A 56,121-nucleotide genomic window follows, 5' to 3' on the forward strand; every position below is an offset into this window, starting at 1 on the left:
AAGGCGGCCCAGTACGTCGCCGCTCACCCGGGCGAAGTCTGCCCGGCCAAGTGGGAAGAGGGTGAAAAGACCCTGGCCCCGTCGCTGGACCTGGTCGGCAAGATCTAAGTCAGCCAAGCGCCGCCACCCTCGTTCGGAGGGCGGCGGCGCCTCTATCTCCCGCAGTCTCCCCCTGCCATCGGCCTCGTTTCGGCGCGCCGCGAATAATCTTGGAGTCTCAGTATGTTGGACGAGGGTCTGAAGTCGCAATTGACGGCCTACCTGGCGAACCTGCGCCAGCCGATCAAGCTGGTCGCCTCGCTTGACGACAGCGCCAAGTCGCGGGAGATGCTCGAACTTCTGAACGATGTGGCCTCGGCGTCCGACAAGGTGAGCCTGGTCAAGGACGGCGACGACGCGCGTCGGCCCTCCTTCGCCATCGAGCGGGCCGCAGGCGACGCCAGCGTGCGCTTCGCGGGCCTGCCCCTGGGCCACGAGTTCACCTCGCTGGTGCTGGCCCTGCTGCATGTCGGCGGCCACCCGCCCAAGGTCGAGCCCGAGGTGATCGAGCAGATCAAGGCGCTGGACGGCGACTTCCACTTCGAAACCTATTTCTCGCAGAGCTGCCAGAACTGCCCTGATGTCGTGCAGGCGCTGAACACCATGGCGGCCCTGAACCCGCGCATCACTCACGTCGCCATCGACGGCGCCCTGTTCCAGCAGGAGATCGAGGCCCGCCAGGTGATGGCCGTGCCGACCGTGCTGCTGAACGGCCAGCCCTTCGCCCAGGGCCGGATGAGCCTGGAGCAGATCCTGGCCATGCTCGACACCGGCGCGGCCGAGCGTCAAGCCGAGCAGATCAAGGCCAAGGACGCCTTCGACGTGCTGGTCGTCGGAGGTGGTCCCGCTGGGGCCGCGGCCGCGATCTACGCCGCTCGCAAGGGCATCCGCACCGGCGTGGCGGCCGAGCGCTTCGGCGGCCAGGTGCTGGACACCATGGCGATCGAGAACTTCATCTCCGTGCGCCACACCGAAGGCCCGCAACTGGCCACGGCGCTGGAACAGCACGTGAAGGACTACGACGTCGACATCATGAACCTCCAGCGGGCAGTCGGCCTGGTTCCCGCCAAGGCGCCGGGCGGCCTGATCGAGGTGAAGCTGGAGAACGGCGCCAGCCTGAAGTCGCGGACCGTAATCCTGGCGACCGGCGCTCGCTGGCGGCAGATCAACGTCCCCGGCGAGGACGAGTACCGCAACAAGGGCGTGGCCTACTGCCCGCACTGCGACGGCCCGCTGTTCAAGGGCAAGCGCGTGGCGGTGATCGGCGGCGGCAACAGCGGCGTCGAGGCGGCCATCGACCTGGCCGGCGTCGTCGCCCACGTGACGCTGATCGAGTTCGACAGCCAGTTGCGCGCCGACGCGGTGCTTCAGCGCAAGCTGGCCAGCCTGCCCAACGTGAAGGTCATCACCTCGGCGATGACCACCGAGGTGCATGGCGACGGCTCGAAGGTGACCGGCCTGACCTACAAGGACCGCGGCCGCGACACGGTCCATCGCGTCGACCTGGAAGGCGTCTTCGTTCAGATCGGCCTGGTGCCGAACACCGAATGGCTGAAGGACACGGTCGCGCTCACCAATCGCGGTGAGATCGAGGTGGATCACCGGGGCGAAACCTCGCTGCCGGGTGTGTTCGCCGCCGGCGACGCGACGACCGTGCCCTACAAGCAGATCGTCATCGCGATGGGTGAGGGGGCCAAGGCCTCGCTCTCGGCCTTCGACTACCTGATCCGCCAGGAACCGCTGGAAGCCGCCGAAGCGGCCTAAGCGCCAGGACCTCTGCGGGCGACCGCAGAGGTCTTACTTCGCAAGTGCGACCACGGCGCCGATGATGGCTAGCCAGGCGAGTGCGTTCGCCGTGAGCGCCACCGCCAGGCGCCAGTTGAACGGAATGCCGACGGGCCGCCTCGATCGGCGCAGGGCCGGTCGCGCCGGCGACGCTGCGGTGGCGGAAAAGAACGTCATAGCCAAGTTCCTCTGGCGCGCGGCGGCCAAACGCCGTTCCGTGAGAATGCCTGACCTGGCTGAAACGTAAACGCGACAAAAGTGTCCAACTCGCTCAGAGCGGGGCGCCCGCCGCCCGCGAACTGGGCAGCGCTTCCCGCGCCTTCAGTCCCGCCATGCTGCACTATTGACAGCGATCAGCTTTCCAGGCGGCCTAGGCGTCAATGCCGCGTCGTTTACTGCGAGGGTTGCATGATCAGCGCTGATTTCGCCTATTCGCTTGCTCAGGATGAACTGGGCTGGCGGTGGCGAGTATACGACGAGGATGGGGAGATCGTCGCCGCCGGACGCCGCAAAACTCAAGACGCAGCGGAATTGGCGGTGCGTCAGGCGATAAATACCGTGCTGTGCTCGACCTCGGCGGCGCCGTCGGCGCAACCGGTGGCGCGCGAGGAATGGGGCGAGGCGCTGGCCGCCCGCTGGAATCCGGCGCCGCTGGCCTGACCGTCAGGCGCCGTCGGGAGACATCGCGAGTCGCGGCCGGGGGCCTTCGGGCGCGACCAGACTGCGGAAGATCTCCAGCTTGGGCTTGGCCGCCAGTTCGACCTGTACCGGCGCGGTGTCGGCGGCCGGCGTTGCGAAGTCACTCGCCGCGAGCGCCGATGCGGTCTCCGCCTCGGCGACGACCGGGGCGGGGGCCTGCGCGCCCTGCACGTCGAGAACCGGCGCCGGCGCATCTTCGCCGACACTGAGCGAGACCAGTTCCTCGCCGCCCGCATATCGCCCGACAAAGGCGCTCGGCTCGCCGTCGCGTCCGGGCCGCTGGTAGAAGATATGCGCCCCGATGGTCGCCACTTTCAGCAGGCCGGGGCTCCAGTACGGGACGACATAGACGGCGTGATAGTGTGTGGCGTAGCCAACCGCCCGATCGACGAAGCCGTCGAGCGCCGCCTCCGCCACCTCTTCGGCGCGTTTCCAGCCCCGGACGCTCGGAGCCCGGGCGAGCGAGCCGTCGCAGGTGAAGGTGAACTGGCAACCGGTCTGTCGCTCCGCGCCTTCGAACACCACGCCGCACACCGTCTTGGGGAAGTCCGGATGGCGCAGCCGGTTCAGCACCACCTGCGCGACCGCCTGCTGGCCCGCCGCGCTCTCGGCGCCGGCTTCGTAATAGATGGCCGCGGTCAGGCAACTAATGGCGCGGCCGCGATCCTCGATGTCCGGCCCCTCGATCACGAAGGGCCGCGCTGGCCGGGCCCGGGTCTCGGGGCCGACCGAGGCGTTCCACAGCCGCGCGGCCTCGCCCGAGAGCGGCAGATTGATCAGTTCGGGAGGGCCGGCGGGCGGGCTGGCCGGCTGCGGGCCGCGCAGTGGCGGAGCCTGGCGCGCGACCTGAGGCGCCGGAGCTGTGGGGAAGGAGGGCCAGGGCGCCGCCGCCGCCAGACCTGCGCTCAGCAGGCCCACGAGCAGGCGAGTCGGGCTGAAGATATTTCGAGGGGCGAACGCCAAAAGCATATCCCTTGAGCATCGACCGGTCCGCCTACTAGCCCAGGCCGGCTCAAGACGCTCGATCACATCGAGATCGCACGGGAAGACTTTAACGATTAGGGCCGAAAACGGCGTTTAGGCGATCTATTGTGCTCAAATATCAAGCAAATAGTGATCGGTTAAGCTTGGTGTAAGCGCTGCAGTAGTTCAAAGTTACTGAATAGGTGGCCGAAATATGACTGGTTTCCGACGATAACTGGCGCGATGACCGTATGTGGCGCCCAAAATATAAGTTTGGCGCCTGCAATTTAATCTATTTTACAGTTGTTCGACCGCGGTCGGGGCGGGGGTTGGCGGGCGCTTGTCGGATGAGCCTAGCCTCGCCCCATGGCAATTGTTCCTGTCATCATGTGCGGCGGGGGCGGGACGCGTCTGTGGCCCAGTTCGCGCCCCGGCCGACCGAAGCAGTTTCTACGGCTGCTCGGCGAGCGCTCGCTATTCCAGGAAACCATTCAGCGCCTCGCCGGGGTTCCGGGCCTGCTCGACCCGGTGATCGTCGCCGGCGTCGGCCACGAGGCGCAGATCGTCGAGCAGCTCGGCGAGATCGGCCAGACCGCCCAACTGGTGCTCGAACCGACGCCACGCGACTCCGGTCCGGCCGTCGCCGCCGCGGTCCTGCACGTCGCCGCCGCCCACCCGGAGGCGGTCGCGGTGGTGCTGGCCTCCGACCACCACATTCCCGACGTCGAGGCCTTTCGCACGGCCATCTTCGAGGCCGTCGCTGTCGCCCGCCATGGGCGCGTCGTCGTGCTGGGCGTACGGCCCGACGCCCCTTCCAGCGCCTACGGCTATATCGAGCCGGGCGACCTGCTCGCGCCGGCCAGCCGCGGCCGCCAGGTGCGCTCCTTCGTCGAGAAGCCGGACGCGCCGACCGCGCGCCGCTATGTCGGCGAAGGCCGCCTGTGGAACAGCGGCAATTTCGTCGCCCCGGTCGGCCTGATCGCCGAGGAGTTCCAGGCCTATTGTCCGCAGGTCATCGAACCGGTGGCCGCCGCGCTTGCCGAGGCCGACTGGAACGGCGTCGTCCGCCGTCTGTCGCCGTCCTTCGCCGAGGCCGCAAAGATCTCCTTCGACTATGCGGTGATGGAGAAGACCGACCGCGCCGCGGTCCTGCCAGTGGATTTCGTCTGGTCGGACCTGGGCGCCTGGGACGCGGTCTGGGCGGCCGGCGAGCGCACGCCCGACGCCAACAGCGTCAGCGGGTCGGCGGTCCTCATCGACACCGCCGGCGCGGTGGTGCGTGCGGCGCAGGGCATGATGGTCTCGACCGTCGGCGTGAAGAACGTCGCGGTGATCGTCGAGCGCGACGCCGTGCTGGTCTGCGCGCTCGACAGCGCCCAGTCGGTCAAGAGCGTCGTCGAACAGATCAACGAGCGTAGCTGGGCGCCGCCGCAGCCTCAGCGGGTCATGGTGGCGCGGGAGCTGGCCGACCTTTCCCGGCGGCTGGACGACTGGCTCGACGTCTCGGCCCTGCCCCTCTGGTGGAGCCTCGGCGCGGACCACCGGCGGGGCGGCTTCCACGAGCGCCTGTCCTTGAACGGCCGGCCGGTCGAGAGCCCGCGCCGGGCGCGGGTGCAGATGCGTCAGGCCCATGTCTACGCCACCGCCGGCGCCCTGGGCTGGAGCGGTCCGTGGCGGCAGGCCATGGAGCACGGAATCGATTATTTCGAGCGGCGCTATCGCCGGGCCGACGGCCAGTTCCGCACCCTGGTCGGCGCCAGCGGCGATGTCATCGACGACACCGCCATGCTCTACGACCAGGCCTTCGCCCTGCTCGGCTGGGCCAGCGCGGCCATCGGCTCGGAAGCCCCGCTCGAGGCGCACGCCGTCGAGCTCCTGCGCCAGATGCGCCACGCCCGGCGCTGTGCGGCCGGCGGCTTCTATGAGGCCGGGGAGCACGCCAACCTCTCCAATCCGCACATGCACCTTTTCGAGGCGGCCCTGGCCTGGCTGAGCATCGGCCGCAGCGACTGCTGGCAGGACCTGGCCTCCGAGATCGCCACCCTGGCGCTCGAGCGGTTCATCGACCCGTCCCGCGGCTATCTGCGCGAGCATTTCGACGCCGACTGGCGGCCGGCCCGGGGCGACCTCGGCCGGATCGTCGAGCCGGGACACCAATTCGAATGGTCATGGCTGCTGGCGCGCTGGTTCAGGCTCAGCGGCGACAAGCGCGCCCTGGAAGCGGCCAAGCTGCTCTTCCAGCACGGCTGCGTCGGGGTGGATGCGGCTCGCGGCGTGGCGGTCGACGCCCTCGACGACGATCTCAAGGTCCGTAGTCCGCAGGCGCGGCTCTGGCCGCAGACCGAACGGCTCAAGGCCGCGCTGCTGCTGGGCGAAATCGATCCGGCCGGCGGCGAAACCTATGAGCTCTGCGCGCAGTCGGCGGCCCGCAGCATGCTGGCCTTCCTGGACACGCCGGTGCTCGGCGTCTGGCGCGACAAGCTCGGCCCGGATGGGGCCTGGAAGGACGAGCCCGCCCCGGCGAGTTCGCTCTACCACATCGCCGGCGCGATCTGGGAATTCCGCCGCGTGCTGCACGCCAGGCCGCGTCCGCAGCCGGCGCGGCTCGCGCCGGCCTTTTCTTCAACCGGTGCGCTGGGGGGCGCTGAACAGGGTTCGTATTTCGCAGGGAGCGCGTAAATGGCGAGAAGCAATCGGGTGCTGGTGGTCGGGGGCGCCGGCTACATCGGGTCGCATACGGCCAAGGCCCTGAGCGAGCGTGGCTACCATCCGGTGGTCTACGACAATCTGAGTTCCGGCTACCGCGAGGCTTGTCTCTGGGGCGATTTCGTCCATGGCGACGTGCGCGACGGTGCGACCCTGCGCGAGGTGATGACCACCTACGAGATCGGCGCGGCGATCCATTTCGCCAGCCTCATCGAGGTGGGGCGGTCGGTCGCGCGCCCGGATCTCTTTTGGGAAGTGAATGTGGGCGGCACCACCAGCCTGCTGTCGGCCATGCGCGACCGCGGCGTGGCGCGCCTGGTGTTCTCCTCGACGGCGGCTGTCTACGGCGCCGGAGCCGGGGAGGGGCTGTCGGCCCTGGTGGAAGATCTGCCGAAGGATCCCACCAGCCCCTATGGCGACACCAAGCTGGCCTGCGAGAAGATGATCGCCAGCCAGGCCTCGGCCTTCGGCATCACCGCCGTGGCCCTGCGCTATTTCAACGCCGCGGGCGCAGACCCGTCGGGCCTGATCGGCGAGGCGCATGACCCGGAAACGCATCTCATTCCGCTGGCCATCGCCGCGGCCACCGGAACCGGCAAGCCCCTGACCGTGTTCGGCGACGACTTCGACACGCCGGATGGGACCTGCCTGCGCGACTACATTCACGTCAACGATCTGGCCGCGGCCCACGTGGCGGCGTTGGAGGCCGAGCTGCCCACGGGCGCCTTCCACGCCGTCAACATCGGCAACGGGCAGGGGCGCTCGGTGCGCGAGGTGATCGCCGCCGTGGAAGAGGCGACTGGCCGTGCGGTGCCCCATTCCATCGGCCCACGCAGGCCCGGAGACCCCCCAAGCCTCGTCGCCGACCCCTCCCGAGGGGCCGACCTGCTGGGCTGGAAGGCGCAGACCTCCAGCCTGCTCCAGATCGTGCAGGACGCTGCCGCCTGGCATCGCCAGCAACGCTATGGGCGGACCTCGGCGTTGGTGGCCACGGCCGCCGCGCATCCGCACGTCCGGGCCGTGGCCGCCGGCTAGATGGCTCTAAAAATAGCGCTCGCCGATACGGATCGTATCGCCGGGCTGAACGCGTTCGGTGGCCGTAAGGGGGAACTTCTGTTCCTCATTGGAGCCGGCGCGTTTGATGAACACGCGCTTTGTGTTTGCGCGATAGGTGAAACCGGAGGCCGCAGCCACGGCGTTCAGGACGGTCAGGCCGTTGGTGTAGGGATACTCGCCCGGCTTGGTCACCTCTCCGAGGATGTAGTAGGGGCGATAGGAGATGACCTCGACGGTGATGCGCGGGTCCTTGAGGTAGCCCTCCTGCAGCGCGGCGGTGAGACTGGACTTGAAGTCCGCGACCGATCGGTTCTGCGCGGGGATCTCGCCGACGAGCGGGAAGGAGACGGCCCCGCGGTCGCCGACCACGAACTCGCCGGTCAGGTCGGCCTCGCCATAGACCGTGACCTTGAGCTTGTCCCCTGCGCCCAGCAGATAGGCCTGGTCGGCGTCCGCGCTGGGCGCTGCGGTCGCTGCGGCGGCCGGCGTCGGCGCCGGCGCGGTCCCGCAGGCGGCGCAGATCAGCGCGAGCGTGAGGCCGAGAGACTTGATGGGCGATTTCATCCAGGACTCCGATTTACCGAACTTCTTCCCCGACCCGGTCAGCAATATGCCCCAGGATGTGGGCCAAAGGCAGACCGCGTGACGGCTGATCCGGGGACTTGCCCAGTTTCTCAGCATCTGATGCCCTGGAGTGGGGGAACAAGCGTGGCCGGCGTGTCTCAGCCAGCCGCCGCAGGAAGGAGCGTGGGCATCGCATGAGCCATCGCGTCACCAATTCTCTCGGCCTACGCGCCGCCCTGATGGTCGCGGCGGGCGCCTCGGCGCTTCTCTCCGCACATGGGGCCGAGGCCCAGGAAAATCCGCTCTTCAAGCGCGGCGAGAATGTCGGCGTCCTCGAACGCCCGCGCCCGGGGTACGAGGCGCTGGGCATCCGCACCGGAAGCTTCGTGCTCTATCCCAAGGCGACGTTCCGGGTGGAGTACGACAGCAACGTCTTCGCCCAGACGAACGCCAAGCCCGACACGATCTACAGCGTCGCGCCGCAACTGGAACTGCAGTCGGACTGGGGGCGTCATGCGGCCTCGGTGAGGCTGGAGGCCAATCTGCGGCGCTATGGCAAGCACACTTCCGAGGACGCCGACACCTGGGCCCTGAGCGGCAAGGGGCGGCTGGACGTCAGCCGGCGCACCACCCTCGATGTCCGGGCCGGCCATGCCGAGCGGGTCGAAGCCCGCACCATGGGGGCCTACGCCGTCGATCCGGCCGAGCCCATCCAGTACCGGACGGACAACGTCACGGTTATCGGGCGCCAGGAGTTCGGAAGGGCTCGCCTGGTGGCCACCGCCGAGGTCGCCAAGTTCGACTATGACGACGGCTCCGAGCCTGGCGGAACCGTCATCGATCAGGATTATCGTGATCGGACCGAGGCGGAGGTGTCGGCGAAGGTCGCCTACGCCATCAGTCCGGCGACGGCGGTCTTCGTCGAGATTGGCGCCCAGCAAATGAGCTACGACGAGACGACTCCGATCAACCGGGACTCCCAGGGCATGACGGCTCTGGCGGGGGTTGATTGGGAGGTCACGCGCCTCATCACCGGGGAGGCGAGCGTCGGCTACATCCATCAGGAGTTCGACGACTCCCGCTATGGTGAGGTCTCGAATCCCCACTACCGTTTACGGTTGAACTGGTATCCAACCCCGTTGGTCACCGTCGGCCTTACAGCAACGCAAAGGGTCACCGAGAGTCCTTTGGCGGATTCTCCAGCGTTCATGGCGCGTACGGTAGAGCTCAAGGCCGATTATGAGCTTCTGAGAAACTTGATCATCTCTGGTCAAATACTAGGCACCGAGCAGGATTATCGAGGCATCGACCGCAATGACCGCCGGTATGGGGCGGGATTGAGCGCGAACTACCTGCTCAATCGCACGGTCGGCATCGGCTTGCGGTACAAGTACGAAACCTTGGAGTCCTCCGGCGCCAACCGCGGCAGGGACTTCGACGACCAAAGTGTGAGCCTGGCGCTGATCCTTCAGCGCTGAGTGGCGTAGGCGCCGCCCCGTCCGTCGGGCGCGGCGTCCAGCGAGGCGAGAGTAATGAAGGCGTTGGAACGGTATCGCGGACCGGTGGACGCTGATCAGGCGATCATCCACGTAGAGTCCGAACTGGGCGGGGGCGACGGCTCCGACCGCCTGGACCTGCACAAGCTGATTTCGGCTTTCCGGCGTCGGCTGGGAGCCTTCTTCCTGGCGTTCCTGAACTGCGTGGCCATCGCCGTCCTGGTGACCGCGCACCAGACGCCGACCTACACCGCGACCTCCCGGCTGATGATCAACGCCCGGGAACAGCAGGTCGCCCCGCAGGATGAGCAGCGCACGACGGCGACCCTCTCGGCCCTGCCCAACGCCTCGCCGATCATCGACACCGAGGTCGAGGTCCTGGGCTCGCGCGATCTGGCGCGCAAGGTCGCCAAGAGCCTGCGTCTCGACAAGGATCCGGCCTTCAACCCAGCCCTGGAGCCGGCGACGCCCGGCTACATCGACCGGATACTGGGACGGCCTGCGCCCGCCCCCATGACGCGGGACGCTATCGACCAGGCCATCGTCGATCGCCTGCTGGCCGGGCTCTCGGCTCGCCGCGTCGGGGCGACCTTCGCCATCGACGTCTCCTATCGGTCGGATGATCCGAAAAAGGCCGCGATGATCGCCGACGCCTTCACCAGGGCCTATGTGAACGACCAGCTCGCAACCAAGGCCAACGCCAACCGCCAGGCCGGCGACCTGCTGGGCGAGCGGATGGAGGAGCTGCGCCAGCAGGCGGTCGACGACGCGGCGGCCGTGCAGCAGTACCGCATCCAGAACGACCTCCTCAGCACCTCGGGCGCATCGCTGACCGAGCAGGAGATCTCGGCCTACAACCAGCGGGTCGCCGAGGCCCGGGTCGAGGCCTCGGCCGACGAGGCCCGGCTGCGCACCGCCCGCGCCCAGCTCGCCCGCGGATCGACCGGCGAGGATCTCGGCGAGGCGCTCAATTCCGGCGTCATCCAGTCGCTGCGCGCGCAGCGCGTCGCGGTCAGCACCAAGGTCGCCGACATGCAGGGGCGCTATGGCGACCGCCACCCCGAAATCCTCAAGGCCCAGCGCGAGCTGGCCGACATCGACGCCCAGATCCAGGGCGAGATCACCCGCCTGATCTCGAATCTCGAGGCGAAGGCGGAGGTCTCGCGGCAGCGCCTGGCCTCGATCAGCGGCTCGCTCTCGACCGCCCGCGGCGCGCTCAGCCAGAACAATCGCGCCATGGTCGGCCTGGCCGAACTGGAACAGAAGGCGGGGGCCTCGCAGGCGCTCTACGAGAGCTACCTCAACCGCTTCAAGCAGACCAACGCCCAGGAAGGGACGGAGCAGCCGGATGCGCGGCTGATCTCCGAGGCGCGTATTCCCAGCAATCCCACCAGCCCGAACATGCCGCTGAACATCGTCTTCGGCGCCGCGCTGGGCATCGGGGCCGGGCTCCTGGCGGTCATCGCCGCCGAGATGCTGGACTCCTCCCTGACCACCGCTGACGACGTGGAGCGCCGGCTGGGCCGCCGCTTCCTGGCCGGCGTCCCGCTGCTGTCGTCCATCAAGGGCACGCGCCGAATGTCGCCGGCGAACGCCGTGGTGGACAAACCGAACTCCGCCTTCGCCGAGGCCTATCGGAACCTGCGCGCGTCACTGAAATACGCGACCATGAACGGCCCGGTGACGGTGGTGGCGATCACCTCGGCCCTGCCGCAGGAGGGCAAGACCACCGCCTCGATCTGCCTGGCGCGCTCGGCGGCCCTGCAGGGACAGCGGGTGGTGCTCATCGACTGCGACACCCGTCGACGCGAGCTGAACAAGCTGGTCCGGAACGCCGACAACCGGCCCGGCCTGCTGGAAGTCCTGGCCGGCCAGGCGCACCTTGAGGAAGCGCTGGTCAAGGACGAGCGGACCGGCATGCTGATCCTGCCGCTCAACCATTCGGAGATCGGCCCTCACGAGCTGATGGGCGGGGAGGCGATGGACACCCTGCTGGCGCGCTTGCGTGAAAGGTTCGACCTCGTGGTGCTCGACACCACGCCGGTCCTGCCGCTGGCCGACACGCGCATCCTGGCCACCAAGGTGGACGTGGTGGTCTTCATCGCCCGCTGGCGCAAGACCTCCGAGCACGCGATCCAGGCGGCGATCCGGGCGCTTCCGGTGGAAGGCGTGACTATCGCCGGCGTGGTGCTCAACCGCATCCACCTGGGTCAGCAAGCGCGCTTCGGCCACGGCGACGCGGCCTACTACTACCGCCAGTACGCGCAGTACTACGGATGAGCGGCGAGACCTCTCAGCGCAGGATCAGGGCCAGCACCGTGGCCCAGAATCCGCCGCAGGTGACCAGGATGAAGCACAGCGTCCGCCGTGCGGACCACCGCTGTGGCCCGCGTGGGGCCGGCGCGTCCCGCCTGGCCGCTTGGCCTGCGAGCAAGAAAGGAACTGGCGACTTCGCTTCTACGTCCGCCCCGTACATCGACGCCTCCTGACACCCCGAGCGCGACCGGTACAGCGGAACGATTAATGGAACGCTCGCGAAGTCAGTATGCGCGCGTTCACCATGTTTTCTTGGTTTGAGAAGGTTAGATGCCCGCAAAGCCGCGTGTCGCGATCATTCACTACTGGCTCGTCGGAATGCGCGGCGGGGAGCGCGTGCTGGAGAGACTGATTCATCTCTTTCCGGACGCCGACATCTACACCCACGTCTACGACCCCGACGCCATGTCCGCGACCATCCGGTCCAGGCCGGTGAAGACCACCTTCATCCAGCGGCTGCCGGGCGCCCGCAAGCATTATCAGAAGTACCTGCCGCTCATGCCCATGGCGCTCGAGGAGCTCGACCTGCGCGGTTACGATCTGATCCTCAGCAGCGAGTCCGGCCCCGCCAAGGGGGTGATCACCCCGCCTGGCGCCCTGCACGTCTGTTACTGCCATTCGCCGATGCGGTATCTCTGGGACCACTACCAGGACTATCGCGCCTCGGCCGGGCGGCTGACCCGGGCGGCCATGCCCTGGCTGTTCCACCGGCTGCGGCAATGGGACTACGCCTCGGCCGCGCGGGTCGACCGCTTCGTCGCCAACTCCAACTTCATCAAGAGCCGGATCGAGAAGGCCTATCGCCGCGAGGCCGCCGTCGTGCACCCGCCGGTCGCCACAGACCTCTTCAAGCCCTCGAACGAGGTCGGCGCGCAGTACCTCTGGGTCGGCCAGATGACCGCCTACAAGCGTGCGGACCTGGCCATGGAGGCGTTCAACAAGCTCGGCCTGCCGCTGCTGATGGTCGGGGACGGGGAGATGGCCGCCGACATCCGCCGCCGCGCCGGCCCCAACATCACCATCAAGACCCGTCTGAACTTCGACGAACTGCGCAAGGCCTACGCCCAGTCGCGGGCCCTGGTCTTCACGGCCGAGGAGGACTTCGGGATCATTCCGGTGGAGGCCAACGCCTCGGGTCGCCCGGTCCTCGCCTACAACAGCGGCGGCGTGCGCGACAGCGTGACCCCCGACGAGAGCGGCATCCTCTTCGACGCCCAGACCGTGGACTCCCTGATCGAGGGGGTCGAGCGGCTGGAGGCGTGGCTTCCCGCCTTCGACCCCGCCGCGGCCATCCGCCAGGCGCAGCGGTTCGCCCCCGAGCGGTTCGACGAGGGGATCAGGAAGGCGGTGGCGTTCTGACCCTGACACCCGGCCATAAACGGAGGGCCCCCTCGTTGCGGCGGGCTGGCGTGGTCCTGGCTGACGCGCCTGCCGGCGTCTCGGCTCAGCCGGCCCGTGCGCCGGTCGTCGTGCTGGGGGGAGGGGTCAGCGGCCTGGTCGCCGCCGACATGCTCGCCGACGCCGGAGAGCGCGTCATCCTGCTGGAGCCCTACGACCGGCTCGGCGGCAACCAGCGCTCGGCCAATATCGGACCCTACACCTTCGACATCGGCAGCTTCGTCTTCTTCTCGGGCAGCCCCTTCTTCCGCCGCTTCCCGGGCGCCGAGGCCGTGTGCCAGCCCGCCCGGATCGTCGTCGACCGCATCACGCCCCAGCGTCGGATCAGCCGCTATCCGTTCTCAGTGCCCGAGGACCTGCTGCGTCGGGGCCCGGCTGAGGTGGCGCGCACCGCCCTGTCGCTCGCCTGGGGGCGGATCGCCGATCGGGCGCCCCGCAGCGCCGGCTCGTTCGCCCGTTACTACCTGGGCCGCCGCCTGTTCGTGGAGAGCGGCCTGGAAGCCTATATCGAGCGGCTGTGCGGCATCCCGGCCGACCAGGTCGAACACCAGTTCGCCGTGAAGCGCATGAACTGGATCGCCAGGGCGCTGAGCCTGGATACCGCCGCCGGCCTCGTGCGCCCCAAACGCGACGCCGCGCCCGCGCCCACCGTCCTGGTCCGGCCGCGCCAGGGCTTCACGCACCTCTACGACCAGGTCGCCGCCCAGCTCCGCGCCAAGGGCGTCAGCATCCGTCTCGGCGCCTCCCTGACGAAGATCGAACGCGTCGCCGGCGGCTTCGAGGTTTCGATCAAGGGCGGGGTCGTGAAGGCGGCGCGGGTCATCTCCAGCCTGCCCCTGACCCTGACCGCGCAGGCCTGCGGCCTCACCCCGCCGCCGATCATCCAGTCCCTGCCGCTGCTCAGCCTCTATGTCGCCTATGAAGGCGATCTCGGGTTCCCCTCCGAGGTGCTCTACAACTTCAGCCCCACCGGTTCGTGGAAGCGGCTGACGGTCCACTCGCGGGTCTACGGCAAGGTCGACGGTCGCGAGTATCTCTCGGTCGAAGCGCCGCTGGCGCGCGGCCCTTCGGCGCCGGCCGACGAGTTCGCCGCCTTCCTCGCCTTCATGCGCGAGCACGGCCTGATGACCGGCAAGGCCACGCTGGTCGGGCACGATCGGACCGACTTCGCCTATCCGACCTACGCCCATGGCTCGATGGCCGCGTCCGAGGCGCTCATCGACGCGGTGGAGGCGACCGGCGTGGAGATGCTCGGGCGCCAGGGGCGCTTTGACTACATTCCCACCTCCAGCCGCGCGACCGAACTGGTCGCCGAGCGTTTGGGCCGGACCGGCAGGGAGGGCGCGGCCGTGCGTTGAGAAGGCTGGTGAACGACTGGTTCTGGCCGGGTAGGAGCGAACAGCCTCAGTCCGGCCGCAGGAATGACCGAAGGATCCTGGTGTGGTCCCTACAGTATTCGGACTGATTTCGATCGCGATCGGGCTGCTGCTGCTCGTGCGCGGGACTTCGTTGGACCTCTTGCGGTTCATGTTGCTCTCGACGCTGTTCAGCGGCTCGGCGGCGATCCTCATGCCGGCCTTGGGCGGCGCGGCCATTTCACCGGCCCACCTGGTGCTGGCCTTCCTGCTCGCGCGCATCCTGGCGCCGGGCTCACGCGAGTACGCGCACATCGCGCCCGCGGTCACCCTCAACCTGTTCCTGGTGATCTATGCGCTGTACGGCTTCCTGTCGGCGTTCCTGCTACCGCGCCTGTTCGCCTGGCAGATCTACGTGGCGCCCCTGCGGCCGGTGACGATAACCGGCCTCTTCGACACCGTGCCGCTGGTCTTCACGAACCAGAACATCACGTCCGCGGTCTATCTGGTCGGCACCATGCTGGCGGGGGTATGCGCCACCATCGTCGCGCGCAAGCCGGAGTCCACCCGGAAGATCGTCTCCACCCTCTGCCTGATGGCGTGGATCCATGCCGCCTTCGGGGTCCTGGGCGTGGTCCTGACCAATATCGGCCTGGGCGAGGTCCTGAACATCTTCCGGAACGGCAGCGCCGCCCAGCTCGAGCAGAGCTATAACGGCCTGGTGCGGATGACCGGCGTGTTCCCCGAGCCGTCCTACTACGCCTCCTACGCCTTCGGGCTCTTCGTCTTCGTCTTCGAATGCTGGATGCGCGACATACGCCCCCGGCAAACCGGATCGGCCGCGCTCGTCCTGCTGGCCGTGCTGGTCTTTTCGACCTCGGGTTCGGCCTATGTCAGCCTGGCGGTCTACGGCGCCCTGATGGTGATCCGGCTGCTGCTGATGCGCCAGCAGTTGAGCCCGCGAAAGGCCCTGGTCGTCCTGACCCTGGCGCTGGTCGGGATCATCGCTGCCCTGGGCATGGTGATGATCGCCCCGCCGCTCGCCGAGCAACTGGGCGACATGTTCTCGCACATGACCGTGGACAAGGCCGACAGCGAGTCCGGCCGCCAGCGGTCGTTCTGGGCCCTGCAGGGATGGCACGCCTTCCTGGCCTCCTATGGCCTCGGCATCGGGGCGGGCAGCTTCCGCTCGTCCAGCCTGTTCACGGCCGCCCTTGGCTCCATGGGCGTGATTGGGATCGTCACCCTCGTCTGTCACATCTTCGCGGTCTTCAAGCCGCTGCGGGCCAGCACCTATTCGACGCCGCGGGACGAGCGGCTGGCGATCGGCTCGGCGGCGAGCTGGACCGCGGTGAGCATATTGATCCCCGCGGCGATCAGCACCGCCTCGCCCGATCCGGGCATGATCTTCGCCGTCATGGCCGGCCTCGCCCTCGAATGGCGGCGCCGACGTTCGAAAGTCCAGGTCGGGCGCGCGCCGTTCAGGCGCGTTTCCGTCCACCCCATGGCGCCGCAGGCGCCGCGCACAAGGAGCTAGTCTTGAGAGTATCGGTGGTTGTCGCGACCGCGGGACGGGCGGAGCTGACGGGGCTGACGGTGGCGCGGCTGGGCCGGCAGACTCGGATTCCCGACGAGATCGTCGTCGTCGGGGCGAGTTCCGAAGACACTCACGGCATCGAGGCGCACGGCCTGCCGCTTCGGGTCGACCACGCGCGCAAGGGCTCCTGCAGCCAGCGCAATCACGCCCTCGACCTCGTCGAGCAGACCAGCGACATGATCGCCATCTTCGACGACGACTTCGTCCCGGCCTTCGACTTCATCGAGCGCGCCGAGGCCCTGTTCGCCGCCCATCCCGAGATCGTCGGGGTGAACGGTCGCCTGATCGCCGACGGCGCCAAGGGGCCGGGCATCGGCTATGACGCCGCCTGCGAGATGTCCGAGGCCGACCGACTGCGGCCGGATGGCGACCTGGCTCCGCTGGAGTCGCTCTACGGCTGCAACATGGTCCTGCGGTCCAGCGCCATCCAGGGGCTGCGGTTCGACGAGAACCTGCCGCTTTACGGCTGGCAGGAGGACACCGACTTCACCTTCCGGCTGAAGGCGCGCGGCAAGCTGGTGAAGGCGCCCGGCCTCGCCGGTGTCCACATGGGCATCAAGTCCGGCCGCACGCCGGGCAAGAAGCTCGGCTACTCCCAGATCGCCAACCCGCTCTACCTGCTGAAGAAAAAGACCATCCCGCCGAAGCTCGCGGCCACCCTGATGGTCAACAACACGCTGGCGAACTTCATCAAGAGCTTCCAGCCCGAGCCCTATATCGACCGCAAGGGCAGGCTGGCCGGCAACATGATGGCCCTGCGCGACGCCGCCCTGGGCAAGGTCGATCCGCGCCGCGTCATCGACATCGGCTAGAGGCGGCGTCAGGGGCGGGCGCTCTGGCGCCTCCCCGAGATCCGTCATCCCCGGCTGCGTGAGCGCGCCGGGGATCCTTACGCACCAGCGCTTCCGGCCCAACTTCGGCGTTTATGGATGGCCGGGACCTGCCGGCCCGGCCATGACGAGTCGAGGGCGGGTTGAAATGCGATCCTCCGGCCTTCGCGGGAGGACAAGGGCTCCTACCCGGCCGCGCCCTGCGTCGCCGGGGCGGCGTCCGGCGCCTTCGACCGCCGCGCCTGGCGCAGGGCCGCCGCGGCGATGGCGCCGCCGATCCTGACGCGCAGGCCGAAATAGCGCGGCGACAGCAAGGTCTCCGGCTTCAGGTTCAGCGCGTCGCCGATCAGGTGCGGAAGCAGGTGGTCGGCCTTGGCGCGGTCGGCGCTCAGATAGCGGCGCCAGATCCGCAGGCGCACATAGGGCTCGACCAGCCGGGCCGGAAAGCCCTCGGAACCCGGCTCCATGGCGGCGATTTCCGACATCGCCGCGCTCCGCTCCTGGGTTTCCAGATGCTTGAGCGAAATCGCCCCCTCGTGCCGACGATAGATCAGGACTTCCTCGTCCGGATTGTCGATCCCGCCCAGCTTAGAGAGCCGGATGAAGAGGTCGTAGTCCTCGGCGTGCGGGAAGTCCGAGCGATAGCCGCCCACGGCGATCAGCGCCTCGCGCCGCGCCGTGATCAGCGGGTGCATGGAGACCGCGATCTTCGGGGGGAAACAGGAAAGGTCGGTCCGCCGATGACGGCCGCCGGTGGTGCGGCTGACATCCTTGCCGTCGGAGCTGACCGACCGCGCGACCCCGCCCACCAGCACGCAGCCCGGATGGCTGTCCAGATAGTCCGCCTGGAACTGGAAGCGATGGGGCAGGGCGATGTCGTCGGCGTCCATTCGCGCCACGTACTCGCCACGGCAGGCTTTCAGCCCGGTGTTCAGCGCCGCGACGATGCCGCCGTTCTCCTGGCGGATGACCTTGATGCGAGGGTCGGTGGCCGCCAGGCGGGCGAGGATGTCGGGCGTGGAGTCGCGGCTGCCGTCGTCGACCACCACCAGTTCGAAGTCCCGGAAGGTCTGGGCGAGGATCGAGCCGATCGCCTCTTCCAGGAACGCCTCGCCGTTATACACCGGCAGGAGGCAGGATATCCGCGGCTGCTGCATTGCTGAGCTCTCAGTTCGCGCGCGTTTCGGCCGCCTGGGCCCTGGCCCAATCGAGCGCCGCGGTCATGGAATCGCAGCGTTGTGTCAGAGTCGAGGCGCTGGTCCAGCAGGACATGAACCGGCTGATCTTTCCGTAGCTGTTGTCGAGCACCGCATGGGGAATGCCCAGCAACAGCGAAATGATATGCGTGTGGAGGCGGTCGGTCACTACCGCGCGCCCGGTGGCCAGCAGGCTCGCGCCCCGCCGCACGCGCGCCTCGGCGGCGGCGTTGAACATGCCCAGCCGCGAGCGCCCGCTCGCTGCGCCGTTCAGCGCGCCCATGGCCTTGACCATCTTGAGCTCGAGCTTCGGTTCGCCCAGCCAGTCGGCCACGCGCAGGTCAGGACCGGTGCGGACCGCGTCGCCCAGCTCCACCCGCTCGACATCGGTGCGCAGCAGGCACAGCACATCGACTTCCGGCGACGCCGGCCGCACGATCGGCCCGATGAAGAAGGCCATGTCCGGGCAGAGGATGGTCTCGCAGGGGAAGTGCTTCCGGGCGAGCTCCAGCGACTCCCGGTCCCGCACGAACAGCGTGAACTTGCCGTGTCGCTCGATCACCCGCGTGGTCTCCGCCAGCTTCTCGGGAGAGGCGAAATGGATCGATTGCGGAAGCTGGATGATTTCGCGATCCGGGCAGAGCTCCATCAGCCGGTTGCGGAAGGCCTGGTGATGGGGCCAGACGTCGCCGAAATTGCCGCCGCCATGGATGAAGATCGGCCCCTGGGGGCAGCGCCTCTGCAACTCCTCCATGGAGAAGTCGCCCAGCGAGCAGACATAGGACGGGGGCTCCGGCGCATGCTGGCGCAGATAGGCCATCTCGCCGGCCCAGATCGCGGAATCGCCGACGTTCGAGTGATTGGGGAAGTCCACCAACGCATAGGGCGCATCGGTGGTGAACGGCGCCAGGGCTTGTCTTGCGATCCCCGAAAGTTCGGCGATCAGGCCGGCATCAGCCGCCATGCACTACCTCCGTCAGAGCCGCGACGCAGCCATCGCGGCGGATACTCGCCCTAGGCCTTGGCCTGTTGCGAGCTGCTGCGCAAGCTCCTGTTATGGTGAAGCTTTTTGTTTCGCTCAACGCCCACTCCGTGACCACAAAGGCCACGCCTTGGGCCCATTTCGGCTGCTTTAGCGGCGTTTGACGACATAACGACGATAGACGTTGCCATCGCGCGAAACCCGCCTGATCTTGGCGCGCCCATCGCCCCGGGAGATTGCAGAAGTACATGGCACAATCGCCCAGATTGGCGCGTCGGGCCACCGCATCGGTGTTTTGGTCGTTCCTGCGTTTCGGTAGCGACCAGGTCTTCAATTTCGTCGTCTTCGTCGTCATGGCGCGGCTGCTGTCGACGGCGGACTTCGGGCTCTTCGTCGTGGCCTTCGTCTATGCCGAGGTTGGCAAGATCATCGCCTCGGGCGGGCTGGTGAGCTGCCTCTATCGCGCGCCGGAAGTGACGCCGCGGCTGGCCGACACGATCTTCTGGAGCAATCTCGGCCTCGCCTCAGTGTTCGCGCTGGGCGGCCTGGTCCTGCAGCAGCCCATCGCCGACGCGCTAGGCCGGCCAGAGGGCGGGACGGTGGTGGCCGCGCTCGGCTTCGTGGTGCCGGTCACCGCCCTGGGCGCCAGCCACATGTCGCGCAATCTGCGTGAGTTCGGCCACAAGTCGCTGGCTCTGCGCTCTCTGCTCAGCGGCCTGATCGGCGGCGGCCTGGCGGTGGTCGCGGCCTGGAACGGCTTTGGCGTCTGGAGCCTGGTGGTGCAACGCTACGCCGCCGAGATCATCAACACCCTAGTGGCCTGGCGCGCCTTCCGCTGGCGGCCGGGATTTCGCTTCTCGCTGGCGACCCTGCGCGAGCAGGCCCCGCTGGGCGGCAATGTCGCCCTGTCGCAACTGGTCATCCTGTTTATTTCTCGGACGCAGGACCTGATCATCTCGCACGCCCTCGGCGCGGGGGCGGTCGGGGTCTATCGGACCGCTTGGAAGTCCACCGAACTGCTCGCTCAAGGCACGATCACGCCGTTCTCGACCGTGGCCCTGCCCACCCTCGCCAAGCTGCAGTCGGACGAGAACGCGTTCCGGAGAGCGTATTTGCGGATCGTGGCGATCAGCGGCGCGATCTCGTTCCCCTGCATCGTCGGCTTCGGCCTGCTGGCCAACGAGCTGATCCCGCTGATCTATGGGGAGAAATGGGCCCCCAGCATTCCGGTGGCCCAGGCCCTGACCTTCCTGGTCGTACCCTACGCGCTGAACTTCTTCGCCGACCCGGCGCTGACGGCGCTGGGCCGTTCGGGCGTCATCGTGCGGCTGGCGGTCGTGCAGCTCGTCGGCACCATCGTCTTCTGCTCCCTGGCCGCGCCGTTCGGGCTGAGGGCGATCGCCATCGCCTATGTGGTGCGCTCCTACCTGACGCTGGCCCTGCAACTCCTGATGTTCCAGCGCGCCACCGGCGTGGCCGCCACCAAGGTCCTGCGCTCGATCCTGCCGCAGGTGTCCGCCGCCGCCGCCATGGCCGTGGCGGTGACGGCCTTCTCGACCCTGCGGGACGCCTTCCCCAATGGCTGGCTCTATGTCGCCTGCGCGGTGGTGCTGGGCGCTGCGGTCTATGTTCCGGTGTTGGCGCTGATGGCGGGCCCGGCTCGCGCCGAAGCCCTGGCGGAGGCTCGGCGATTCATTTCCGAGGGGCGCAGGCCAACTTCGGAAAAGGCCTGAGCGCGAAAAAGGTTTCCCGGAGAGGCAGCAAGTAGAAAGGAGCCGGCGTTTCGCCAGGATATTCGGCTCGTCCTGCGCAATATGAGAACAGTCGCCTCGGAATAGCTTGGCTGTATGAGATTTCGCACGGCTGAGATTGATTTTTCCTGCGGCGCGAACCTCTAAAGGAGCGAGCCTGAGCGGGACCTGCAGACCACGAATGATCATCGCCGTCGCCAATGTGAAGTTCAGTCCCAATCTGGGCGACGGCCTGCTGGCCGAGTGCCTGGAGGCCGAGCTTGCGCGGGGGGGCGCCCAAGCCCTCGCCATCGACATCGCCGGCCGCGAAGCCTTCGGCGAAGGCCTGCGCAATCGCCGCGCCATCCTGAGCCTGCTGGAGATGGCGCCTGGGCCTGTGCGCCGCGCCGGCGTCGGCGCGGCGCTCGGCCTGATGGTGAAACGGCGCCTGCGGCCGCGGTGGCGCGAGCGGCTGGCGCAGGCCGACGCCCTGGTCGTGGGCGGGGGTAATCTGCTGGCCGACGCCGACCTCAACTTTCCGACCAAGATCGACGGCGTCCTGGCCGAGGCCGCCGCCGCCAGCCTGCCGATCGGCGTCTATGGCGTGGGGGTTTCCGACAACTGGTCGAAGCGAGGCCAGGCCCTGTTCGAGCGGGCGATGACCGCAGGCCGGCTCACCCATGTGGCGGTGCGCGATCCGCTGTCCAAGGAGATCTGGGATCGCCGGCTGGGCCGCGCCGGGGTCCGCCCCGCGGAGGTCGCGCCCGATCCGGCGGTCCTCGCCGCCAGGCACTTCCCGAAGGTCGCCAAGCTGCCCGGCCCGCCGCGCGTCGGCCTTGGCGTCACCAACCCGCTGGCGCTGCGCTACCATGCCGCCGGCTTCAAGCTGCGCGACGAAGCCTTCGCCGCCTGGATGGCGCAGCTCGCGGCCGCGATGGCGGCGGAGGGCTGGAAGGTCGTCCTCTTCACCAACGGCAGCCCGGAGGATCGCGAGTATCTCGAGACCCTGGCGCCGGCCACGTGCGCGGCGGCGCCCGACGCGATCTCGGTCCAGCCCGCCTTCGACCGGCCGAGCGAAATGGCCGCCTTCCTCTCGGGCTGCGACCTCGTCCTGGCGCATCGGATGCACGCCTGCATCACCGCCTACGCCTACCAGGTCCCGCACATCGGCTTCGCCTGGGACCGCAAGCTGCTCAGCTTCTTCGAGTCCGTCGGCCGTCGCGACTTCGTGGCCTCGGCAGGGGAGGCGAGCGTCGACGAGGTGCTGGCCCTCGCCCGGCGCGCCCTGGAGGAGGGGATCGATCCCGCCGTTCACGCCGCCCAGGTCCGTGCGGCCGAAAGGGGCGTCGCCGCCCTGGCCGCCTCCTTTGCGCCGCGCTCGCTCGCCGCCGCGGAGGCCGGCCGATGATCGAGCGCATCGTCGTCGTCAACGACGCCTCCCTCGCCAAGGGCGGCGCCACCGGGCTTTCCCTGACCTCGGCCCTGGCGTTCCGCAAGCGCGGCTTCGCGGTCACCCTGCTGACCGGCGACGCCGGCCAGAACCCGGAGCTGGCGGAGGCCGGCGTCGAGGTCGTCGCCCTCGGCCAGGACCGCCTGCTGTCCTCGCCCATGCACAAGGTGCTGCTGAGCGCGCTCTACAACGGTGCGGCCAGGCGGATGGTCGCCGACTGGATCGCCCGCAACGATACGCCGGGCACCGTCTATCACCTGCACGGCTGGGCCCAGATCCTGTCGCCCTCGGTGTTCCAGGCGCTGAAGCCGGTGTCGGGCCGCCTGGTGCTCTCGGCCCACGACTTCTTCCTGGTGTGTCCCAATGGCGCGTTCGCATTCCTCAACACCGGGGCCGTGTGCTCGCTGACGCCGATGTCCGGGGCCTGCATCAAGGCCAACTGCGACCGCCGCAGCTATGCCCACAAGCTCTGGCGGGTGGCCCGGCAGTCCGTCCGCCAGTCTCTGTTCGACCTCAAGCGCGAGGCGCCGCCGGTGCTCGCCATCCACGAGGCGATGCGCCCCTTCCTGGTCCGCGGCGGGGTTCCGGAACATGCGGTCCGCACCGTGCCGAACCCGGTCCGTCCGTTCCTGACCGAGCGCGCCCCGGTCGAGGCCAACCGCGAATTCCTGTTCATCGGCCGGCTCGAGGACGGCAAGGGCCCCGACCTCGCCGCCGCGGCCGCCCGCCGGGCCGGCGCGCCGCTGCGCATCATCGGCGATGGCCCCATGCGCGCGAAGCTCGAGCAGGACTATCCCGAGGTGATCTTCGCCGGCCGGCGCAGCTTCGAGGAGATCGGCCCCCTGGCCGCCCAGGCGAGGGCCCTGGTCATGCCCAGCCGCTATCCCGAGCCCTACGGCCTGGTCGCCGCCGAGGCCCTGTGGAGCGGCCTCCCGGTGATCGCCGCCGACACCGCTTTTCTCGCACCCGATATCGTCGCCGCCGGGGCCGGCTTCTCGGCCCCGCCGCGGGACGAGGCCGCCTTGGCCGAAGCCATGACGCGTCTGCAGGACGACGACCTGGCGCGCAGCATGAGCATCGCCGCCTTCGAACGGACCCGCGCCATCGGCCTGTCGCCCGACGCCTGGATCTCGGCCCTGATCGACGCCTACGAGGAGCGCCTGAGGCTGCCTCGCGCCGCCTAGAGGATGAAGTCGTCGGCCGTCGGGATCGCCGGGCCCATGACCTTGATCATGAACTCCGAGGCTCCGTCGCCGTTGATGTCGCCCTTGACCACGTAGCCGCCTGCCTCCGGCGCGGCCATCACCTCGCCGGGCTTCTTGGTGTACCAGGTCACGAAGGTGAAAGGCTGGTCTCCGGCCAGGCTGGTCCGCGCGTCTATCCCCGAGATGTCGATCTTGTCCCCTTCGAACCGGTCGAAGTCGGTGATCAGGTCCCGCGCCGTTCCCGTGCCCGTGGAATCGGAGGTGAAGCGGAACACGAACAGGTCCGCGCCGTCTCCGCCGGTCAGGGTGTCGCCGCCGTGGCTGCCGGTCAGGGTGTCGGCGCCCGCGCCGCCGAAGATGCTGTCGGCCCCGTCGGCCCCGACGATGCGGTTGTCGCCCGCGGCGCCGCTCAGCGTGTCGGAGGAGGGCGAACCGGTCAGGTTCTCGATATTGACCAGGGCGTCGGTGGTCGTGCTGCTGACGGCCTGGAAGTCCTCCCTGGCCAGATCGACGTTCACGGCCAGCCTGGCGGTCGCATAGGAGACCGTGTCCACGCCTTCGCCGCCGTCCATCAGGTTCAGGCCCGCGCCGCCGATCAGCATCTCGTCCCGCGCCGTGCCGATCAGGGTGTCGTCGCCTTCGGTCCCGATCAGCTTGGGCGGGGCGCTGATCCCCGGCTCGGGGCCGTCGTACTTGAGAAGCTGGATCAGGTAGTTGGTGGAGTCGCCGTTGACGGTCTGGTTGGGGCCGACCGCGAAGTCGAGCACGTCGCCCACCTGCAGGTTCACATAGAGGCCGCGCAGCTCGTAGCTCTGGGTGACCAGGGCGTTGAAGATCTCGCGGCCGTTCAGCAGGATGTGCAGGTCGACGCCGTCGCCTTCGAGCGTCGACTTGCTCCAGTTTCCGGTGACCTCGACCTTCTGCGCGGGCTCGGAGGTGAAGCGCGCGACCGCCTGGATAGGATTGGCCCCGCTCCCGGCCGGAGAGAGGTTGTCGGCGTTGATCCGCAGCGGCTGGTACCAGACCGACCCGATATAGGAGGTCCACTCCCAGTCGACCTGCCCGAGGGGGTGCGTCATCCCGTCCACGGTCCGCGCGAAGTAGCCCCACTCGCCTTCGCCGTATTCCATCAGGCTGTCGGCGACCACCGGGCTTTCGCCGAGCTGATAGGTGAAGTCGCCCTGCAGCACGACCGGGCTCATCGAGAGCTGGGTCGGTGTTTCGATCGGCCGCCCGCTTGAATCCAGGGCGCGCACCTCGCCGGTGATCGCGATCTCGCGGGGCGCGCCCCACATCACATAGGTGTTCTCGCCGAAGCGATAGACCAGGGAGAGGTCGTCGCTGGTCTCCACCTGCACGGCGTCGCCCAGGGGCAGCAGTTCGCGCTGGGCGAATTCGAAAGCGGCCGCCGCCGGCTTCGGCGCGCCGGAGGTCTCGAACAGGCCCATGTTGCGGAACCAGGCCTCGTCCTGCAGCGCGTACCAGTAGCTCTCGGCCACATGCGAGGAACTGAGCATGGTGACCATCTTCACCAGATAGTCCGGGGCCGCGGCCGGATCGACGAACTCGTTCCCGAACTCGGTGGCGTAGACCGGCTTGGCGCCCCCGAACCGCTCCATCACCTCGTTCAGATGGCGCAGCTCGTCGTCCACGTGTTCGGGCGAGTTGCGGTATGGATGCAGGGCCACACCATCCATGTAATCGAGCGCGCCTTGCTCGAAGAGGTCCTCCAGGTAGCCCGTGGCGACCGAATGCGCGGCGCCGCCGAGGATCTCGACCTCCGGATGGAACGGCTTGACGGTTGCATAGACCGTCTTGAGCAGCTCGGTGTAGTAATATGGCCTGTCTGTGGTGACCGGGCCGACAATGAAGTTGTCGGCGTTGAATTCATTCCAGATCTCGACTTCCTGTACGAGGTCGCCGTACTTGTCGAGTACTTCCAATATATAGTTTGCGTATGCTTGGCGGCCTTCCGGCGTGTATGGGGTCAGGCCGCTGTCGTACAGCGTATTGGTGCCGGCGAAGGTCAGCATCGTGCCAATCCCCAGCGACTCCGCCCGGTTCATGTAATCCGTATACGCGTGAGGAAAATCGTAGACGTCGGGGGTCTTCTCTGCGCCGCCCCAAGGCTGCGCGTCGCGGATTTCCGAGACCCCTAACGCCTTCGCCTTGCGGAGAAGCGAGAGGTCCCATCCCTGCGGGAAATGTGTTTGCACGCCAAATTGCATATTAGAAGACCGCTACGCGTATTGTGAGTGTGCAATTACAGTTAAAATGCTGTTCGTGCTCGAACTTCTGGGCTGTCGTGAATTGTGTAACGACGCGTGGTGGATTTAGTTTTCTCCAGAATTGTGTATTTTCCGAGACGAATGTCGTCAACGCATCAGTTGTAAACTGTACCTCATTTCATAGAAGCTGATTTGGTTCCGTCACGGTCAAGCTAAAGGCGGACCATGCCGTGTGCCTGTGCAGCTTTGCCGTTTGGCGCCGCAGTAAGTGGCGCCGTGAAGCGCAGCCGTAGATTTTCCAGACGGCCAAGCTCAACCGCCGTTTGACTTGTCATAAAAGATTGCGACCCTGACATTCGCTACGAGTTTGATGGGTGAACTGATGTCGCAGGCCAAGGTTATCCGACCTGAACTCAACACCACCAACGCCTCAGTCAGAACACGGAGAATCGTTAATTTCGAAGCCGAGTACTTTCTGAACGCGCTTATTGCCCTCGGGGCCCTGGTCTTCCTGGCGCCGCTCATGATCGTGGTGGCGCTTGCGGTGTACCTGCAGGACGGCGGCCCGATTTTCTTCGCCCACCGGCGTATCGGCAAGGACGGACGCGCGTTCCCGTGCCTGAAATTCCGCAGCATGGCCGTCGACGCCGAAGCGCGCCTGAAGCAGTTGCTGGCCACCGATCCGGCTGCGCGCGCCGAATGGACCGCCAGCCACAAGCTGAAGGTCGATCCCCGCGTCACCCCGCTCGGCGACTTCCTGCGCCGGTCCAGCCTCGATGAGTTGCCGCAGCTCTTCAACGTGCTCCGCGGCGAGATGAGCCTGGTCGGCCCGCGCCCGGTGGTCCATGCCGAGTCCGCCCACTACGGCCATTGGTTCGAAATCTACTGCTCGGTGCGCCCGGGCATCACCGGCCTCTGGCAGGTCAGCGGCCGCAGCGACGTCTCCTACCGCCAGCGCGTCGCGCTCGACGTCCTCTATGTCCGCCGCAAGTGCCTGGCCATGGACTTCGGCATCCTCGTGCAGACGGTGCCGGCCGTGTTCATGCGGCGGGGGTCCTGCTAGGCGCTCGCCTTGGCTTTGTGGACCTATGACTTTCTGGATCGCCTAGGCGTCGTCACCCACGTCCGATACTCCGACGGCGCCTACCGCGATCATGCGGGCACGCTTGAGAAGCTCCGTTATCTCGGCCTCGACCGCATTCGCGACACCGCGCCCAAGGCCGGCGCGAAGCTTCCCTACAAGCGCTACCTCGACGCCGGCGTCCGCTTCTGCATGAGCTGCTCGCCGAGCGGCGCGGCCGTGAGCGACGCCAGCCGGGTAGGCGAGGTGCTCGACCGCATCCTCGCCGCCTTTCCCGGCGCGCGCGGCGTCGACTTCCTCGAAGGCCCCAACGAGCCGAACAACCAGCCCATCGCCTTCGCCGGGGTGAAGGACACCAAGACCAGCTTCGAGGCGGTGAAGTCCTACATGGCCGCCCTGCATCCCGAGCTTCGCCGCCGGCGCGAGTTCGACCAGATCCCCCTGCTGGGCGTGGCCAACTATCCGCGTCTCCAAGTGGCCTCGGACATGGAGAACGAGCACCCCTACCCGATGAAGGGGACCCAGCCGCGCAGCGCCATGGCCAAGGTCCTGACTGGGCGCAAGCGTCCGGTGGTGATCACCGAGTTCGGCTACAACACCGGGCCGCCCTCCAGGTTTCCGACCCCGGTGGACGAGTACACCCAGGCGCTGCTCACCCTGAACGGCCTGTTCGACGCGGTCAGCCTGGGCGCCCGGCGGACCTATGTCTACGAGCTGCTGGACGAGAAGCCGGACCCCGACTTCAAGACCCCCAACCTGCACTGGGGCCTCTTCCGCTATGACGGCACGCCGAAGATCGCCGCCCGCGCCCTGCACAACCTGACCCGCATCCTGCGGCCGGAGGCGAACGCCGGGCCGTCCGGGCCGGACCCGAAGGTCACCGGCCTGCCGCCGACCGCCAGGTCCATGGCCTTGCAGAAGGGGCCGGGCTCCTCGCTGGTCGTGCTCTGGAACGAGCCGGACATCTGGGACGAGGCCGGCCTGAAACCGATCCGTGTGGCGGCGAGCCAGGTCCAGGTCGCGTTCCCGAAGGCCCGCGCGCTTCGTCTCTATGATCCGATGCAGGACGAGCGGCCGGTCAAGGAGGCCGGGCCGTCCGACAGCCTGAAGGTGCAGCTCGGCGCATTTCCCCAGATTGTCGAAATCGTCAGAACCTGAGCTGCGGTTTTTCTGCGCAGGTCCCGTTTCTCGGCAGCGCACGGGTTGGCCCGGCGTAAGGTGGCGGCCCGTCCGCGCAGATTCGCGGGCGAAGTGCGTTTTTGAAGGAGCCGCCAAATGATCATTGCCGGATGGATTCTCGCGATCCTGGGCCTGGCCCAAGTGGTGTTCGCCGGCACGATCGAAGTGTCTCAACTCACCGAGGGCAACCGCCTGATCGGCTTGGCGCCCAGCGTCGTCGCCAATGTCGATCTGGTCGGCCAGCGGGCGATGATCCACCAGGGCGGCTGCGCGACCTTCCTGGCCGGAGCGATTTTCATCGGCGCGGCCTATCTGAAGCCTGCGCCGGCGGGCGAGGAGTCCAAGACCTGGACCGGCATCGCGGCCATCGCCGCCCTGGTGCTCACTGTCGCGGCGGTCGGCGGCTTCGGCGCCTTCCTCTACGCTCTGCACGTCCAGAACTCCGACCAGCGGCTGGTGGACGAGATCCGCGCCCGCGAGGCGCGCAACCAGTCCACCGAGGCGCTCATGCAGGAAGCCGACCGGCGCCTGCGCAACGAAGCCGAGGCGGCGGCCGCGGCGGCCTCTCGCTAAGGCCAAGCCTCTTGCGCGACAGCGCGGCTGCTCGCATGAGGAGCCCATGAGCCAGCCCCTGTTCTTCGATCTCCGCGCCACCCACAATCCGCATCGCTGGTACCTGCCGTTGACCCCCTCGGTCTGCGTCGGGTCGAGCGACAACCTCTTCATGTTCGGCGGGGTAGGCATGGCCTCGGCGATCGTGGCCCTGGAGCGGACCTGCGAGCGTCCGGTGATCTGGGCGACGGCCCAGTACCTCTCCTATGCGCGGCCGCCCAGCGTGGTCGACCTCGACGTCTGGGTCCCGGCCGCCGGCAAGTACAACAGCCAGGCCCGGGTGATCAGCCACGTTGGCGACAAGGAGATCCTGACCGTCAACGCCGCCCTCGGCTCGCGGCCCAGCGACATCTCGCGCCAGTGGCTGACCATGCCCGAAGCGCCGCCGCCGGAGGATTGCGAACCGTCCGAGCACTGGCGCGGCGGCGGCAACGACCTGCACAGCCGCATTGAGGTCCGCGTGGCCCAGGGTCGCTACGGCGCGGCCAGCATCGGCGAGCCGGCCGACGATGGCCGGCTGCTGCTCTGGATCCGCTCGCGCGAGGGTCTGCCGGTGGATTCCAGCCTGCTGGCGATCATGGCCGACTTCATCCCCGGCGCGGTCGGCAACGCGCTTGGCCTCAACGCCGGCGGCAACAGCCTCGACAACACCATCCGCTACCGGCGGATCGTGCCGACCGAATGGGTGCTGTGCGACATCCGCATCCATGGGGTCCACGGCGGCTTCGGACACGGCGCCATGTATCTCTTCGCCCAGGACGGGGAACTGATGGCGACCGCCAGTCAGTCGCTGATCGTCCGCGTGCGCGAGGGCCTAGACTAGGGCCTCCAGCAGGCCCGCCCGCGCCAGGTCCTTGTCGCGGCCGAACCGGCGGCAGATCTGCGCCTGCTCGGCCGCGCTCGGCGTGTAGAGCGCCGCGCCCTTCCAGGCGATCTCCTGCCGCGTCGCCGGGGTCACGGGGGCCCAGGCGCCGCCGGAAAAGCATTCGAACCCGGCCATGATCTCGACTGGCAGGTCCGCCAGCAGCGCCTTGGCGAAGATCTTCGACTGGAAGAGCGGGGAGGGGGCGGCCGCGACCGGCTCTGCGCCCCACCTGGCCATCAGCGCGCGGGCGTCGCGCTCGGAGACGATCAGGTCGACGTCAGGCGGCGAGAGCCCGGGCACGCCGGCCAGCGCCATGCCCGCGCTTCCGAACACCCACCACGGGTCCTCAAGGTCCGCGCAGCCCTCGGCGACCAGGTCCAGGACGGGCTCGAGGCGCCCATTGATCTGCGGCATAGCCATGCGCTCCTCCTAGAGAGGTTCACGGCGGGCCTCAATCGGTTGTAGCTAGGCCCATTGTAGCTAGGCGCGCGCTCGGGGCAGGGCGCGGACGGGGAGGCGAATTGATGGAAATGGCGCGCAAACATGGGCCGTGGGCCTTGCTGGCCATCCTCGGGGCCGTGTCGCTGGCGGTGCTCGCCACCGCGCGGGGCGAGACGGTCAACTCGATCTGGATCCTCACCGCCGCCGTCTGCGTCTATCTCGTCGCCTACCGCTACTACAGCCTCTACATCGCCACGAAGGTGATGCGGCTGGACGGGGCGCGTCCGACGCCTGCGGTCACCCGCAACGACGGCTTGGACTACGTCCCGACCAACCGCTACGTCCTCTTCGGCCACCACTTCGCCGCCATCGCCGGCGCAGGCCCCCTGGTCGGGCCGGTCCTGGCCGCGCAGATGGGCTACCTGCCCGGCGTGCTCTGGATCCTGGCGGGCGTGGTCATCGCCGGCGCCGTGCAGGACTTCCTCGTCCTGGTCATTTCCATGCGCCGGGACGGACGGTCGCTGGGCGAACTGATCAAGGAGGAGATGGGGCCGATCCCCGGCGTCATCGCCCTCTTCGGCGCCTTCATGATCATGGTGATCATCCTGGCGGTGTTGGCCCTGATCGTGGTCAAGGCGCTGACCGCCAGTCCCTGGGGGACCTTCACCGTCGCGGCCACCGTGCCGATCGCCATCGTCATGGGCCTCTACATGCGCTTCGTGCGTCCCGGCCGGATCGGCGAGGTGTCGATCTTCGGCTTCGTGATGCTGATCATCGTGATCCTGGCGGGCCAGAAGGTCGCCGCGTCCCCGACGCTCGCCCCGCTCTTCACCTTCACCGGCCTGCAGCTCTCCTGGATCCTCATTGCCTACGGCGCGATCGCCGCCGTGCTGCCGGTCTGGCTGCTGCTGGCGCCGCGGGACTATCTTTCGACCTTCCTGAAGATCGGCGCGATCCTGGCGCTGGCCATCGGCATCGTGATCATGCGGCCGGATCTGCAGATGCCGGCCATCACCCAGTTCGCCGCCGGCGGCGGGCCGGTCTGGTCGGGCGCGCTGTTCCCGTTCTTGTTCATCACCATCGCCTGCGGCGCGGTCTCCGGCTTCCACGCCCTGATCTCCTCGGGCACCACGCCCAAGCTGATCGATAACGAGCTCAATTCCCGCTTCATCGGCTACGGCGGCATGCTGATGGAAAGCTTCGTGGCGATCATGGCCATCATCGCCGCCTCCATCCTCGATCCGGGCGTCTACTTCACGATGAACAGCCCGGCCGCTGTCATCGGGACCACCGCCGAGAGCGCCTCGACCGCCGTCGCCGCCATGGGCCATCCGGTCTCCCCGCAGATGATCGAGCAGACCGCCCGCGACGTTGGCGAGACCACCATCATCTCCCGCGCCGGCGGCGCTCCGACCCTGGCCGTCGGCATGGCCCAGATCTTCTCCCATGTGCTGGGCGGCAAGGCGATGATGGCGTTCTGGTATCACTTCGCCATCCTCTTCGAGGCGCTGTTCATCCTGACCGCGGTCGACGCCGGCACCCGCGCCGGCCGGTTCATGCTGCAGGACCTGCTGGGGACCTTCGCCCCGCGCTTCAAGGAGACCTCCTCCTGGCCGGCGAACCTGACGGCGACCGGCCTCTGCGTAGCCGCCTGGGGCTTCTTCCTGCACCAGGGCGTCACCGACCCGCTAGGCGGGGTGAACACGCTCTGGCCGCTGTTCGGCATCTCCAACCAGATGCTGGCGGCCATCGCCCTGATCATGGCCACGGTGGTCATCTTCAAGATGAAGCGCGAGCGCTACGCCTGGGTGACCATCATCCCGGCCCTCTGGCTCTGTGTCTGCACCCTGACCGCCGGCTTCCAGAAGCTGTTCTCGCCGGACCCGGCCGTCGGCTTCCTGTCGCACGCCGCCAAGTACGCCGAGGCCCTGGCCGCCGGCCAGGTGCTGGCCCCGGCCAAGTCGGCGGCGGAAATGAGCAAGATCGTCTCCAACGACCGCATCGACGCGGCCCTCTGCGCCGTCTTCATCGCGGTGGTGCTGAGCATGATCTGGTTCGGGGTCGGCGCCTGCATCAAGGCCTATCGCGCCGGGGGCTGGACCGCGCGCGAGCTCAATCCCGACGCAGTGGCGGCGGAGTAGGGGAATGGCCCAGGCAAACCCGTTCGCGCGCTTCGCCCAGTGCCTCTGCGACGGGGCGCGCCTGATGGTCGGGGTTCCGAGCTACGAGGCCTATGTCGAGCACATGGCCCGGACCCATCCGGATCAGACGCCCATGACCCACGCCGAGTTCTTCCGAGACCGGCAGGACGCCCGCTACGGCGGGGGTGGTCGCGGCGGCTTTCGCTGCTGCTGAAAAAGCGAAAGGCCGGCGTCGCCGCCGGCCTTTGCCGTAAGAGAGCTTGTGCGCTGCTGTTTAGCGCGCGGCCACAGTGGAGTTGGCGTTGGCTTGAGCCAGCGCGAAGTTGTCCATGCTGGCCTTGGTCGTGGCCTTAACGCAGCGGGCGTAGGCGTCGACGATCAGGGTTTCGTTGCGCGTGGCGCGGAAGCAGACGGTGCGGGCGGCTTGGCCCACTTCGGCTTCGACCTGGGCCGGCGACTTGCCTTGCAGGGCGATGCGGACGCCAGCGGCTTGAGCGGGAGCGGTGACGGCGAGAGCGGCCACGGCGGTGAGGGCGGTCAGGGCAATGGTACGGATCATAATCACTAATTCCCGGAAAGGGGTTGGGGCCAACCACCTCCCGACGTTTCCTGTTTAGACGGCGGTTCAAAATGTGGGCGCGACCGCTTCGCCTGAATCCTTCCTGCACCCGCTAACTGTCGGTTTCAAGAGGTTTTGTTGCGCTGCAATAAAAAAGTGCTGCGCTGCAACCTGGGTGGGTGGCGCGCGGCCTTTGCGACTTTTCGGGCAGAGCTGCGTTTCCCGGGCACGCCTATTGCGGCGGCGGAGGTCGGGCCGTTCCGGAATGAAACACTTGCGCGCCGGCGCGGCTTAACCTTTGAGTAACCATAATTGAAAGCCGAGGCCCCATGCTGCCGACCGCCCTCGCCGCCGCTGCGGCCATGATCGCAAGCTCCTACGCGCCGGCCGCGCGGCCGACCCAGACCGAGCAGGCGGTGATCGCGCAGGTGATGGTCGATTGCGAGATCGCCGGGGCGACCCTCACCGACTGCAAGGCCGTCGACGCCCAGGGACCTCAGGCGGCCGAAGCCGTCCGTCTCGCCCAGCAGATCGAGGTCTCGGAAGCCTTCGCCCTGGCCAATCCCGGCCGGATTCTCGTGCGGATGAACGTCACCCCCTAAGAGCGGTTGACCACCGGCGCCGGCCTGGCGCCTCTTGCGCCCCGCGAAGCACGGAGAGCGCATATGGAAAAGCGGAAGCTGGGCCAATTCGAAGTGTCGGCTATCGGCCTCGGCTGCATGAGCCTGTCCCACGCCTACGGGACGCCGCCGCGACGCGCCCAGGCCGAGCGGGTGCTGCTGGGCGCCCTGGACGCCGGCTACACCTTCTTCGACACCGCCGCGATCTACGGCATGGGTCATAACGAGACCCTGGTGGGCGAGGTGCTGGGCCACCGCCGCAGGGAGTTCGTCCTGGCCTCCAAGTGCGGCATGTCCAACGGCGACCAGCGCGAGATAAACGGCCGCCCGGACGTGCTGAAGGCGACCTGCGAGGATAGCCTCCGGCGCCTGCGCACTGACGTCATCGACCTCTACTACCTGCATCGCTGGGACAAGCGTGTCCCCATCGAGGAGAGCGTTGGCGCCCTGGCCGACCTGGTGAAGGAGGGGAAGGTGCGCGCCATCGGCCTTTCCGAGGTCTCGGCGCCGGCCCTGCGCCGCGCCCACGCGGTCCATCCGATCACCGCCTTGCAGACCGAATACTCGCCCTGGACCCGCAATCCCGAGATCGCCGTGCTCGAGGCCTGCCGCGAGCTTGGCGTCACCTTCGTGGCGTTCAGCCCGGTGGCCCGCGGCTTCCTGGCCGGGGGCGTCACCGACCCGGCGGCCTTGCCGGATGGCGATCTGCGCAAGACCATGCCCCGTTTCCAGGGCGAGGCCTTCGTCGCCAACCTGAAGCTGCTGGAAGGCTTCAAGGCGCTGGCCCGCGAGGCCGGCTGCACGCCGGCCCAGCTCTGCCTGGCCTGGCTGCTGCGAAAGGGGGTGGACATCGTGCCGATCCCGGGCACCGCCAACCCCGACCACATGGTCGAGAACGCCCGCGCCGCCGATGTCCGGCTGTCGGACGCCGTCATCGCCAAGGTCGAGGAACTGGTGAACCCGCAGACGGTGTCGGGCCCGCGCTACGCGCCAGCCGCCCAGGCCACCGTCGACACCGAGGGCTAGGAGGCTTCCAGCGACCGCGCCGCGTCGGCCAGCGCTTCCTGCGCCATGCGCCGCGCGCGCTCGGCCACCTCGTCGGCCGGCAGGTCGTGCAGGCCGCGCGGCCGCGGCAGGCTGACCTGCACGGTGATCCCGTCGCGGGTCATCATCGAAACCCCGACGATGGTCGGGCTCACGGTCACGGAAGGCGGCAGGGAGAGGTCTGGCATCGGCGTCGCTCCAGGTCCCCCAAGCGCTTTGCGCCCCGCCGCCCGCCCTGTCCAGGCACGCTTTTATGACCGCGGGAGGTTGGAACCGACGCACTGGAATCTACAGCAGGTCCCGGCCATCCATGGACGCCGAAAGCCGCCGGGAGCGCGCGCAGCGTCGCCCCTAGGCCGGAGCGTCCATCCCGAACAGCTCCTCGTGCTTGGCGCAGATCGTCGGCCAGAGGCCGGCGGCTTCCGGCACGTGCAGGTCGAACACCTCTTCCAGCACCTGGACGAACTCGTCCTGCGAGCCGATCAGATGGCTCTCCCGGCCGCCCGGCCGCACCTTGCGCAGCGTGCGGCCGAGCAGGCTGGCGACGCCGTCCGGGCCATGCCGGAACGCCAGCGCGGTCTGGGTGAACACCGACTCCGGCGAGGTCGCCAGCCACTGGCAGGTCCTCGCCAACTGCGCCCGGTCGGCCGGCTCGTCGCGGAAGTCGAAATAGGGCGCGCCGCCGAAGGTGTGGTTGTGGAAACGCAGCCAGCCGTCGGGCAGCTTCTCCAGCCGGAAGTTGTAGCCGGCGCAGCGATGTGGGCCGAGCTTCAGCGGCAAAGGCTCCTGCGTCCCGTCGCCGAACCCGACGTCGGCGAGGTAGGGCCGGTCCAGGTCTACCCGCAGCACCAGGTGGTTGCCGTGCGAAAGCTCGCCCCGTTCGCCCCGGGTGACCGCCCCGGCCATCTCCGTCACCGTAAAGCCGATCTCCCGCAGCACGGCGGCGAACAATCCGTTCATCTCGTAGCACCAGCCCCCACGGCGGGCGCCGACGATCTTATCGAACGCCGCCTCGGGGGTCAGCGTCATCGGCCGCCCCAGCAGCACGTCGAAATTCTCGTAAGGCACGGCGCGCAGGTGCGCCCTGTGCAGGGCCCGCAGGCTCTCCAGGTCCGCCCTGGGCGATCCGACGAAGCCGACCCGGTCGAGATAGGCCTGAACCTGCACGCTCGCTCTACTCCTTGGGCGTTTCGTTCGACCGTTCGGCGCCCTGGATCATGGCCACGATCTCCGGCCTGATGTTCTCCGCGCCCTTCTCCATCATATGGGAGACGATCCGGGCGCCAACCGCTGCGCGCGTCTGGGCCGTGAACTCGGTCTTGTTGGAGCGCACCCAGTCCATCGAGGCCTGCCGGTTGACGTTGAGCTGCTGGAAGTGCGGGATGACGTAGCGCGCGATCATCTCGTAGGACCGCTTGGTGTCCTCCCATCGCGCCCAGTTGTGCGCCATCAGCAGGAAGCAGCCGAAGCCGCCGCTCTCCTCCCGCAGTTGTTCGATGCGCGCGATGGCCTCGTCGGGCGTGCCGACCACCGCCTGGCCCAGGGCCAGATAGGCCTCGACCGGATCGCCCTTGAAGTCGTCGGGCACCATCGGAAGGTTGGCGATCTCGCGGAAGTAATAGATCCACTTCTCCAGCCCGAAACGGATCTGCTCGATCGCCTTGTCCTTGGTCTCGGCGATGTGCATCTGGCCCACCAGCCGCCAGCGGCTGCGGTCCATGGTCTGGCCGTTCTCCGCCGCCAGCCCCTCGGCGATGCCCCAGTTGGCGGCCAGGGAGTTGAACCCAGCCGAGGTGGTGGCTCCCAGCGACAGCAGTCCAAGGCCGTGCTTGCCTGCCGCTCGCGCCCCGGTCGGCGAGACCTGGTTGGCCACCGCCATCTCCACAGAGGGCCGGGAATAGGGAGCCATCTGCAGCCGGGCGTTCACCAGGCTGAACCACTCGCACTCGTAGCTGACCTCCTCGCCGCGCATCAGGCGCACCAGCACGTCCAGGGCCTCGTCCATCCGGTCGCGCTGCTTGGCGACGGGGATGCCCATCATGAAGGCGTCGGACGACAACGCGCCGGGCCCGACCCCGAACATCACCCGGCCGCGGGTCATGTGGTCGAGCTGGTTGATCCGGTCGGCCAGCATCATCGGATGGTGATAGGGCAGGGACGAGACTCCGGTCCCCAGGCGGATGTGCTTGGTCCGCTCGGCCGCTGCGGCGATGAAGATCTCCGGGCTGGCGATCAGTTCGTAGGCGGCCGAGTGATGCTCCCCGATCCAGGCCTCCTCATAGCCGAGCTGGTCCATCCACTGGACGAGTTCCAGGTCGCGCTGGATGGCGAGGGTGGGGTTCTCCTCGATCGGATGGAATGGCGCGATGAAGGCCCCGAAGCGCAACTTTGTTCCCAGCATCACGGCCTCCCTTGGCGGTTTCGACGAGGCTAACGCCCGTTCCCCGAAAAACGCCAGACTGACGCCCCGTCAGTCACTTACGGTCTCTTGCGCACCTTCCAGGAACCTCAGCACGGAGAGTTCGAAGGCCCGCGGCGAGCCGCTCGCCGTCAGCGGCAGCGTCCCGCGCTCATAGGCCTCGAGCACCAGCGGGTGGATGTAGGAGCCGCGGCACACGGCGGCCGTATTGCCCAGCAGGGCGGCCGCCGCCTTCACCGTCGTCACCACCCTTCGCTTGGCCTCGGCGGCGTCCTTGGCCGGCGGCTGCTCCACTAGGCCGCGCGCGGCGTAGAGCGTCCCGGCCCAGGTGCGGATGTCCTTGGCGGAGAACTCCTCGCCGATGCTTGCGCGGATGTAGGCGTTGACGTCGGCGGACTCCACCGCGTGCCGCTCGCCCGCCTCGTCCAGGTACTGGAACAGCCGCTGGCCCGGAATGTCCTGGCAGGCCTTGACGATCCTCGCCAGCCGCCGGTCGCGAAACCCCGTCTTGTGCGGCTTGCCCGACTTGCCCTGGAACTCGAACACCGCGCCGCCGCCGGTGATCGAAGCGTGCCGGTCGCGCAGGGTGGTCAGTCCGAAGCTCTTGTTGGTCTTGGCGTATTCGTCGTTCCCCACCCGGATCAGGGTGAGCTCCATCAGCCGCACCACCGCGGCCAGCACCTTCTCGCGGGGCAGGCCGCGTCGGCGCAGGTCATGCTCCACCTGCCGCCGCAGCCGCGGCAGCGCGCGGCCAAACGCGATCAGCCGGTCGAACTTGGCCTCGTCCCGGGCCTGCCGCCATCGGTCGTGATAGCGGTACTGCTTGCGCCCGCGGGCGTCGCGGCCGGTCGCCTGGATGTGGCCTCGCGCCGAGGCGCAGATCCAGACCTCGGTCCAGGCCGGCGGCAGGACCAGGGCCCTGATCCGCTCCAGGGTCGCGGCGTCGCGGACCACGCGCCCTTCGGCGTCGCGATAGCCGAAGCCGGTCGCCGCCTTCACCCGTATGATCCCCGCATCGTCGGCGTTCACATAGATGAGGCCGCCCGGCGGCGCGTCGGTGTCGCAAGGCATGTCGAGCATTTGGGAAAGCGTGCGGCTCGTGGCAGGAAGCACCGCGGCTCAAACGAGGGCCGCCCGCGCCGGTTCCTCTCGGTCAAAGGATGCCAAAAGTGAACTATCGTCACGCCTTCCACGCCGGGAACTTCGCCGACATCGTCAAGCACGCGGCCCTGCTGGATCTGCTGGCGCGGCTGCAGGCCGCGCCCGAACCGCTGGCGGTGTTCGATACTCATGGCGGCCGGGGGCTCTACGACCTGTCGGGGGACGAGGCCCAGCGCTCGGGCGAGGCGCGGGCCGGCATCGAGCGGTTGATGACGTCGGGCGACCTGCCGCCGGCGCTCCAGCCGCTGCAGGCGGCGGTCAGCAAGCTCAACGCCGGCGGCGAGACCACTCTCTATCCGGGCTCGCCGCTGCTGGTGGCCGGCGCCCTGCGCAAGGGCGACACCTATCTCGGCTGCGAGCTGCGGCCGCAGGAGCATTCGGCCCTCTCCGAAACCCTGGCCGGCTGGCCGGCGGCCAAGACCGCCTGCGCCGACGGTTACGTGGAGGTGCAAAAGCGCCTGCCGAAGGAGGGGGCGGTCCTCGTCCTCATCGACCCGCCCTTCGAGAAGAGCGACGACTACGAGCGCTGCGCCGCCGCGGTCGCCGCCATGACCCGTAAGAACCCGACAGCCGTCGTGATGGTCTGGCTGCCGGTCAAGGATCTGGAGACCTTCGACGCCTTTCTGCGCGAAACCGAGGACGCCTATGACGGACGCCTGCTGGTGGGCGAGGCGCGGATGCGGCCGCTGACCGATCCGATGAAGATGAACGGCTGCGCCCTGGTGGTCGCCAATGCTCCGGCAGGCTTCGAGGCGCCCTTAGGCGAAATCTGCCGCTGGGTGGTCGAGACCCTCGGCGAGAACGGCAAGGCCGAGGTCTGGACGGCCGGCTGATCTTGGCGTCGGCGGGGCGCTTGGGCTATGGCTTGCCTTTGCCGACAGGGGAAATTTTCAGCGCGTGGCCAAGCGGCTCTTCGATTTCATCGCTGCGCTTGCGGGCCTGATCGCGCTGTCCCCGGTCCTGGCGGCGATCGCGCTGGCCGTGCGCATCGACAGTCCCGGTCCCGCTCTCCACTGGTCCAGCCGGGTCGGGCGGCGCAACCGCCTGTTCAAGATGCCGAAGTTCCGCACCATGCGGACCGGCGCGCCCAACGTGGCCACCCACCTCCTGGAAGACCCCGACGCCTGGATCACACCGCTGGGCCGCTTCCTGCGCCGCACCAGCCTGGACGAACTGCCCCAGCTCTGGAGCGTCCTGACCGGACAGATGAGCCTGGTCGGCCCTCGGCCGGCGCTCTTCAACCAGGATGACCTGGTCGCCCTGCGGACCGCCGCCGGCGTCGACGCTCTGCGTCCCGGCGTCACCGGCTGGGCTCAGATCAATGGCCGCGACGAGCTGCCGGTCGAGGACAAGGCCAGGCTGGACGCCGAGTACCTCGCCATCCAGAGCCTCCCGCTCGACGTGAAGATCATCCTGCGCACCGCCCTGACCGCCTTCTCCGGGCGCGGGGTCCGACACTAACAAATCCAACCGTCTTGGCTTTCATGCGTTCTGAGCAGGCTCGGAGCGCAAGGTTTGGCGGAAGAAAATGCCAGCAAGACCAACCGTTTGCGCGGTTGGTTCAAGGACCACCGGAAGCCCCTCCTTTGGACCGGCGGGATATTTGCCGCCCTGGTGGCGGGCGTCGTCATGGTCCTGGCGGTTCTCGACTGGAACATGCTGCGGGGACCGATCTCGCGCTACGCCTCCGAGCGCACCGGCCGCGAAGTCGCCATCGACGGCGACCTGGACGTCGACATCCTGAGCTGGAAGCCGACTGCGTCGGTCAACGGTCTTCGCATCGGCAACCCCGCCTGGGCGGGAAAGGGCCGCATGGCCGAGATCCGCCGGCTGGACGTGCAGGTCGAGTTGCTGCCGCTGCTGCGCGGCCAGGTGATCCTGCCGCGGCTGGTGGTCGATCAGCCGAACCTGGCCCTGGTCCGCGACCGCCAGGGCCGCGCCAACTGGTCTTTCGACAGGGACAAGCCCGAGGGCGAGCCCTTCCGGTTTCCCCCGATCCGCTATTTCGGTGTCGAGAACGGCCGCCTGAAGTTCTCCGACGCCCGTCGCCGCCTGACCCTCGACGCCCGCATCCAGGCCGCCGAACGGCAGGGCAGGGCGGGGCGCGGCTTCGTGCTCGACGGGCGCGGCTCGATCAACGGCGCGCCCTTCACGGTCGACGTCACCGGCGGGCCGCTGCTGAACGTGCGCCCCAATCGTCCCTATCCGTTCGACGCTAATGTGCGGGCCGGAGCCACGCGGATCACCGCCAAGGGCTCGATCCCCAGGCCCTTCGACCTTCGCCGGTTTACCGCCGACTTCACCGCCCGCGGCGCCGACCTCTCGGACCTCTATGATCTGACAGGCGTCGCCCTGCCGAATACGCCGCCCTATCGCCTGGGCGGCAAGCTCTCGCGCGAGGACGAGATGTGGAAGATCGCCGCCCTGCGCGGCCACGTCGGCGACAGCGACATGTCCGGCGTGCTCTCGGTCGACACCGGGGGCGAGCGGCCGTTCCTGCGCGGCGACCTGAAATCCAGACTCCTCGACTTCGACGACCTTGCCGCGATCTTCGGCGGGGCGCCCGCCAGCGGCGGCGGGGAAACCGCGTCGGAGGGGCAGAAGGCGGTCGGCCGCCAGCTCGCCGCCCAGCGCCGGCTGCTGCCCGACGCGACTCTGAACGTGCCGAAGATCCGCTCCATGGACGCCGACGTGAAGTACAGCGCCGCCAACGTCCGCTCGCCCCTGCTGCCCCTGCGCGGCGCCATGGTGCGGGTGAAGCTGAACAACGGTCTGCTCGTCGCCGAACCGCTGCGGTTTGACCTGCCGCAAGGCAATGTGGCCGGGATGGCCCGCCTCGACGCCCGCAAGGCCACGCCCGTCAGCGCCATCGACGTGCGCTTGTCGCGGGCCCGGCTCGAGCAGGTCCTGCCCGTCGGCTCGGGCGGCGCGCCGCCTCTGACCGGAACCCTGGTCGGCCGCGTGAAGCTGACCGGCGCCGGCGACTCTGTGCGGCAGGCCGCCGGCGCGGCCAATGGCGAGGCCATGCTGGTCGTCCCGGGCGGCGAGGTGCGCGAGGCCTTCGCCGAGTTGTTGGGCATCAACGTCACCAAGGGCCTGGGCCTGCTGCTGGCCAAGGACCAGTCCAAGACCGACGTCCGCTGCGCCGTCGCCCACTTCCAGGCGCGCGACGGCGTCCTGCGTTCGGACCACATCATCTTCGACACCAAGCCGGTGCTGGGGACCGGCGAGGGGACCATCGACCTGCGTACCGAGCGGATGAGCCTCAAGATCGCCGGCAAGCCCAAGGAAGCCCGCCTGATCCGGGTCATGGCGCCGATCACCGTCACCGGCCCGATCGTGCAGCCGAAGATCGGGGTCGAGCCCGGCCGGGCCATCGCCCAGGGGGGCATCGCCGCGGCGCTCGGCGCCCTGGTCAGCCCCATCGCCGCGGTCCTGCCTTTCGTGGACCTGGGCCTCGCCAAGGACGCGGCCTGCGGGGCGCTCATCGCCGAGGCGGGCCGCGAAGGCGCCCCGGTCGCGCGGGCTGCGCGATAACCTTCCCCTGCCTCGGTTGACGCGATCGCAAGCGGCGCCCACAGTCCGGCCGTCATTTACAGTTGAGGTCGCGAATGTCCGAACGCCACGCCAAGACCAGCTCCATCGCAATCGCCATGGTGCTGGCCCTGACCGCCACGGGAGCCCTGGCTGCTTCCGCCGCCGAAACCGCGATCGCCACTCGCCAGGCCGGCTACAAGAAGATCGGCGGCGCCTTCAAGGCCATCAATGACGAGCTGCGCAAGGATGCGCCGGACACCAAGCTGATCGCCGCCAACGCCACGACGCTCAACAGCCAGGCCGCCCAGCTCGGCCACTGGTTCCCCAAGGGCTCGGGCCCGGAAGCCGGCGTGAAGACCAAGGCCAAGCCGGAGATCTGGACCGACCAGGCCAAGTTCCGCGCCGCCGCCGGCAAGTTCCAGACTGAGGCCGCTCGGCTGCAGACCATCTCGGCCGCCGGCGACCTCGGCGCCATCAGGACCCAGGTCCGCGCGCTTGGCGGGACCTGCAAGGGCTGCCACGATCCCTATCGCGCCGAGTAGGTCATGGCTTCCGACATTACGCAGTCCATGGCGCGGCCGCTCTGGGACCTTCCCACGCGCCTCGTCCACTGGGCGCTGGTGGTCCTGGTGCTGGTCTCCTGGTTCACCGGCGGCGAGAACATGCAGCTCCACCGCTGGTCCGGCTACGCCATCATCGGGCTGCTGGTCTTCCGCCTGTGGTGGGGCGTGGCGGGTGGCTCCACCGCCCGGTTCGCGCACTTCCTGAGAGGGCCCGGCGAGACCCTGGCCTATCTGCGCACCATGGGCCGGCGCGCGCCCAGCCAAGGGGCGGGGCACAATCCCGTCGGCGCCTGGAGCGTGCTGGCGATGATCGTGATGCTGCTGGTCCAGGTCGGCCTTGGCCTGTTCGCCAGCGACATCGACGGCCTGGAGTCGGGGCCGCTGTCCTACCTGATCGACTTCGACGCCAGCCGTCAGGCCGCTGAGCTGCACGAGCTGACCTTCCGCATCGTGCAGGCGCTCGTCGCCCTGCACATCGCGGCCATCGCCTTCTACTGGTTCTGGAAGCGCCAGAACCTCATCGGCGCGATGATCACCGGCAAGCGCCCCTTCCAGGGCGAGGCCCTGCGGCCCGCAAAGCTCTGGAGCTACCTGGTCGGCCTGGTCCTCGCGGTCCTGGTCGCCTGGTTCATCTCCAAGGGCCTGAAGTTCTAGGAGGAACGGATGCTCCCTCGCCGAGGGAGCATCCGCTTGTCCCTTAGCCGCCGTTCGCCGCGTCGCGCAGGCAGTTCAGCCAGGCGTCCTCGCGGGCCTTCTCGGCCGCGCGCAGCTTGTCCTCGGCTTCGCGCACGCCCGCGTCATGCTTGCGCCACTCCAGCACCGCGCCCTCGCGGGCGGCCCGGGCCGCTTCCATGGTCGGGAAGCGGGCGAGGACGGCGCGCACGCTGTAGTTCACCGGCGGACCCACCGTCTCCCGGTCCGGATAGAAGCCCGTGATCGAGTCGGCGGTCTCGTTCTCGATGTGGAAAACGTCCGCCCAGCCAGCATGGTGCCGCATCAGGGCCCAGGGACGTTCAATCCGGTCGCTCATGAAAAACTCCTAGGAATCTTCCTTCAAGCTAACGCGGGAGCGCGACGGTTTTCTAGCCCCAGAGCGCCGGTCGGCGATCCTTCCACGGCGCTTCCTTCTCGAGCTGCGCTGCCAGCCGCAGCAGGGTCGCCTCGTCGGCGAAGCGCGCGGTGAACATCATGCCGATCGGCAGGCCGCTCTTCGACGTCGCCAGCGGCAGAGACATCGACGGCTGGCCTGAGAAGTTGAACGGCGGGGTGAACGGAAAGACCTCGCTCTGGCGGCGGTTCATCTCCCGCGGCTCCAGGGCCACCGGGTCCATGTAGCCGACCTGCGGGACCGGGGTTCCCAGCACCGGGCAGAGATAGACGTCCCAGTCCTCGAAGAAGGCCAGGGTCCTGCGGTTCAGCACCCGCAGGTCCTGCCAGCCGCGGAACGCCTGCTCGCCGGTCACCTTGCGCCCGCCGCGCAGCGAGGCCCAGGTCAGCGGCTCCAGCTCGTGCTCTTCCGGCTCGCGTCCCAGCTCCTCGATCAGCCGGCCCATCTCGGCGGCGAAATTGGCGCCCGACACCGGAGCCCGGGCCGCATAGAGCGCCCGGTAGTCGATGCCCAGCCCCTTCTCGACCACCTCGTGGCCCAGGCCCTTCAGCAGCCGCGCCGTCGCCTGCAGCGCCGCCAGGATCTCCGGGTCGATCGGCCGGCCGGACGGCGTCTCCGCCGACCAGGCGATCTTCAGTCGCCCGGGGCTGCGTTCGATCTCCTCGACAAAGGGCCGCTCCTTCGGCGGGGCGGCGAACGGCGCGTCCGGTCGCGGTTTGCCGGTGGCGTCCAGCATCACGGCGCTGTCGCGCACGGTCCGGGTCACCACGTGGTCCACCGAAAAGCCCATGGCGTAGTGGGTGTCGTCCGGTCCGTTGGGCGTGCGGTCGCGGGTGACCTTCAGCCCCACCAGCCCGCAGCAGGCGGCCGGAATGCGGATCGAGCCCAGGCCATCGCTGGCGTGCGCCATCGGGACCATCCCGCTGGCCACCGCCGCGGCCGCTCCGCCGGACGAGCCGCCCGAGATGTGCGCCGGGTTCCACGGATTGCGGCAGGCGCCCAGGTATGCGCCCTCGGTGGTGCCGGTGATGCCGTATTCGGGGGTGTTGGTCTTGCCTACCAGCACGACGCCCGCCTCGCGATAGCGCCGGGTCAGGCCGCAGTCCTGCGCATCGACGACGCTGGCGGCGAAGCGGCTGCCATAGCTGCGCGGCCAGCCGGCCACCGGCACGCCCAGGTCCTTGATCAGGAAGGGAACGCCCCTGAACGGCCCCTCGGGCAGCGGTCCCTTGGCGACCTCGCGGGCCTCGTCATAGGCCTTGTAGACGATGGCGTTCAGGGCCGGGTTGTGACGCTCGATCCGCTCGATCGCGGCCTCGGTCAGTTCCAGCGGCGTGACCTCGCCCCTAGCCACCAGCTCGGCCAGGCCGACGCCGTCGTATTCGGAGAACTGGTCCATCTTCCCACCCTGGTCTTTGTTCTTCTGAGCAGGGGGAAACCTTACGCCGCCGTGGGAAGGCGGCAAGGCTGGGTCAGAACATCCCCGCCAGGGTCGCGAAGAAGGCGAGGATCGCCGCCAGGATCGCCTTCGACAGCACCGCCAGCACCAGGATCGACAGCGCCGCCGTGACCCAGCCGATCAGCGCCGCCACGCCGTCCCGCTCGGCCCCGCCGATGGCGAAGGCCGCGATGGCGAAGGACGGCAGCATGTTCCCGAACGGGATGGGCAGGAAGACGATCAGCGACAGCACGAAGCACAGGGCGCCGACCAGCCGGTCGCCGACCGGGTTGTACATGAAGGTCAGCCGCGGCCGCAGCCGCCGCTCCAGCCGGGCCAGGTGCGGCCGCAGCTTGCTCACCAGGGCGCGGAAGTCGCTCATGCTCATGGTCGAGCCGAGCACCGCCTTGGGCAGCCACAGGGTCCTGCGTCCCATGGTCCACTGGGCGGTGACGAAGATCAGCGGCGCGCCGAGCAGGGCCGAAACCCCCGGCGGCATCGGCAGCACCAGCGGCGCTGCGAAGACGAACATCAGCGCTCCGAACGCCCGGTCGCCGAAGGTCTCCAGCAGATCGGCCACCGACACCTTCGCCACCTGCCGCGCCGCCATCAGGTCGAGCAGTTCGGAGACGCTGGCGGCATGGGGGTGATCGGACATCGCAAGCTCGGCGCTAACACGGTCAGGCGCCGTTGCGGAAGTGGAAGCAGCGTCGAGGGATACATCCTCACAGGATTGTTGAGTTCGAAGCTTCCGCCAGGGCGCCCTTGCGACGACCGTCGAACCCGCGACAATCCGGGCAAGGTCAGGAAGAGGGAGAGCGACGCATGCAGGCCTTGGAAGTCTCCGCGCCCTGGGGGCTCGACGCGCTGAAGGTGGCGGACGCCCCCGATCCGAAGCCGGGCCACGGCGAGGTCCTCGTCCGGATGCGGGCCGTCTCGCTGAACTACCGCGACCTTTTGATGGTCAATGGCATGTACAGCCGCGGATCGGCCACCGCCTCGGGCGCCATCACCCCGTTCTCGGACGGCTGCGGGATCGTCGAGGCCGTCGGGCCGGGCGTGACCCGCGTCGCGGTCGGGGACCGGGTCTCCACGCTGTTCTTCCAGAACTGGACCGGCGGCGGCCCGAACCTGGAGAAGCTGAGCTCGTCCCTGGGCTTTCCCATTCCCGGCGCCGGCCGCGAACTGGCGGTCTTCAGTCAGGAGGGCGTCTCAAAGGTTCCCGACTTCCTCACCGATCAGCAGGTGGCCACCCTGCCGTGCGCGGCCCTGACCGCCTGGCGCGCTCTCTTCGAGGACGCGCGGCTGGAGCCGGGCGACACCGTGCTCCTGCAGGGGACCGGCGGAGTCTCGATCTTCGGCCTGCAGTTCGCCAAGGCCGCCGGCTATCGCACCATCATCACCTCGTCCTCGGACGAGAAGCTCGAGCGCGCCAGGGCGCTCGGGGCCGATCACCTGATCAATTACAAGGAAGCGCCTGACTGGGCCAAGGCGGCGCGCGAGATCACCGGCGGCGTCGGCGTGGACTTCATCATGGAGGTCGGCGGCGCCGGCACCATCCAGCAAAGCCTGCGGGCGGTTCGGATCGGCGGCCATATCGCGGTGATTGGCGTGGTCGCCGGAGCTGGAGAGGGCGTCAACCCGGCCGTCCTCATCAGCAACAACGCCCGGCTCCAGGGGCTGACCGTGGGCTCGCGCGAGATGTTCGAAGCCATGTGCCGCGCCATCTCCCTCCACCAGATCGAACCAGTGGTGGACAAGGTCTTCCCCTGGACCGACGCCCCCGCCGCCTTCCGCGCCATGCAGGGCGGCGAACACTTCGGCAAGATCGTCCTGCAGTTCTGACGAAAGGTCTCTTAGATGCCCCCCGCGGGGAGCTCCCGGCGAAGCCGGGTGAGGGGGCCTCCCCGCCAGGGGAGGACGGCAGTGGCCAGGTGGAACCGCCTATGGCGGCCCCCTCCGTCGCGCTGCGCGCGCCACCTCCCCAGCGGGGGAGGATCTAGGATTGCATTGGCCTCAGATCGAGTACTCGATCTCCCCCTCCAGCCAGGCGACGATCTGCTCGGCGGCCTCGGCGGCGGACATCTTGGTGGTGTCGATGACGATCTCGGCGTTCTCGGGCGCCTCATAGGGGCTGTCGATGCCGGTGAAGTTCTTCAACTCGCCGGCGCGGGCCTTCTTGTAGAGCCCCTTCACGTCGCGCTGCTCGGCGACCGCCAGGGGCGTGTCCACGAACACCTCGACGAAGTCGCCCTCGGCCTGCAGGTCGCGCGCCAGCCGCCGCTCGGCGCGGAACGGCGAGATGAACGAGACCAGCACGATCAGCCCGGCGTCGACCATCAGCTTGGCCACCTCCGCCACCCGGCGGATGTTCTCCACCCGGTCCTCGTCGGTGAAGCCCAGGTCCTTGTTCAGGCCGTGGCGGACGTTGTCGCCGTCCAGCAGATAGGTATGCCGCCCGTCCGCGTGCAGGCGCTTTTCGACCAGGTTGGCGATGGTCGACTTGCCCGAGCCGGACAGCCCGGTCAGCCAGACCACCCGGCCGCGCTGGCCCTTCAGCGCCGCGCGCGAGCTCTTGTCCACGTCCAGCGCCTGCCAGTGGATGTTCTGGCTGCGCCGCAGGGCGAAGTGCAGCATCCCGGCGCCGACCGTCCGGTTGGAGATCCGGTCGATCAGGATGAAGCCGCCCAGGTCGTGATTGTCGGCATAGGCGTCGAAGGCGATCGGCGCGTCCAGCGACAGGTTGCACACCCCGATCTCGTTGAGCTCCAGCCGCTTGGCCGCCAGGTGCTCCAGGGTGTTCACGTTGATCTTGTACTTGGGCTCGGTGATCTGGGCCGAGGCCGTGCGGGTCCCCAGCTTCATCAGGTAGGGCCGGCCCGGCAGCATGGCCTCGTCGTCCATCCAGACGATGGTGGCCTCGAACTGGTCGGCCACCGGCGGCGGCGAGCCCGCCTCGGCGATCACGTCCCCGCGCGAGATGTCGATCTCGTCCTTCAGGGTCAGGGTCACCGACTGGCCGGCGACCGCCACGTCCAGGTCCTGGCGGAAGGTGACGATGCGTTCGACCGTGCTCTCGCGCCCCGAGGGCAGGGCCTTGATCTTGTCGCCCGGCCGGATCGTTCCCGACGAGATGAAGCCCGAGAAGCCGCGGAAGTCGAGGTTCGGCCGGTTCACCCACTGCACCGCCATGCGGAACGGCTTCTCCCGCTGGTCGTCCTCGACCGGCAGGGTCTCCAGCAGCGGCATCAGGGCCGGGCCCTCGTACCAGGGGGCGGCCTCGCTGCGGGCGGTGATGTTGTCGCCTTTCAGCGCCGACATCGGGATGGCGGTGAATTGCTTGATCCCGATCTGGGCGGCGAAGTCGTGGTACTCGTCGAGGATGGCGTCGAACACCTCCTTCGACCACCCGACCAGGTCCATCTTGTTCACCGCCAGGATCACGTGGCGGATGCCCAGCAGGCTGACGAGATAGGAGTGCCGGCGCGTCTGGGTCAGCACGCCCTTGCGCGCGTCGATCAGGATCACCGCGGCGTCGGCGGTCGAGGCGCCGGTCACCATGTTGCGCGTGTACTGCTCGTGGCCGGGAGTGTCGGCGACGATGAACTTGCGCTTGTCGGTCGAGAAGAAGCGATAGGCGACGTCGATGGTGATGCCTTGCTCGCGCTCGGCGGCCAGGCCGTCGACCAGCAGGGCGAAGTCGATCTCGCCGCCTTGCGTCCCGACCTTCTTGGAGTCGGCTTCGAGGGCCGCAAGCTGGTCCTCGAAGATCATCTTGGAGTCGTAGAGCAGCCGGCCGATGAGCGTCGACTTGCCGTCGTCCACCGATCCGCAGGTCAGGAACCGCAACAGGCTCTTGCGCTCGTGCGCGGCGAGATAGGCTTCGATGTCTTCGGCGATGAGGGCGGACTGATGAGCCATCAGAAATACCCCTCCTGCTTCTTCTTCTCCATCGAGGCGGCCTGGTCGTGGTCGATCATCCGGCCCTGGCGCTCCGAGGTCGTGGTCAGCAGCATCTCCTGGATGATCTCGGGCAGGGTCGCCGCCGTACTCTCCACCGCGCCGGTCAGCGGGTAGCAGCCCAGGGTGCGGAAGCGCACCGACTTCATCATCGGGCTCTCGCCGGGACGCAGCGGCATCCGCTCGTCGTCCACCATGATCAGCGTCCCGTCGCGTTCCACCACCGGACGCACGTCCGAGAAGTACAGCGGCACGATCGGGATGTTCTCCAGGTGGATGTATTGCCAGATGTCCAGCTCGGTCCAGTTGGAGATCGGGAACACCCGGATGCTCTCGCCAGGGTTCTTGCGGGTGTTGTAGAGCCGCCAGAGTTCGGGCCTCTGGTTCTTCGGATCCCAGCGATGCTGGGCCGAGCGGAACGAGAAGATGCGCTCCTTGGCCCGCGACTTCTCCTCGTCGCGGCGCGCGCCGCCGAAGGCCGCGTCGAAGCCGTACTTGTCCAGCGCCTGCTTCAGGCCCTCGGTCTTCCAGATGTCGGTGTGCAGGGCGCTGCCGTGCTCGAACGGATTGATGTTCCGCTCGACCGCCTCGGGATTCTTGTGCACCAGCAGCTCGAAGCCCAGCTCCTTGGCCATGCGCTCGCGCATCTCGTACATGGCCCGGAACTTCCAGGTCGTGTCCACGTGCAGCAGCGGGAACGGGGGCTTGGACGGATAGAAGGCCTTGGCCGCCAGATGCAGCATCACGGCCGAGTCCTTGCCGATCGAATAGAGCATCACCGGACGCTCGGCCTCGGCCGCGACCTCGCGCATGATCTGGATGCTCTCGGCTTCCAGGCGCTGGAGGTGGGTAAGCGTTTCGGGGGCGATGGCGGGCGGTTTCGCCTGCATCAGGGCTGTACCTTGCACGTGATCCTCGGGGCCGAACCCTGTTTGTAGTCAAAATCTAACAACGAAAAATCCGCTCGTCGCATTTCTGCGCTGCGGATTAGGCCCTGCAGCGATGGCTTAAGGGAGGCCCTTCGCCATGACGAGAGAGTTTTCCTGACAGGCCCACAAGGAAAATGGCGGAGGCCGGAAACCGGTGGTCCTGCGCCGGTCGTGTCCGAAAACCGCGAGACATGCGTCCGCGCAGGGCCGATCATGCCGCCATGGATATGGACGACGACGCCTGCTACCGCGCCTTCGTGATGCGCGACGCCCGTTTCGACGGCCGCATCTTCTCGGGCGTGCTGAGCACCGGGATCTACTGCCGGCCGATCTGCCCGGCGCGGACGCCCAAGCGCGAGAACATGCGCTTCTACCGCTCCGCCGCCGCGGCCCAGGAGGCGGGTTTCCGGCCCTGCCTGCGTTGCCGGCCGGAGACCTCGCCCGACCTCGGCTCCTGGCGCGGGACCTCCAACACCGTCTCGCGCGCCCTGGCCCTGATCGAGACCGGCGCCCTGGACACCGGCGACGTGGAAGGGCTCGCCTCGCGCCTCGGCGTCGGCGAGCGGCAGCTTCGCCGCCTGTTCCATCAGCATGTCGGCGCCTCGCCCATCGCCGTGGCCCAGACCCGCCGCGTGCTGCTGGCCAAGCAGCTCATCCAGGAGACCCGCATGCCGATGGCCGAGGTCGCCCTGGCCGCCGGCTTCGGCAGCGTTCGCCGCTTCAACGAGACCTTCCAGCAGCTCTTCGCCCGCCCGCCCGCCAAGCTCCGCCGCCTGGGTGGGGCGGAGATCGCCGCCAGCGACGGCGGCGCGGCCAGCATCCGTCTCGCCTATCGCGCGCCCTACGACTGGCGGGCCATGCTGGGCTTCCTCACCGCCCGCGCCATTCCCGGCGTCGAGAGCGTCCGCGACGGCCGCTACGCCCGCACGCTGCAGGTGGCCGGGACCAGCGGCGTAGTCATGGTCGAGCCGGGGCAGGGGGACTACCTGCAGGTCACCCTGCGTTTTTCCAAGGTCCAGGTCTGGCCCGCAGTCATCGCCCGCATCCGCCGGGTCTTCGACCTCGCCGCCGACCCGGCGGTGATCGCCGCCCACCTTTCCGAGGATCCAGATCTCGCGCCGATGGTCGCCGCCAGGCCGGGCCTGCGTGCGCCCGGCGCCTGGGACGGCTTCGAGCTGGCGGTGCGCGCGGTGCTGGGCCAGCAGATCACCGTCCAGGCCGCGCGGGTGCTGGCCGGCAAGATCACCGCCGCCCATGGCTCGCCGCTGCGGGACGAGGCCGCAGCCCGCCTGGGCCTCACCCACTTCTTCCCGACCCCGGCCCAGCTTGCTGCGGTCGATGTCGAGACCCTCGCCATGCCGCGCTCGCGGGGCCGGGCCCTCGTCGGCCTCGCCGCCGCCGCGGACGCCGACCCCGAGCTCTTCGGCGCCCGACGCAGCCTGGACGAGGCGGTCGCCGCCCTGCGGGCCCTGCCCGGCGTTGGTGAGTGGACCGCCCAGTACATCGCCATGCGCGCGCTGCGCGAACCCGACGCCTTCCCCAGCGCCGACATCGGTCTGATGCGCGCCCTCGAAGGCCCGGACGGCGCGCGACCCAACCCGGCCCAGCTCCTGGCCCGCGCCGAGCGCTGGCGGCCCTGGCGCGCCTACGCCGCCTCCCACCTCTGGGCCGCCGATCCCAAGAACCCCTCGGATACGAAACATGCCAAGGCCGCCTGAAAGCGTGACTGAACGTCTCACCCTCGACCGCCTGCCGACGCCCGTGGGGGAGGGGATCGTCGTCACCGACGCCGACGGTTTCCTGCGCGCCTTCGACTGGACCAGCCACGAAGCTCGCCTGCGCCTGCTGCTGCGCCGGCAGAACCCGCCGACCGAGTTGGCGGAGGGCGCCGCTCCAGCCGGCGTCCGCGCCTCCCTCGACGCCTATTTCGGCGGTGAGCTGGCCGCCCTTTCCGCTATCCCCTGGCGCACCGGCGGCACCGAGTTCCAGCGCGCCGTCTGGACCGCGCTCTGCACGATTCCCCCGGGCGAGACCCTGACCTACAAGGGCTTGGCCGCCCGCATCGGCAAGCCGGCGGCCATCCGCGCCGTGGGCCTGGCCAACGGCGCCAACCCGGTCGGCGTCGTCGTTCCGTGCCATCGGGTGATCGGCTCGGACGGCAGCCTCACCGGCTACGGCGGCGGCATCGAGCGCAAGCAGTGGCTGCTCCGGCACGAGGGGGCGGCCTTCCGCGACGCCGCCTGAGCCTTCATGACGGAAATTTCATGATGCGACAGATCGTCCGACGGGTCTGACTGCCGTATAACGCCGCTCGCTGGAATCGTATCGGACGTACGGGAGAGTTCCGATGCAAACCTTGACCGAAATCGTCGCCGCGGTGGTGGTCTCCTCGTCCGCCGCCGCCTACTCGCATTTCGGCGTGACGCTGGACACGCAGCAGGTGGAAAAGCCTGCGCCGGCCCAGCGCACGGTCGCGCGTACTGCTGCGCGAAAGGTCGCGGCCGCTCCTACCGCCCGCATGGTGGTCAAGGTCGCCAAGCCTCCGGAAGGCGACCGGCCGCTCTGTCCCGACGAGCGCGCGGGCCTGCGGGTTTGACGGGGCGCTTCCCGCTCCACGAGAATTTCATCGGCATAGCGCTTTGCCTCGCCTGCGTTCGCCGGTAATCCTTGCAGCTTGAGCACAACGGCGGGAGCTGGGCCCCGTCCGCAGGGGTGGAAGGCCGCGTTCTACAGGCCATGAAAATCAAGAAGCGGCAGCAACCTATCGATTTCCGGGGTCTGGACGAGGCGGTCGCCGCCGATCCCGCGCCGGCCGAGCTCGCCCCCGTCGCCGCTCCGGCCGGCGGCGAGCTGACCCTTGAGCGCGAGGCGCAGCCGCCGGCGCCCGAAACCTCGAGCCCGCCGCCTGCGCAGCTCTCCCGCGTCACCCCGGTCGCCGCGCCCTCGGGCTGGCCGATCTATCTGGTCGCCCTGGTCGTCTCGGTGCTGTGGGCTGCTGCGCCGCTGGCCTTCGCCCTCGGCTATCGCCGCGCCGTCGCCCCGCTGGACTTCGAGCCCTTCGCCCTGCTGGTCTTCGCCGCTCTGGCGATCGGCCCGGCCGTGCTGGTCTGGGTGGCCGCCTACGTCCTGCGCCAGGGCCAGAAGCTCGCCCAGGAGGCCCAGCGCGCCAAGGCCCTGGCCGACGAGATGATCAGCCCGGCCGTCACCGCCGGCCTCCAGACCATGGACGTGGTCAACGCCGTGCGCGAGGAGATCGCGCGCGCCGGCCAGGCCGCCGAGGAAGCCCGCGAGACCATGGTCGTCCTGCGCCAGGCCCTGGCCGCCGACAGCGAGGAGCTGGCCCAGGCCGCCGCCAACGCCGCCCGCACCGCCAAGGGGCTCTCCGAAGCCCTCGGCCGCGAGCGCAGCGAACTCGGCGGCCTCGCCGACAAGCTCGACGCCCAGGCCACCGCTGTCGCCGACGTCATCGCCCGCCAGGCCAAGATGGTCGGCGAAGCCTCCGATCTGGCCGAGGCCCAGCTCCGCGAGGCCGAGGCGTCCCTGGCCTCCCGCGCCGCCGACCTCGCCGCCGCCGCCGGCGAGACCACCGACGCCGCCCGCACCGCCGCCGAGGATCTCACCCGCCACATCGCACGCCTGGAGACCGCCGGCGCCGGCGTCGTCGAGCAGATCGGCGCGGTGGAGAAGGGGCTTTCGGCGCAGCGCGCCAGCCTCGTCTCCGCCACCGACGCGCTGCGGTCCGACCAGCAGGCGCTCAACACCCAGCTCGACGAACAGACCGCCAAGCTCGCCGACTTCATCAGCCAGGCCCGCCTTTCGGCCGTCGAGATGGGTGACCGCGCGGCCCGCGGCGGGGAGGCCCTGCGCCAGCTTCTCGCCGACGCCTCCGCCCAGTTCCGCGAGTTGGCCGAAACCGCCAAGGCCGAGCGCGACGAGTTCGGCCAGACGACCCTGCATTCGGTGGAAGCCGTCGGCCAGGCCGCCGCCGCCGAGCGTGTGCGCCTGGAGGAGCAGACGCGCCTGGCCATCGCCGCCATGGGCCAGGCCGCCGAGGAGACCCGCCTGGCCGCCGCCCGTCACGCCGAGCTCGCCCGCAACCAGGTCGACCAGCTCTCCGAAGCCGCCTTCACCGCCGGCCAGCAGGCCAACAAGCTGTTCGAAGACCGGCTCGGCGAGGCCCGCGCCCTCATCGAACAGTCGGCCCTGATGGTCGAGCAGGCCGGCGCCGCGACCCTGCGCAAGCTGGACGAAGGGGCCAGGGCCGCCCGCTCCACCCTGGACGAGCTCACCGCCATGCTCGGCGACATCGAGGCCCGCGCCACCCAGCTCCCGGCCGCGGCCCGCGAAAAGGCCGAGGAGGTTCGCCTCGCCGTCGCCGAGAGCATCGACGAGCTGATGGACCACGCCCGCCGCACCGCCGACGAGACCCAGGCCATCGACGACGCCTTCCAGAACCGGGTGCGCCGCAACTACGAGATGCTCAGCGAGGCGGTGCGGATGATGGGCTCGGTCGCCACCACCGGCGCCGCTGTTTCCACCCCGCCGGCGCCGCGCGAGCGGCCGGCCCGCACCTCGCTCCGCGAAAGCCTCAAGCCCGCGAAGGCGCCGCCTGCGCCCGCCGACGATGCGGCCGAGCTCGAACTCGACCAGCCCATCGCGCCCAAGCCCGCCCCCCGCGAGGAGGAGCCGCGCGCTCGCCTGCGCCTGACCCCCACCGCCACCGACGCCGAGTTCCGCACCGTCTTCGGCCAGGCCACGGGCCGGGCGGAGGAGCCTGCCGACGAGTGGACCTGGAAGGACCTGATCTCCTCGCTGGAGGAGACCGAGGGCGCAGCCGCCGCCAGCGCCGAGCAGCAGCAGGCGCCGCTGGAGGAGATCCTCGGCGCCGAGATCGCCGGCATGGGCATCGACCCGGCCGCGCTCCTGCCGCGCAGCCGCATCGCCGAACTGGCCTCCACGCTGCAGGCCCGCGATGGCGAAGGCGCCCGCGGTTTGGTCCGCAAGCTGGCCCCCGCCGCCACCCGCCGCCTGACCCGCAAGCTGCTGACCGACGAGACGCTCAAGCGCCACGCCGTGGCCTATCTCGGGCGCTATCACGAACTGCTGGACGACGCCGTGACCCGCGATCCGGCAGGCTTTCTGGTCGAAGCCCTGCTCAACTCCGAAGCCGGCCGGACCTACCTGCTCTTCGACGCCGCGGCCGGCGACCTCATCTGATCGCTCCTCCTGCGGGCCTGCTGCCGAACGCCCTGCCTGGGCGGCCGCAGGCGTTTGCGCCTCGGCGCCAACGCCGGCGAATCCTCGCTCAAGGAAACGGTCGGCCAAGCTGCCGCGCTGCACGCCGCCTCCGGGGCGCCGGCCTATGTCTACGCCTTCAAGCAGTTGCCGGCCGGATGGCGGCGCGAGCCGGGCTGCGTCGCCTTCCATGGCCTGTAGCTGTCCTATGTGTTCGGCGCGATCCCGGTCGGGCTGGGTTCCGGGACTACCCAGACCCTGGCGGCCCGCGGCGGCTGCTCGATGGGCGTGCCCTTGCATGACGACGAGGACCTGCGCGTCTCCGATCAGTTCGCGAAGGTATGGGCCAGGTTCGCCAAGACCGGCGACCCGAGCCTGGCCGGCGTGGCCGATTGGCCCCGCTATTCGGAGGCGAGCCAGACCTATCTGAGCATCGGCGCGCCGATGGAAGCCAAGCAAGGCGTCGAGAACGCCTATGTCGCCCCGTCGGCGACGGCTGCTCGCGGCTTCTGACACAGCGCCCTTCCTCCGCGCGGGGAGGGCGTTCCGATCAGCGATCCTTCTCCCCTTGTGGGAGAAGGTGTCGGCCGAAGGCTGACGGATGAGGGGGCTTGGGTGGACGGCAAGCGCTTGAGGCGCCGATAGGTCGTTTGCCCCTCATCCGACGGATGTTAACCCCTCGCACGCCGAGACTTTTCTGCTTACGCTGCGTTTCTCGCTGTTGTGAGGACGCGCATGGCCGACATGCCGATTGATCGCGAACGCGCCCATACCGCCTGGCGGGCGGCCGAGCGCATCAAGCGCCTGTCCGACCGGCTGGTCGCCGTCGGGCCCATCGGTATCGGCCTCGACGGCGTCCTCGCCTGGGTGCCGATCGCCGGCACCGCCTATGGCGCAGGGGCAGGGGCGGTGCTGCTCTATCACGGCGTCGTCGCCAAGGCCTCGCTGCCGACCCTGGCGCGGATGGCCGCCTACCTCTTCCTCGACACCGCAGCCTCCACCGGCCCTGTGATCGGCTGGGCGGTGGACACCCTTTTCCCGGGCCACCTGATGGCGGCCAAGGCGCTCCAGAAGGACATCGAGGCCCGCCACGGCCCCTCGGAACTGCCATCCTCCTGGTACGCCAGGCCGCGATGGCGACGGCGCCAGGCAAGTCCCGATCAGGTCTGACCTGGAGAGGAGGCGAGATGTTCAGGCACGTGAAGTTCTCGAGCTTGCCGGTCACCGACCAGGACCGCGCCATCGCCTTCTACCGCGACCTGCTGGGCCTCACCCTCAGCGCCGATCAGCAGTACGGCAGCGGCTGGCGCTGGATCGAGCTGGAGGTCGCCGGCTCGCCCACCCGCATCCTCTTCGAACGCCGCGCGAACGAGGAGCCCGGCGAGCAGCCGGTGCTGATCCTGGTGGTCGAGAGCGTCGACGCCGCCTACGAGGCGCTGGTCACCAAGGGCGTCGTCTTCGACCAGCCGCCGATCGACGCCCCCTGGGCCCCGCGCGAACGTTACGCCCTGCTGCGCGACAGCGAGGGCAACCTGGTAATGATCGGCTCGGACTAGCCGACCGCCGCCGGCTGGAAGATTTCCACGACATTGCCCGATGGGTCCTCGGCCAGGATCTGCTTGCCGCCCGGGCCA

54 protein-coding genes (2 of these 54 only partly in view) are annotated in these 56,121 nt (G+C 68.8%); 36 read left to right on the forward strand and 18 right to left on the reverse strand.

All coding sequences use genetic code 11. From position 1 onward, the window contains the following. Window positions 1-108: the 3' portion of an alkyl hydroperoxide reductase subunit C gene (gene ahpC, locus ABID41_RS18645; RefSeq protein WP_354298469.1), read on the forward strand. It extends 456 nt beyond the left edge of the window; only the last 108 of its 564 coding nucleotides appear in the window; its start codon lies off the left edge, out of view; the stop codon is at window positions 106-108. A gap of 114 nt (window positions 109-222) precedes the next feature. Beyond that, complete coding sequence (ahpF, locus tag ABID41_RS18650; RefSeq protein ID WP_354298470.1) at window positions 223-1,803, forward strand: alkyl hydroperoxide reductase subunit F; 1,581 nt, start codon at window positions 223-225, stop codon at window positions 1,801-1,803. Between the two features lie 33 nt (window positions 1,804-1,836). Here the strand turns inward: ahpF and ABID41_RS18655 are convergent, their stop codons facing one another. Beyond that, on the reverse strand, window positions 1,837-2,001 hold the full coding sequence (locus tag ABID41_RS18655) for a hypothetical protein (protein WP_331932337.1): 165 nt from the start codon (window positions 1,999-2,001) through the stop codon (window positions 1,837-1,839). A gap of 231 nt (window positions 2,002-2,232) precedes the next feature. Between ABID41_RS18655 and ABID41_RS18660 the strand changes: the two genes are divergently transcribed. Then, window positions 2,233-2,484: a hypothetical protein gene (locus ABID41_RS18660; RefSeq protein WP_354298471.1), complete on the forward strand. Its 252-nt coding sequence runs from the start codon at window positions 2,233-2,235 to the stop codon at window positions 2,482-2,484. Between the two features lie 3 nt (window positions 2,485-2,487). Here ABID41_RS18660 and ABID41_RS18665 read toward each other — a convergent pair whose 3' ends face one another. After that, window positions 2,488-3,486, reverse strand: a complete 999-nt coding sequence (locus ABID41_RS18665) for a cell wall hydrolase (protein WP_354298472.1) — start codon at window positions 3,484-3,486, stop codon at window positions 2,488-2,490. A gap of 366 nt (window positions 3,487-3,852) precedes the next feature. On the opposite strand from ABID41_RS18665, the gene ABID41_RS18670 reads away from it, so the two are divergent. Together ABID41_RS18670 and galE are read left to right on the forward strand one after the other, a co-directional pair. After that, complete coding sequence (locus ABID41_RS18670; protein ID WP_354298473.1) at window positions 3,853-6,165, forward strand: AGE family epimerase/isomerase; 2,313 nt, start codon at window positions 3,853-3,855, stop codon at window positions 6,163-6,165. After that, window positions 6,166-7,227: a UDP-glucose 4-epimerase GalE gene (gene galE, locus ABID41_RS18675; protein ID WP_331932641.1), complete on the forward strand. Its 1,062-nt coding sequence runs from the start codon at window positions 6,166-6,168 to the stop codon at window positions 7,225-7,227. 6 nt (window positions 7,228-7,233) lie between these two features. Here the strand turns inward: galE and ABID41_RS18680 are convergent, their stop codons facing one another. Further along, window positions 7,234-7,812, reverse strand: coding sequence for a polysaccharide biosynthesis/export family protein (locus ABID41_RS18680; RefSeq protein WP_354298474.1), 579 nt, complete (start codon window positions 7,810-7,812; stop codon window positions 7,234-7,236). Window positions 7,813-8,006: 194 nt separating this feature from the next. Between ABID41_RS18680 and ABID41_RS18685 the strand changes: the two genes are divergently transcribed. From ABID41_RS18685 to ABID41_RS18710, 6 genes are all read left to right on the forward strand, one after another. Then, complete coding sequence (locus ABID41_RS18685) at window positions 8,007-9,290, forward strand: outer membrane beta-barrel protein (RefSeq protein WP_354298475.1); 1,284 nt, start codon at window positions 8,007-8,009, stop codon at window positions 9,288-9,290. 54 nt (window positions 9,291-9,344) lie between these two features. Continuing rightward, window positions 9,345-11,588, forward strand: coding sequence for a GumC family protein (locus ABID41_RS18690; RefSeq protein WP_354298476.1), 2,244 nt, complete (start codon window positions 9,345-9,347; stop codon window positions 11,586-11,588). Between the two features lie 306 nt (window positions 11,589-11,894). Next, on the forward strand, window positions 11,895-12,983 hold the full coding sequence (locus ABID41_RS18695; RefSeq protein ID WP_354298477.1) for a glycosyltransferase: 1,089 nt from the start codon (window positions 11,895-11,897) through the stop codon (window positions 12,981-12,983). 50 nt (window positions 12,984-13,033) lie between these two features. After that, window positions 13,034-14,380: an FAD-dependent oxidoreductase gene (locus ABID41_RS18700; RefSeq protein WP_354298478.1), complete on the forward strand. Its 1,347-nt coding sequence runs from the start codon at window positions 13,034-13,036 to the stop codon at window positions 14,378-14,380. Between the two features lie 82 nt (window positions 14,381-14,462). Beyond that, on the forward strand, window positions 14,463-15,914 hold the full coding sequence (locus ABID41_RS18705) for a hypothetical protein (RefSeq protein ID WP_354298479.1): 1,452 nt from the start codon (window positions 14,463-14,465) through the stop codon (window positions 15,912-15,914). 2 nt (window positions 15,915-15,916) lie between these two features. Further along, window positions 15,917-16,786 carry a glycosyltransferase family 2 protein gene (locus ABID41_RS18710; RefSeq protein ID WP_354298480.1) on the forward strand — a complete coding sequence of 290 codons (870 nt, stop codon included), beginning with the start codon at window positions 15,917-15,919 and terminating at the stop codon, window positions 16,784-16,786. 203 nt (window positions 16,787-16,989) lie between these two features. Here the strand turns inward: ABID41_RS18710 and ABID41_RS18715 are convergent, their stop codons facing one another. Together ABID41_RS18715 and ABID41_RS18720 are read right to left on the reverse strand one after the other, a co-directional pair. Further along, entirely contained in the window at window positions 16,990-17,961 is a 972-nt protein-coding gene (locus tag ABID41_RS18715; RefSeq protein ID WP_354298481.1) for a glycosyltransferase family 2 protein, read from the reverse strand. 10 nt (window positions 17,962-17,971) lie between these two features. Continuing rightward, window positions 17,972-18,964, reverse strand: a complete 993-nt coding sequence (locus ABID41_RS18720) for a polysaccharide pyruvyl transferase family protein (protein ID WP_354298482.1) — start codon at window positions 18,962-18,964, stop codon at window positions 17,972-17,974. A gap of 266 nt (window positions 18,965-19,230) precedes the next feature. On the opposite strand from ABID41_RS18720, the gene ABID41_RS18725 reads away from it, so the two are divergent. The 3 genes from ABID41_RS18725 to ABID41_RS18735 all read left to right on the forward strand — a co-directional run bounded on the left by ABID41_RS18725 (window position 19,231) and on the right by ABID41_RS18735 (window position 23,346). After that, window positions 19,231-20,715: a lipopolysaccharide biosynthesis protein gene (locus tag ABID41_RS18725; RefSeq protein ID WP_354298483.1), complete on the forward strand. Its 1,485-nt coding sequence runs from the start codon at window positions 19,231-19,233 to the stop codon at window positions 20,713-20,715. A 199-nt stretch (window positions 20,716-20,914) separates the two neighbouring features. After that, window positions 20,915-22,120, forward strand: a complete 1,206-nt coding sequence (locus ABID41_RS18730; protein WP_354298484.1) for a polysaccharide pyruvyl transferase family protein — start codon at window positions 20,915-20,917, stop codon at window positions 22,118-22,120. Continuing rightward, window positions 22,117-23,346, forward strand: a complete 1,230-nt coding sequence (locus ABID41_RS18735) for a glycosyltransferase family 4 protein (RefSeq protein WP_354298485.1) — start codon at window positions 22,117-22,119, stop codon at window positions 23,344-23,346. The genes ABID41_RS18730 and ABID41_RS18735 overlap by 4 nt, the downstream gene beginning before the upstream one ends. Here ABID41_RS18735 and ABID41_RS18740 read toward each other — a convergent pair. Then, window positions 23,343-25,400, reverse strand: coding sequence for a calcium-binding protein (locus tag ABID41_RS18740; RefSeq protein WP_354298486.1), 2,058 nt, complete (start codon window positions 25,398-25,400; stop codon window positions 23,343-23,345). The two genes, ABID41_RS18735 and ABID41_RS18740, sit on opposite strands and share 4 nt — an antisense overlap. 565 nt (window positions 25,401-25,965) lie before the next feature. On the opposite strand from ABID41_RS18740, the gene ABID41_RS18745 reads away from it, so the two are divergent. The 4 genes from ABID41_RS18745 (at window position 25,966) to ABID41_RS18760 (ending at window position 29,290) form a co-directional block, all read left to right on the forward strand. Next, window positions 25,966-26,658, forward strand: a complete 693-nt coding sequence (locus ABID41_RS18745; protein ID WP_354298487.1) for a sugar transferase — start codon at window positions 25,966-25,968, stop codon at window positions 26,656-26,658. 9 nt (window positions 26,659-26,667) lie between these two features. Next, on the forward strand, window positions 26,668-27,834 hold the full coding sequence (locus ABID41_RS18750; protein WP_354298488.1) for a hypothetical protein: 1,167 nt from the start codon (window positions 26,668-26,670) through the stop codon (window positions 27,832-27,834). Window positions 27,835-27,951: 117 nt separating this feature from the next. Further along, entirely contained in the window at window positions 27,952-28,428 is a 477-nt protein-coding gene (locus ABID41_RS18755; RefSeq protein WP_331932586.1) for a hypothetical protein, read from the forward strand. Window positions 28,429-28,474: 46 nt separating this feature from the next. After that, window positions 28,475-29,290 carry an acyl-CoA thioesterase gene (locus ABID41_RS18760; protein ID WP_354298489.1) on the forward strand — a complete coding sequence of 272 codons (816 nt, stop codon included), beginning with the start codon at window positions 28,475-28,477 and terminating at the stop codon, window positions 29,288-29,290. On the opposite strand, the gene ABID41_RS18765 is transcribed toward ABID41_RS18760, so the two are convergent. After that, window positions 29,282-29,752, reverse strand: coding sequence for a hypothetical protein (locus ABID41_RS18765; RefSeq protein ID WP_354298490.1), 471 nt, complete (start codon window positions 29,750-29,752; stop codon window positions 29,282-29,284). The two genes, ABID41_RS18760 and ABID41_RS18765, sit on opposite strands and share 9 nt — an antisense overlap. Window positions 29,753-29,862: 110 nt before the next feature. Here ABID41_RS18765 and ABID41_RS18770 point away from each other — a divergent pair, with 110 nt between their 5' ends. Both ABID41_RS18770 and ABID41_RS18775 read left to right on the forward strand, forming a co-directional pair. Next, window positions 29,863-31,914 carry a carbon starvation CstA family protein gene (locus ABID41_RS18770; protein ID WP_331932589.1) on the forward strand — a complete coding sequence of 684 codons (2,052 nt, stop codon included), beginning with the start codon at window positions 29,863-29,865 and terminating at the stop codon, window positions 31,912-31,914. 4 nt (window positions 31,915-31,918) lie between these two features. After that, a complete protein-coding gene (locus ABID41_RS18775) occupies window positions 31,919-32,128 on the forward strand; it encodes a YbdD/YjiX family protein (RefSeq protein ID WP_354298491.1) in 210 nt (69 codons plus the stop codon). Window positions 32,129-32,188: 60 nt separating this feature from the next. On the opposite strand, the gene ABID41_RS18780 is transcribed toward ABID41_RS18775, so the two are convergent. Next, window positions 32,189-32,473, reverse strand: coding sequence for a hypothetical protein (locus ABID41_RS18780; RefSeq protein WP_331932591.1), 285 nt, complete (start codon window positions 32,471-32,473; stop codon window positions 32,189-32,191). 329 nt (window positions 32,474-32,802) lie between these two features. Between ABID41_RS18780 and ABID41_RS18785 the strand changes: the two genes are divergently transcribed. Next, window positions 32,803-33,075, forward strand: a complete 273-nt coding sequence (locus tag ABID41_RS18785) for a hypothetical protein (protein ID WP_354298492.1) — start codon at window positions 32,803-32,805, stop codon at window positions 33,073-33,075. A gap of 63 nt (window positions 33,076-33,138) precedes the next feature. Continuing rightward, window positions 33,139-34,119, forward strand: a complete 981-nt coding sequence (locus ABID41_RS18790) for an aldo/keto reductase (protein WP_354298493.1) — start codon at window positions 33,139-33,141, stop codon at window positions 34,117-34,119. Here ABID41_RS18790 and ABID41_RS18795 read toward each other — a convergent pair. The 4 genes from ABID41_RS18795 to ABID41_RS18810 all read right to left on the reverse strand — a co-directional run bounded on the left by ABID41_RS18795 (window position 34,116) and on the right by ABID41_RS18810 (window position 37,636). Beyond that, window positions 34,116-34,325: a hypothetical protein gene (locus ABID41_RS18795; protein WP_354298494.1), complete on the reverse strand. Its 210-nt coding sequence runs from the start codon at window positions 34,323-34,325 to the stop codon at window positions 34,116-34,118. The genes ABID41_RS18790 and ABID41_RS18795 overlap by 4 nt on opposite strands. A 163-nt stretch (window positions 34,326-34,488) precedes the next feature. Next, entirely contained in the window at window positions 34,489-35,304 is an 816-nt protein-coding gene (locus tag ABID41_RS18800; protein WP_354298495.1) for an arylamine N-acetyltransferase family protein, read from the reverse strand. 7 nt (window positions 35,305-35,311) lie between these two features. After that, complete coding sequence (locus ABID41_RS18805) at window positions 35,312-36,538, reverse strand: LLM class flavin-dependent oxidoreductase (protein WP_354298496.1); 1,227 nt, start codon at window positions 36,536-36,538, stop codon at window positions 35,312-35,314. 69 nt (window positions 36,539-36,607) lie between these two features. Beyond that, window positions 36,608-37,636: a DNA topoisomerase IB gene (locus ABID41_RS18810; protein WP_354298497.1), complete on the reverse strand. Its 1,029-nt coding sequence runs from the start codon at window positions 37,634-37,636 to the stop codon at window positions 36,608-36,610. An 80-nt stretch (window positions 37,637-37,716) separates the two neighbouring features. Here ABID41_RS18810 and rlmJ point away from each other — a divergent pair, with 80 nt between their 5' ends. From rlmJ to ABID41_RS18835, 5 genes are all read left to right on the forward strand, one after another. Further along, on the forward strand, window positions 37,717-38,550 hold the full coding sequence (gene rlmJ, locus ABID41_RS18815) for a 23S rRNA (adenine(2030)-N(6))-methyltransferase RlmJ (RefSeq protein WP_354298498.1): 834 nt from the start codon (window positions 37,717-37,719) through the stop codon (window positions 38,548-38,550). A gap of 64 nt (window positions 38,551-38,614) precedes the next feature. Continuing rightward, a complete protein-coding gene (locus tag ABID41_RS18820; protein WP_331931973.1) occupies window positions 38,615-39,178 on the forward strand; it encodes a sugar transferase in 564 nt (187 codons plus the stop codon). A gap of 54 nt (window positions 39,179-39,232) precedes the next feature. Then, on the forward strand, window positions 39,233-41,254 hold the full coding sequence (locus tag ABID41_RS18825; protein ID WP_354298499.1) for an AsmA family protein: 2,022 nt from the start codon (window positions 39,233-39,235) through the stop codon (window positions 41,252-41,254). 74 nt (window positions 41,255-41,328) lie between these two features. Then, the gene (locus ABID41_RS18830) at window positions 41,329-41,796 is read left to right on the forward strand and encodes a c-type cytochrome (RefSeq protein WP_331928169.1); all 468 of its coding nucleotides are present in this window, start codon (window positions 41,329-41,331) and stop codon (window positions 41,794-41,796) included. A gap of 3 nt (window positions 41,797-41,799) precedes the next feature. After that, window positions 41,800-42,471, forward strand: a complete 672-nt coding sequence (locus tag ABID41_RS18835; protein WP_331928166.1) for a cytochrome b/b6 domain-containing protein — start codon at window positions 41,800-41,802, stop codon at window positions 42,469-42,471. Between the two features lie 43 nt (window positions 42,472-42,514). Here ABID41_RS18835 and ABID41_RS18840 read toward each other — a convergent pair whose 3' ends face one another. The 3 genes from ABID41_RS18840 to ABID41_RS18850 form a co-directional block, all read right to left on the reverse strand. Further along, entirely contained in the window at window positions 42,515-42,847 is a 333-nt protein-coding gene (locus ABID41_RS18840) for a hypothetical protein (RefSeq protein WP_331928164.1), read from the reverse strand. A gap of 52 nt (window positions 42,848-42,899) precedes the next feature. Beyond that, on the reverse strand, window positions 42,900-44,324 hold the full coding sequence (locus tag ABID41_RS18845; RefSeq protein WP_354298500.1) for an amidase: 1,425 nt from the start codon (window positions 44,322-44,324) through the stop codon (window positions 42,900-42,902). Window positions 44,325-44,397: 73 nt separating this feature from the next. Beyond that, a complete protein-coding gene (locus tag ABID41_RS18850; protein WP_354298501.1) occupies window positions 44,398-45,021 on the reverse strand; it encodes an exopolysaccharide biosynthesis protein in 624 nt (207 codons plus the stop codon). A gap of 167 nt (window positions 45,022-45,188) precedes the next feature. Between ABID41_RS18850 and ABID41_RS18855 the strand changes: the two genes are divergently transcribed. Further along, window positions 45,189-46,208 carry a zinc-dependent alcohol dehydrogenase family protein gene (locus tag ABID41_RS18855; protein WP_354298502.1) on the forward strand — a complete coding sequence of 340 codons (1,020 nt, stop codon included), beginning with the start codon at window positions 45,189-45,191 and terminating at the stop codon, window positions 46,206-46,208. A 171-nt stretch (window positions 46,209-46,379) separates the two neighbouring features. Here the strand turns inward: ABID41_RS18855 and cysN are convergent, their stop codons facing one another. Together cysN and cysD are read right to left on the reverse strand one after the other, a co-directional pair. Continuing rightward, window positions 46,380-48,284, reverse strand: a complete 1,905-nt coding sequence (gene cysN, locus ABID41_RS18860) for a sulfate adenylyltransferase subunit CysN (RefSeq protein ID WP_354298503.1) — start codon at window positions 48,282-48,284, stop codon at window positions 46,380-46,382. Further along, complete coding sequence (gene cysD / locus ABID41_RS18865) at window positions 48,284-49,213, reverse strand: sulfate adenylyltransferase subunit CysD (RefSeq protein ID WP_331928171.1); 930 nt, start codon at window positions 49,211-49,213, stop codon at window positions 48,284-48,286. The genes cysN and cysD overlap by 1 nt, the downstream gene beginning before the upstream one ends. Window positions 49,214-49,443: 230 nt before the next feature. Here cysD and ABID41_RS18870 point away from each other — a divergent pair, with 230 nt between their 5' ends. From ABID41_RS18870 to ABID41_RS18905, 8 genes are all read left to right on the forward strand, one after another. Continuing rightward, complete coding sequence (locus ABID41_RS18870) at window positions 49,444-50,970, forward strand: AlkA N-terminal domain-containing protein (RefSeq protein ID WP_354298504.1); 1,527 nt, start codon at window positions 49,444-49,446, stop codon at window positions 50,968-50,970. A 4-nt stretch (window positions 50,971-50,974) separates the two neighbouring features. After that, on the forward strand, window positions 50,975-51,496 hold the full coding sequence (locus tag ABID41_RS18875) for a methylated-DNA--[protein]-cysteine S-methyltransferase (protein ID WP_354298505.1): 522 nt from the start codon (window positions 50,975-50,977) through the stop codon (window positions 51,494-51,496). A gap of 103 nt (window positions 51,497-51,599) precedes the next feature. After that, on the forward strand, window positions 51,600-51,848 hold the full coding sequence (locus ABID41_RS18880; protein ID WP_354298506.1) for a hypothetical protein: 249 nt from the start codon (window positions 51,600-51,602) through the stop codon (window positions 51,846-51,848). A 140-nt stretch (window positions 51,849-51,988) separates the two neighbouring features. Then, entirely contained in the window at window positions 51,989-54,469 is a 2,481-nt protein-coding gene (locus tag ABID41_RS18885; RefSeq protein ID WP_354298507.1) for a polar localization protein TipN, read from the forward strand. A gap of 54 nt (window positions 54,470-54,523) precedes the next feature. After that, on the forward strand, window positions 54,524-54,688 hold the full coding sequence (locus tag ABID41_RS18890; RefSeq protein ID WP_354298508.1) for a hypothetical protein: 165 nt from the start codon (window positions 54,524-54,526) through the stop codon (window positions 54,686-54,688). Between the two features lie 9 nt (window positions 54,689-54,697). Continuing rightward, window positions 54,698-55,000, forward strand: coding sequence for a carboxylesterase family protein (locus ABID41_RS18895; protein WP_354298509.1), 303 nt, complete (start codon window positions 54,698-54,700; stop codon window positions 54,998-55,000). Between the two features lie 222 nt (window positions 55,001-55,222). After that, the gene (locus ABID41_RS18900; RefSeq protein ID WP_331931547.1) at window positions 55,223-55,657 is read left to right on the forward strand and encodes a DUF4112 domain-containing protein; all 435 of its coding nucleotides are present in this window, start codon (window positions 55,223-55,225) and stop codon (window positions 55,655-55,657) included. Window positions 55,658-55,674: 17 nt separating this feature from the next. Continuing rightward, entirely contained in the window at window positions 55,675-56,043 is a 369-nt protein-coding gene (locus ABID41_RS18905) for a VOC family protein (protein WP_354298510.1), read from the forward strand. On the opposite strand, the gene ABID41_RS18910 is transcribed toward ABID41_RS18905, so the two are convergent. Beyond that, on the reverse strand, window positions 56,040-56,121 hold the final stretch of the coding sequence (locus tag ABID41_RS18910) for a VOC family protein (protein ID WP_354298511.1). The gene runs 305 nt beyond the window's last position; the window shows 82 of its 387 coding nt (coding positions 306-387); the start codon falls outside the window, past its right edge — the gene reads right to left on this strand; it ends in the stop codon at window positions 56,040-56,042. The genes ABID41_RS18905 and ABID41_RS18910 overlap by 4 nt on opposite strands.

Source organism: Phenylobacterium koreense, from assembly GCF_040545335.1.
In the GTDB taxonomy this organism is placed as follows: domain Bacteria; phylum Pseudomonadota; class Alphaproteobacteria; order Caulobacterales; family Caulobacteraceae; genus Phenylobacterium; species Phenylobacterium koreense.

Coding starts and splice junctions, on each gene's coding strand:
- ABID41_RS18840 (WP_331928164.1), bottom strand. CDS start 42,847: ATGAGCGACCGGATTGAACGTCCCTGGGCCCTGATGCGGCACCATGCT.
- ABID41_RS18725 (WP_354298483.1), top strand. CDS start 19,231: ATGGCACAATCGCCCAGATTGGCGCGTCGGGCCACCGCATCGGTGTTT.
- rlmJ (WP_354298498.1), top strand. CDS start 37,717: ATGCCAAAAGTGAACTATCGTCACGCCTTCCACGCCGGGAACTTCGCC.
- ABID41_RS18905 (WP_354298510.1), top strand. CDS start 55,675: ATGTTCAGGCACGTGAAGTTCTCGAGCTTGCCGGTCACCGACCAGGAC.
- ABID41_RS18795 (WP_354298494.1), bottom strand. CDS start 34,325: ATGCCAGACCTCTCCCTGCCGCCTTCCGTGACCGTGAGCCCGACCATC.
- ABID41_RS18845 (WP_354298500.1), bottom strand. CDS start 44,324: ATGGACCAGTTCTCCGAATACGACGGCGTCGGCCTGGCCGAGCTGGTG.
- ABID41_RS18680 (WP_354298474.1), bottom strand. CDS start 7,812: ATGAAATCGCCCATCAAGTCTCTCGGCCTCACGCTCGCGCTGATCTGC.
- ABID41_RS18720 (WP_354298482.1), bottom strand. CDS start 18,964: ATGGCGGCTGATGCCGGCCTGATCGCCGAACTTTCGGGGATCGCAAGA.
- ABID41_RS18660 (WP_354298471.1), top strand. CDS start 2,233: ATGATCAGCGCTGATTTCGCCTATTCGCTTGCTCAGGATGAACTGGGC.
- ABID41_RS18695 (WP_354298477.1), top strand. CDS start 11,895: ATGCCCGCAAAGCCGCGTGTCGCGATCATTCACTACTGGCTCGTCGGA.
- ABID41_RS18770 (WP_331932589.1), top strand. CDS start 29,863: ATGGCGCGCAAACATGGGCCGTGGGCCTTGCTGGCCATCCTCGGGGCC.
- ABID41_RS18830 (WP_331928169.1), top strand. CDS start 41,329: ATGTCCGAACGCCACGCCAAGACCAGCTCCATCGCAATCGCCATGGTG.
- ABID41_RS18740 (WP_354298486.1), bottom strand. CDS start 25,400: ATGCTGACCTTCGCCGGCACCAATACGCTGTACGACAGCGGCCTGACC.
- ABID41_RS18790 (WP_354298493.1), top strand. CDS start 33,139: ATGGAAAAGCGGAAGCTGGGCCAATTCGAAGTGTCGGCTATCGGCCTC.
- ABID41_RS18715 (WP_354298481.1), bottom strand. CDS start 17,961: ATGCAGCAGCCGCGGATATCCTGCCTCCTGCCGGTGTATAACGGCGAG.
- ABID41_RS18670 (WP_354298473.1), top strand. CDS start 3,853: ATGGCAATTGTTCCTGTCATCATGTGCGGCGGGGGCGGGACGCGTCTG.
- ABID41_RS18835 (WP_331928166.1), top strand. CDS start 41,800: ATGGCTTCCGACATTACGCAGTCCATGGCGCGGCCGCTCTGGGACCTT.
- ABID41_RS18685 (WP_354298475.1), top strand. CDS start 8,007: ATGAGCCATCGCGTCACCAATTCTCTCGGCCTACGCGCCGCCCTGATG.
- ABID41_RS18775 (WP_354298491.1), top strand. CDS start 31,919: ATGGCCCAGGCAAACCCGTTCGCGCGCTTCGCCCAGTGCCTCTGCGAC.
- galE (WP_331932641.1), top strand. CDS start 6,166: ATGGCGAGAAGCAATCGGGTGCTGGTGGTCGGGGGCGCCGGCTACATC.
- ABID41_RS18880 (WP_354298506.1), top strand. CDS start 51,600: ATGCAAACCTTGACCGAAATCGTCGCCGCGGTGGTGGTCTCCTCGTCC.
- ABID41_RS18855 (WP_354298502.1), top strand. CDS start 45,189: ATGCAGGCCTTGGAAGTCTCCGCGCCCTGGGGGCTCGACGCGCTGAAG.
- ABID41_RS18735 (WP_354298485.1), top strand. CDS start 22,117: ATGATCGAGCGCATCGTCGTCGTCAACGACGCCTCCCTCGCCAAGGGC.
- cysD (WP_331928171.1), bottom strand. CDS start 49,213: ATGCAGGCGAAACCGCCCGCCATCGCCCCCGAAACGCTTACCCACCTC.
- ABID41_RS18765 (WP_354298490.1), bottom strand. CDS start 29,752: ATGGCTATGCCGCAGATCAATGGGCGCCTCGAGCCCGTCCTGGACCTG.
- ABID41_RS18850 (WP_354298501.1), bottom strand. CDS start 45,021: ATGTCCGATCACCCCCATGCCGCCAGCGTCTCCGAACTGCTCGACCTG.
- ABID41_RS18745 (WP_354298487.1), top strand. CDS start 25,966: ATGGGTGAACTGATGTCGCAGGCCAAGGTTATCCGACCTGAACTCAAC.
- ABID41_RS18870 (WP_354298504.1), top strand. CDS start 49,444: ATGCGTCCGCGCAGGGCCGATCATGCCGCCATGGATATGGACGACGAC.
- ABID41_RS18655 (WP_331932337.1), bottom strand. CDS start 2,001: ATGACGTTCTTTTCCGCCACCGCAGCGTCGCCGGCGCGACCGGCCCTG.
- ABID41_RS18730 (WP_354298484.1), top strand. CDS start 20,915: ATGATCATCGCCGTCGCCAATGTGAAGTTCAGTCCCAATCTGGGCGAC.
- ABID41_RS18805 (WP_354298496.1), bottom strand. CDS start 36,538: ATGCTGGGAACAAAGTTGCGCTTCGGGGCCTTCATCGCGCCATTCCAT.
- ABID41_RS18785 (WP_354298492.1), top strand. CDS start 32,803: ATGCTGCCGACCGCCCTCGCCGCCGCTGCGGCCATGATCGCAAGCTCC.
- ABID41_RS18760 (WP_354298489.1), top strand. CDS start 28,475: ATGAGCCAGCCCCTGTTCTTCGATCTCCGCGCCACCCACAATCCGCAT.
- ABID41_RS18780 (WP_331932591.1), bottom strand. CDS start 32,473: ATGATCCGTACCATTGCCCTGACCGCCCTCACCGCCGTGGCCGCTCTC.
- ABID41_RS18755 (WP_331932586.1), top strand. CDS start 27,952: ATGATCATTGCCGGATGGATTCTCGCGATCCTGGGCCTGGCCCAAGTG.
- ABID41_RS18810 (WP_354298497.1), bottom strand. CDS start 37,636: ATGCTCGACATGCCTTGCGACACCGACGCGCCGCCGGGCGGCCTCATC.
- ABID41_RS18885 (WP_354298507.1), top strand. CDS start 51,989: ATGAAAATCAAGAAGCGGCAGCAACCTATCGATTTCCGGGGTCTGGAC.
- ahpF (WP_354298470.1), top strand. CDS start 223: ATGTTGGACGAGGGTCTGAAGTCGCAATTGACGGCCTACCTGGCGAAC.
- ABID41_RS18900 (WP_331931547.1), top strand. CDS start 55,223: ATGGCCGACATGCCGATTGATCGCGAACGCGCCCATACCGCCTGGCGG.
- cysN (WP_354298503.1), bottom strand. CDS start 48,284: ATGGCTCATCAGTCCGCCCTCATCGCCGAAGACATCGAAGCCTATCTC.
- ABID41_RS18690 (WP_354298476.1), top strand. CDS start 9,345: ATGAAGGCGTTGGAACGGTATCGCGGACCGGTGGACGCTGATCAGGCG.